56 protein-coding genes and 1 pseudogene (2 of these 57 running past the window's edge) are annotated in these 55,665 nt (G+C 71.3%); 31 read left to right on the top strand and 26 right to left on the bottom strand.

Translation table 11 applies throughout. The features are described from left to right. From AC07DO_RS17625 to AC07DO_RS17635, 3 genes are all read right to left on the bottom strand, one after another. Positions 1 to 181: the 5' end (the start) of a DUF4232 domain-containing protein gene (locus tag AC07DO_RS17625; protein ID WP_479060545.1), read on the bottom strand. 347 nt of this gene lie to the left of the window's left edge; the window shows 181 of its 528 coding nt (coding positions 1–181); the start codon lies at positions 179 to 181; the stop codon falls past the left edge of the window. A gap of 232 nt (positions 182 to 413) precedes the next feature. Further along, entirely contained in the window at positions 414 to 986 is a 573-nt protein-coding gene (locus AC07DO_RS17630; RefSeq protein ID WP_479060547.1) for a helix-turn-helix domain-containing protein, read from the bottom strand. 142 nt (positions 987 to 1,128) lie between these two features. Then, positions 1,129 to 1,824, bottom strand: a complete 696-nt coding sequence (locus AC07DO_RS17635) for a DNA-binding response regulator (protein ID WP_479060548.1) — start codon at positions 1,822 to 1,824, stop codon at positions 1,129 to 1,131. 69 nt (positions 1,825 to 1,893) lie between these two features. Between AC07DO_RS17635 and AC07DO_RS17640 the strand changes: the two genes are divergently transcribed. Continuing rightward, positions 1,894 to 2,853: an aldo/keto reductase gene (locus AC07DO_RS17640; protein ID WP_479060550.1), complete on the top strand. Its 960-nt coding sequence runs from the start codon at positions 1,894 to 1,896 to the stop codon at positions 2,851 to 2,853. Here the strand turns inward: AC07DO_RS17640 and AC07DO_RS17645 are convergent. The 10 genes from AC07DO_RS17645 to AC07DO_RS17690 all read right to left on the bottom strand — a co-directional run bounded on the left by AC07DO_RS17645 (position 2,816) and on the right by AC07DO_RS17690 (position 12,088). After that, positions 2,816 to 3,640, bottom strand: coding sequence for an endonuclease I family protein (locus AC07DO_RS17645; RefSeq protein WP_479060552.1), 825 nt, complete (start codon positions 3,638 to 3,640; stop codon positions 2,816 to 2,818). The genes AC07DO_RS17640 and AC07DO_RS17645 overlap by 38 nt on opposite strands. Before the next feature lie 205 nt (positions 3,641 to 3,845). Continuing rightward, entirely contained in the window at positions 3,846 to 4,268 is a 423-nt protein-coding gene (locus AC07DO_RS17650; protein WP_150186950.1) for an acyl-CoA thioesterase, read from the bottom strand. 104 nt (positions 4,269 to 4,372) lie between these two features. Beyond that, on the bottom strand, positions 4,373 to 5,014 hold the full coding sequence (locus AC07DO_RS17655; protein WP_479060553.1) for a hypothetical protein: 642 nt from the start codon (positions 5,012 to 5,014) through the stop codon (positions 4,373 to 4,375). 98 nt (positions 5,015 to 5,112) lie between these two features. Next, positions 5,113 to 6,000 (bottom strand): TIGR03619 family F420-dependent LLM class oxidoreductase, encoded by an 888-nt coding sequence (locus tag AC07DO_RS17660; RefSeq protein ID WP_479060555.1) that lies wholly within the window; start codon positions 5,998 to 6,000, stop codon positions 5,113 to 5,115. A gap of 42 nt (positions 6,001 to 6,042) precedes the next feature. Beyond that, positions 6,043 to 6,648, bottom strand: coding sequence for a histidine phosphatase family protein (locus tag AC07DO_RS17665; protein ID WP_479060556.1), 606 nt, complete (start codon positions 6,646 to 6,648; stop codon positions 6,043 to 6,045). A 136-nt stretch (positions 6,649 to 6,784) separates the two neighbouring features. Beyond that, a complete protein-coding gene (locus AC07DO_RS17670) occupies positions 6,785 to 7,567 on the bottom strand; it encodes a hypothetical protein (protein ID WP_479060557.1) in 783 nt (260 codons plus the stop codon). After that, positions 7,567 to 8,871 carry a VWA domain-containing protein gene (locus tag AC07DO_RS17675; protein ID WP_479060559.1) on the bottom strand — a complete coding sequence of 435 codons (1,305 nt, stop codon included), beginning with the start codon at positions 8,869 to 8,871 and terminating at the stop codon, positions 7,567 to 7,569. The genes AC07DO_RS17670 and AC07DO_RS17675 overlap by 1 nt, the downstream gene beginning before the upstream one ends. Positions 8,872 to 8,976: 105 nt before the next feature. Further along, complete coding sequence (locus tag AC07DO_RS17680) at positions 8,977 to 10,203, bottom strand: FAD-dependent monooxygenase (protein WP_479060738.1); 1,227 nt, start codon at positions 10,201 to 10,203, stop codon at positions 8,977 to 8,979. Between the two features lie 35 nt (positions 10,204 to 10,238). Further along, positions 10,239 to 10,844: a cysteine peptidase family C39 domain-containing protein gene (locus AC07DO_RS17685; RefSeq protein WP_479060560.1), complete on the bottom strand. Its 606-nt coding sequence runs from the start codon at positions 10,842 to 10,844 to the stop codon at positions 10,239 to 10,241. Between the two features lie 32 nt (positions 10,845 to 10,876). Beyond that, positions 10,877 to 12,088: a pyridoxal phosphate-dependent aminotransferase gene (locus tag AC07DO_RS17690; protein ID WP_479060562.1), complete on the bottom strand. Its 1,212-nt coding sequence runs from the start codon at positions 12,086 to 12,088 to the stop codon at positions 10,877 to 10,879. A 94-nt stretch (positions 12,089 to 12,182) separates the two neighbouring features. On the opposite strand from AC07DO_RS17690, the gene AC07DO_RS17695 reads away from it, so the two are divergent. The 6 genes from AC07DO_RS17695 (at position 12,183) to AC07DO_RS17720 (ending at position 17,111) form a co-directional block, all read left to right on the top strand. Further along, on the top strand, positions 12,183 to 12,848 hold the full coding sequence (locus AC07DO_RS17695) for a winged helix-turn-helix transcriptional regulator (protein ID WP_479060564.1): 666 nt from the start codon (positions 12,183 to 12,185) through the stop codon (positions 12,846 to 12,848). Between the two features lie 77 nt (positions 12,849 to 12,925). Continuing rightward, positions 12,926 to 13,528 carry a TetR/AcrR family transcriptional regulator gene (locus tag AC07DO_RS17700; protein ID WP_479060739.1) on the top strand — a complete coding sequence of 201 codons (603 nt, stop codon included), beginning with the start codon at positions 12,926 to 12,928 and terminating at the stop codon, positions 13,526 to 13,528. Then, positions 13,525 to 14,355 (top strand): alpha/beta fold hydrolase, encoded by an 831-nt coding sequence (locus AC07DO_RS17705; protein WP_479060565.1) that lies wholly within the window; start codon positions 13,525 to 13,527, stop codon positions 14,353 to 14,355. Before AC07DO_RS17700 ends, AC07DO_RS17705 begins: the two co-directional genes overlap by 4 nt. Before the next feature lie 129 nt (positions 14,356 to 14,484). After that, complete coding sequence (locus tag AC07DO_RS17710) at positions 14,485 to 14,754, top strand: DUF1905 domain-containing protein (protein ID WP_479060566.1); 270 nt, start codon at positions 14,485 to 14,487, stop codon at positions 14,752 to 14,754. Positions 14,755 to 14,889: 135 nt separating this feature from the next. Beyond that, on the top strand, positions 14,890 to 16,149 hold the full coding sequence (locus AC07DO_RS17715) for a serine hydrolase domain-containing protein (RefSeq protein WP_479060567.1): 1,260 nt from the start codon (positions 14,890 to 14,892) through the stop codon (positions 16,147 to 16,149). A 56-nt stretch (positions 16,150 to 16,205) separates the two neighbouring features. Further along, positions 16,206 to 17,111, top strand: coding sequence for a HipA family kinase (locus tag AC07DO_RS17720; RefSeq protein ID WP_479060569.1), 906 nt, complete (start codon positions 16,206 to 16,208; stop codon positions 17,109 to 17,111). A 28-nt stretch (positions 17,112 to 17,139) separates the two neighbouring features. Here AC07DO_RS17720 and AC07DO_RS17725 read toward each other — a convergent pair whose 3' ends face one another. The 6 genes and pseudogenes from AC07DO_RS17725 to AC07DO_RS17750 form a co-directional block, all read right to left on the bottom strand. Further along, positions 17,140 to 17,781: a fasciclin domain-containing protein gene (locus AC07DO_RS17725; RefSeq protein ID WP_479060571.1), complete on the bottom strand. Its 642-nt coding sequence runs from the start codon at positions 17,779 to 17,781 to the stop codon at positions 17,140 to 17,142. Positions 17,782 to 17,835: 54 nt separating this feature from the next. Next, positions 17,836 to 19,431: a sulfite oxidase gene (locus AC07DO_RS17730; protein WP_479060572.1), complete on the bottom strand. Its 1,596-nt coding sequence runs from the start codon at positions 19,429 to 19,431 to the stop codon at positions 17,836 to 17,838. 84 nt (positions 19,432 to 19,515) lie between these two features. Further along, on the bottom strand, positions 19,516 to 20,301 hold the full coding sequence (locus AC07DO_RS17735) for an anti-sigma factor (protein WP_479060574.1): 786 nt from the start codon (positions 20,299 to 20,301) through the stop codon (positions 19,516 to 19,518). Continuing rightward, positions 20,298 to 20,882 carry a sigma-70 family RNA polymerase sigma factor gene (locus AC07DO_RS17740; RefSeq protein WP_479060575.1) on the bottom strand — a complete coding sequence of 195 codons (585 nt, stop codon included), beginning with the start codon at positions 20,880 to 20,882 and terminating at the stop codon, positions 20,298 to 20,300. Before AC07DO_RS17740 ends, AC07DO_RS17735 begins: the two co-directional genes overlap by 4 nt. Before the next feature lie 166 nt (positions 20,883 to 21,048). After that, positions 21,049 to 22,668 (bottom strand): malate synthase A, encoded by a 1,620-nt coding sequence (gene aceB, locus AC07DO_RS17745; RefSeq protein WP_479060577.1) that lies wholly within the window; start codon positions 22,666 to 22,668, stop codon positions 21,049 to 21,051. Between the two features lie 337 nt (positions 22,669 to 23,005). Continuing rightward, positions 23,006 to 23,608: pseudogene (locus AC07DO_RS17750) on the bottom strand (nucleotidyltransferase family protein); the annotation flags it as partial. A gap of 222 nt (positions 23,609 to 23,830) precedes the next feature. On the opposite strand from AC07DO_RS17750, the gene AC07DO_RS17755 reads away from it, so the two are divergent. Further along, positions 23,831 to 24,118: a DUF5955 family protein gene (locus AC07DO_RS17755; protein WP_479060579.1), complete on the top strand. Its 288-nt coding sequence runs from the start codon at positions 23,831 to 23,833 to the stop codon at positions 24,116 to 24,118. 106 nt (positions 24,119 to 24,224) lie between these two features. On the opposite strand, the gene yczR is transcribed toward AC07DO_RS17755, so the two are convergent. After that, positions 24,225 to 25,697: a MocR-like transcription factor YczR gene (yczR, locus tag AC07DO_RS17760; RefSeq protein ID WP_479060581.1), complete on the bottom strand. Its 1,473-nt coding sequence runs from the start codon at positions 25,695 to 25,697 to the stop codon at positions 24,225 to 24,227. A gap of 101 nt (positions 25,698 to 25,798) precedes the next feature. Between yczR and AC07DO_RS17765 the strand changes: the two genes are divergently transcribed. After that, positions 25,799 to 26,299 (top strand): universal stress protein, encoded by a 501-nt coding sequence (locus AC07DO_RS17765; protein ID WP_479060583.1) that lies wholly within the window; start codon positions 25,799 to 25,801, stop codon positions 26,297 to 26,299. Positions 26,300 to 26,793: 494 nt separating this feature from the next. Here the strand turns inward: AC07DO_RS17765 and AC07DO_RS17770 are convergent, their stop codons facing one another. Next, positions 26,794 to 27,609 (bottom strand): IclR family transcriptional regulator, encoded by an 816-nt coding sequence (locus AC07DO_RS17770; protein ID WP_479060584.1) that lies wholly within the window; start codon positions 27,607 to 27,609, stop codon positions 26,794 to 26,796. Between the two features lie 356 nt (positions 27,610 to 27,965). Here AC07DO_RS17770 and allB point away from each other — a divergent pair, with 356 nt between their 5' ends. Further along, positions 27,966 to 29,354 carry an allantoinase AllB gene (gene allB, locus AC07DO_RS17775; protein WP_479060586.1) on the top strand — a complete coding sequence of 463 codons (1,389 nt, stop codon included), beginning with the start codon at positions 27,966 to 27,968 and terminating at the stop codon, positions 29,352 to 29,354. Positions 29,355 to 29,357: 3 nt separating this feature from the next. Beyond that, on the top strand, positions 29,358 to 30,488 hold the full coding sequence (gene alc, locus AC07DO_RS17780) for an allantoicase (protein WP_479060588.1): 1,131 nt from the start codon (positions 29,358 to 29,360) through the stop codon (positions 30,486 to 30,488). A gap of 77 nt (positions 30,489 to 30,565) precedes the next feature. Here alc and AC07DO_RS17785 read toward each other — a convergent pair whose 3' ends face one another. Next, entirely contained in the window at positions 30,566 to 31,306 is a 741-nt protein-coding gene (locus AC07DO_RS17785) for an SDR family oxidoreductase (RefSeq protein ID WP_479060589.1), read from the bottom strand. A 201-nt stretch (positions 31,307 to 31,507) separates the two neighbouring features. Between AC07DO_RS17785 and AC07DO_RS17790 the strand changes: the two genes are divergently transcribed. Then, positions 31,508 to 31,918 (top strand): ribonuclease, encoded by a 411-nt coding sequence (locus AC07DO_RS17790; RefSeq protein ID WP_479060590.1) that lies wholly within the window; start codon positions 31,508 to 31,510, stop codon positions 31,916 to 31,918. A 23-nt stretch (positions 31,919 to 31,941) separates the two neighbouring features. On the opposite strand, the gene AC07DO_RS17795 is transcribed toward AC07DO_RS17790, so the two are convergent. Then, a complete protein-coding gene (locus AC07DO_RS17795; protein WP_479060592.1) occupies positions 31,942 to 32,148 on the bottom strand; it encodes a hypothetical protein in 207 nt (68 codons plus the stop codon). A gap of 158 nt (positions 32,149 to 32,306) precedes the next feature. Here AC07DO_RS17795 and AC07DO_RS17800 point away from each other — a divergent pair, with 158 nt between their 5' ends. The 4 genes from AC07DO_RS17800 to AC07DO_RS17815 all read left to right on the top strand — a co-directional run bounded on the left by AC07DO_RS17800 (position 32,307) and on the right by AC07DO_RS17815 (position 36,168). Continuing rightward, positions 32,307 to 33,716, top strand: coding sequence for a sensor histidine kinase (locus tag AC07DO_RS17800; protein WP_479060594.1), 1,410 nt, complete (start codon positions 32,307 to 32,309; stop codon positions 33,714 to 33,716). Further along, positions 33,713 to 34,384 carry a response regulator transcription factor gene (locus AC07DO_RS17805; RefSeq protein ID WP_479060597.1) on the top strand — a complete coding sequence of 224 codons (672 nt, stop codon included), beginning with the start codon at positions 33,713 to 33,715 and terminating at the stop codon, positions 34,382 to 34,384. The genes AC07DO_RS17800 and AC07DO_RS17805 overlap by 4 nt, the downstream gene beginning before the upstream one ends. A gap of 125 nt (positions 34,385 to 34,509) precedes the next feature. Continuing rightward, positions 34,510 to 35,715 carry a cytochrome P450 family protein gene (locus AC07DO_RS17810; protein WP_479060740.1) on the top strand — a complete coding sequence of 402 codons (1,206 nt, stop codon included), beginning with the start codon at positions 34,510 to 34,512 and terminating at the stop codon, positions 35,713 to 35,715. A 9-nt stretch (positions 35,716 to 35,724) separates the two neighbouring features. Continuing rightward, the gene (locus AC07DO_RS17815) at positions 35,725 to 36,168 is read left to right on the top strand and encodes a PaaI family thioesterase (RefSeq protein WP_479060599.1); all 444 of its coding nucleotides are present in this window, start codon (positions 35,725 to 35,727) and stop codon (positions 36,166 to 36,168) included. A 4-nt stretch (positions 36,169 to 36,172) separates the two neighbouring features. On the opposite strand, the gene AC07DO_RS17820 is transcribed toward AC07DO_RS17815, so the two are convergent. Then, on the bottom strand, positions 36,173 to 37,189 hold the full coding sequence (locus AC07DO_RS17820; RefSeq protein WP_479060601.1) for a Gfo/Idh/MocA family protein: 1,017 nt from the start codon (positions 37,187 to 37,189) through the stop codon (positions 36,173 to 36,175). A 206-nt stretch (positions 37,190 to 37,395) separates the two neighbouring features. On the opposite strand from AC07DO_RS17820, the gene AC07DO_RS17825 reads away from it, so the two are divergent. From AC07DO_RS17825 to AC07DO_RS17865, 9 genes are all read left to right on the top strand, one after another. Then, the gene (locus AC07DO_RS17825) at positions 37,396 to 38,196 is read left to right on the top strand and encodes an SAM-dependent methyltransferase (protein WP_479060602.1); all 801 of its coding nucleotides are present in this window, start codon (positions 37,396 to 37,398) and stop codon (positions 38,194 to 38,196) included. 182 nt (positions 38,197 to 38,378) lie between these two features. Continuing rightward, a complete protein-coding gene (locus AC07DO_RS17830) occupies positions 38,379 to 39,116 on the top strand; it encodes a GntR family transcriptional regulator (protein WP_479060741.1) in 738 nt (245 codons plus the stop codon). 146 nt (positions 39,117 to 39,262) lie between these two features. After that, positions 39,263 to 40,273 carry a sugar ABC transporter substrate-binding protein gene (locus tag AC07DO_RS17835; RefSeq protein ID WP_479060743.1) on the top strand — a complete coding sequence of 337 codons (1,011 nt, stop codon included), beginning with the start codon at positions 39,263 to 39,265 and terminating at the stop codon, positions 40,271 to 40,273. Positions 40,274 to 40,388: 115 nt separating this feature from the next. Continuing rightward, positions 40,389 to 41,408, top strand: a complete 1,020-nt coding sequence (locus tag AC07DO_RS17840; RefSeq protein WP_399539846.1) for a sugar ABC transporter substrate-binding protein — start codon at positions 40,389 to 40,391, stop codon at positions 41,406 to 41,408. Then, entirely contained in the window at positions 41,405 to 42,460 is a 1,056-nt protein-coding gene (locus tag AC07DO_RS17845) for an ABC transporter permease (protein WP_479060604.1), read from the top strand. The genes AC07DO_RS17840 and AC07DO_RS17845 overlap by 4 nt, the downstream gene beginning before the upstream one ends. An 8-nt stretch (positions 42,461 to 42,468) precedes the next feature. Continuing rightward, entirely contained in the window at positions 42,469 to 43,290 is an 822-nt protein-coding gene (locus AC07DO_RS17850) for an ATP-binding cassette domain-containing protein (protein WP_479060606.1), read from the top strand. A 217-nt stretch (positions 43,291 to 43,507) separates the two neighbouring features. After that, complete coding sequence (locus AC07DO_RS17855) at positions 43,508 to 44,665, top strand: ROK family glucokinase (protein ID WP_150173868.1); 1,158 nt, start codon at positions 43,508 to 43,510, stop codon at positions 44,663 to 44,665. Then, on the top strand, positions 44,666 to 45,277 hold the full coding sequence (locus AC07DO_RS17860; protein WP_479060607.1) for a sugar kinase: 612 nt from the start codon (positions 44,666 to 44,668) through the stop codon (positions 45,275 to 45,277). A gap of 89 nt (positions 45,278 to 45,366) precedes the next feature. Beyond that, positions 45,367 to 46,638 (top strand): sulfite oxidase, encoded by a 1,272-nt coding sequence (locus AC07DO_RS17865; protein ID WP_479060609.1) that lies wholly within the window; start codon positions 45,367 to 45,369, stop codon positions 46,636 to 46,638. Positions 46,639 to 46,664: 26 nt separating this feature from the next. Here the strand turns inward: AC07DO_RS17865 and AC07DO_RS17870 are convergent, their stop codons facing one another. Continuing rightward, the gene (locus AC07DO_RS17870) at positions 46,665 to 47,588 is read right to left on the bottom strand and encodes an ornithine cyclodeaminase family protein (RefSeq protein WP_479060611.1); all 924 of its coding nucleotides are present in this window, start codon (positions 47,586 to 47,588) and stop codon (positions 46,665 to 46,667) included. 105 nt (positions 47,589 to 47,693) lie between these two features. On the opposite strand from AC07DO_RS17870, the gene AC07DO_RS17875 reads away from it, so the two are divergent. Both AC07DO_RS17875 and AC07DO_RS17880 read left to right on the top strand, forming a co-directional pair. After that, positions 47,694 to 48,944, top strand: coding sequence for an arginine deiminase (locus AC07DO_RS17875; protein WP_479060744.1), 1,251 nt, complete (start codon positions 47,694 to 47,696; stop codon positions 48,942 to 48,944). A 127-nt stretch (positions 48,945 to 49,071) separates the two neighbouring features. Beyond that, positions 49,072 to 50,484 (top strand): non-reducing end alpha-L-arabinofuranosidase family hydrolase, encoded by a 1,413-nt coding sequence (locus AC07DO_RS17880; protein ID WP_479060612.1) that lies wholly within the window; start codon positions 49,072 to 49,074, stop codon positions 50,482 to 50,484. Positions 50,485 to 50,539: 55 nt separating this feature from the next. Here AC07DO_RS17880 and AC07DO_RS17885 read toward each other — a convergent pair whose 3' ends face one another. Continuing rightward, a complete protein-coding gene (locus tag AC07DO_RS17885) occupies positions 50,540 to 51,571 on the bottom strand; it encodes a LacI family DNA-binding transcriptional regulator (protein ID WP_479060614.1) in 1,032 nt (343 codons plus the stop codon). A gap of 140 nt (positions 51,572 to 51,711) precedes the next feature. Between AC07DO_RS17885 and AC07DO_RS17890 the strand changes: the two genes are divergently transcribed. The 4 genes from AC07DO_RS17890 to AC07DO_RS17905 form a co-directional block, all read left to right on the top strand. Then, positions 51,712 to 53,016 (top strand): ABC transporter substrate-binding protein, encoded by a 1,305-nt coding sequence (locus tag AC07DO_RS17890; RefSeq protein WP_479060616.1) that lies wholly within the window; start codon positions 51,712 to 51,714, stop codon positions 53,014 to 53,016. 65 nt (positions 53,017 to 53,081) lie between these two features. Further along, complete coding sequence (locus tag AC07DO_RS17895) at positions 53,082 to 53,984, top strand: carbohydrate ABC transporter permease (RefSeq protein ID WP_479060746.1); 903 nt, start codon at positions 53,082 to 53,084, stop codon at positions 53,982 to 53,984. Then, entirely contained in the window at positions 53,981 to 54,802 is an 822-nt protein-coding gene (locus AC07DO_RS17900) for a carbohydrate ABC transporter permease (RefSeq protein WP_479060618.1), read from the top strand. The genes AC07DO_RS17895 and AC07DO_RS17900 overlap by 4 nt, the downstream gene beginning before the upstream one ends. Beyond that, positions 54,799 to 55,665, top strand: the 5' portion of a protein-coding gene (locus AC07DO_RS17905) for a beta-xylosidase/alpha-l-arabinosidase (RefSeq protein WP_479060620.1). 1,611 nt of this gene lie beyond the right edge of the window; only the first 867 of its 2,478 coding nucleotides appear in the window; it begins with the start codon at positions 54,799 to 54,801; its stop codon lies off the right edge, out of view. The genes AC07DO_RS17900 and AC07DO_RS17905 overlap by 4 nt, the downstream gene beginning before the upstream one ends.

A 55,665-nucleotide genomic window follows, 5' to 3' on the forward strand; every position in this document is an offset into this window, starting at 1 on the left:
CGGCCTGCGTCTTCTCGGTGACCTTGAAGGTCAGGTCGCTGGTTCCGCAGACCTGCTCGACGGGCGCCTTGGACTGGCCGCCGACGGCGAGGGCGGTGCCGGCGGCGGTGGTGGCGAGGGCCGCGGCGGCCACGGCGGTCAGGACCAGACGGGTGGAACGGGCGGCGAGACGCGAACGCATCGGTAACTCCATGGGTGCGGTGTGTGGTGGCGAGCGAGTGGTGGCTCGTGAGTGGTTCGTCCGGCGAGCCGCTCGGACGATCCACAGCCTGGGCCGTGATCCGTCCCGGCCGCCAGCGACCACCGCCGATACGGGACGCCGGAACGCTGAAACACCGCCTGAACAGGGAAAACACCGGCACCCTGGAATGAGAGGCTGGGACGCCTCCGACGTCTCACACGTCCGCGACGTCTCACACGTCCGCGACGTGCACGCGCTCGCCCTGCTGCCCGTAGAGGGCGATCGTCTCCGCCGGCATGTCGTCCCGCGCGTTGCCGATCCAGTGCGGGGTCGCCGTGTCGAACTCCGCCGCCTCACCCGCCGTCAGTTCCGTCCGGGTGTCGGTCAGGACGAGTTGGACCGTCCCGTGGAGTACGTAGAACCACTCCCTGCCGGGGTGCACGTGGAAGCGCGGCGGCGGGAGCTGCGACGTCGGCGGGTAGATCACCTTGTACGCGCGCATGCCGCCCGTCTTCACGCCGAGCGGCACGAACGTCAGACCGTCCTTGCGGAAGGGGCGCAGGTGGACCCGCGGGTCGCCGGTGACCGGCGCGGCGACGAGTTCGTCGAGCGGCACGGCGTACGCGCGGGCGAGCGGAAGGAGCTGTTCCAGGGTGGGGCGGATGTGTCCGCGTTCGAGCCGGGAGATGGTGCTCGGTGTGAGGCCCGTGCGCTCCGCGAGCGTGGCGAGGGTGAGGCCGAGGGCCTTGCGGAAGCCCCGCAGCCGCGGTCCGACGTTCTCCAGCACCGCCTGGTCTTCGGTCACCGGCCGACGCCTCCCTCCGGGGTCATGTGGTGTTCGCAAGCCTGCAAAGACCCGTGCGGTTCCGCAAGACCCGCCCCCGGACGTCGCTCCACGACCCTCCGGTCGAGGTCCCGAAGTCCGGACCGACACCGGCCCCGTCAGGTCACGGTGCTCCGCTCCCCTCCACGCCGAAATCCAACTCCCGGGCCCGCAGCCCCGCCTGGAAACGGGACGTCGCGCCGAGCGCCGTCATCAGCTCGGCCACGCGCCTGCGGTACGTACGCAGCGACATACCCAGCTCGCGCGCCGTCACCTCGTCGGTGTGCCCGGCGCTCAACGCCCGAAGGATCCGGCGCGCCTCCTCGCTCGGCGCGGGCGGCCGCGTCCGGCGGAACTCGTCGAGGTCGACGGCCGTCTCCCACGCCGCGTGCACCAGCGCCCTGACGCCCTCGACCGCGACCGGCGTCCGGATCACCGTGAACGTACGCACCCCCTGAACCGGCGCCCCGGCCAGGATCGCCACGCGCCGGTCGATGACGATCGCCTCGTGGGCGAGCGGCGCCGCGGAGATCCGCACCTGCGCCCCGGAGTCGGCGATCCGGACGAGCCGCGCCTCCGACCCGGCGTCGGCCAGCGCGCGCGGCGTGTACAGCTTGCGCATCGACAGGCCGCCCGGAACGAGCGGCGGGCGCCGGCCCCCGGCGAACGCGGCGTTCACGCCGGGCGAGAAGGTCACGAGGTCCGCCGCCGCGCACAGGAACTCCTCGCGGGCCCCGGTGATGAGCTCCCCGGCCCGTCGCACCAGTTCCCGCTCGCCCCGCAGCGACACGATCTGATCGGTGTTCGATGTGCTCGGCATGGTGGCGACAGTCTGGCAGCAAGTGGCCACGCGATCGCGCGCACCGGACGTACATCGCAGGATCTGCCCATGGCAACCACGGAGAACACCAGGTCAGCCCCCGGCGCGGCGAGCAGGGCGACGGCCGCCGCGGCCGGCTCCCACCTCCTCGGCGGCGACCGCCCCGTGCACCGCATGGGTTTCGGCGCCATGCGTCTGCCCGCCGGCGGCTGGGACGGTCCCGCGCACGACCCCGACCGCGGCATCGCCGTGCTGCGCCGCGCCGTCGAGCTCGGCGTGAACCACATCGACACGGCCGCCTTCTACTTCTACGAGGGCATCGCGGCCAACGACCTCATCCGCAAGGCCCTCCATCCGTACCCCGACGACCTGGTCATCGCCACCAAGGTCGGCCCGGGTCGCCTCCCGGACGGCAGCTGGACGGACCCGGCCGACCCGGCGGAGCTGCGCGCGGCCGTCCACCGGAACCTGCGCGAGCTGGGCCGGGACCACCTCGACCTCGTCCACCTCCGCTTCCTGCGGACCGACGGGCCCGGCGGGGACCGGTTCGCCACGCTGGCGGACCTGCGCGACGAAGGCCTCATCCGCCACCTCGGCGTCAGCAACGCGACGCCCGGACAGTTCGCGGAGGCGCAGGACATCGCGCCCGTCGCAGCCGTCCAGAACAGGTACAGCCCGCTGACGCGCGACCACGCGGAACTGGTCGACCTGTGTGCCGCGCGGAACATCGCGTACGTCCCGTACTTCCCCTTCGGCGGCGCCGGAGCACCCGACCTCACGGCGCTCCGACGCGTGGCCGACCGGCACGGCGCCACCCCCGCCCAGGTCACCCTGGCCTGGCTGCTCGCCGTCTCCCCGTCGATGCTCGCGATCCCCGGCACGTCATCCCCGGACCACCTGGAGGAGAACGTGGCGGCGGCCGCGCTCCGGCTCGACGCCGAAGACCTCGCGGAATTGAACGCGCTCGGCGACGGGTCCCGTCAGGGGGAGGTCACCAGACCTCTTCCACCCACTCGGGGTGGTCGATGAACGGGTTCCTGTTGTGCTGGAACTTGTCGAAGATGACCTGGTTGCGGTTCTTCTCGAACGTGTCCGGCGGGTCGGCGTCGCTCCACTTCTTCAGGACGGAGAGGCGGCCGATGGCGGGGGCGCTGCCGTTGTCCACCTTGTCGTTGGGCTCCAGGTCGGGGAAGCCGTTCTCGCCGTCGTAGCGGACCGCCATGTACAGGATCATGCGGGCCACATCGCCCTTGACGGCGTCGCGGGGCTCGAAGGAGTCGCCGTCGGTGAGGCTGCCGGGGGCTCCCTCGACCGCGCTGCCGCCGTTGTCGAAGTCCTTGTTGCCACGGATGCTGTTGACCGTGACGTCCTCGGGGCGCAGATGGTGGACGTCGGTGCCGGGGCCCGTCGCCGTGCCGAAGTCGCCGTGGGACTTCGCCCAGACGTGCTCGCGGTTCCAGTCGCCCTGGTCGCCGCCGCTGCTGCTCTTGCTCCGCGAGGTGCCGGAGTACAGCAGGATCACGTTCGAGCTGTTGGCCGGGTCCTCGTCCGTTGTCTTGAGGGCGTCCCAGACCTGGTCGTACGAGAGCTTGGTCTGCTCGCTGATGATCGTGTGCAGCGCGGACCTCAGCTCGGGTCCTGTCTTGCCGAGCGCGTCCTTGTAGTACGTGTCGTCGTAGGCGCCGACGGCCGTGGGGGCCGGGGCGGGTGTGGGGGAGGGGGTGGCCGTGGCGGTGGCCGGCACGGTGATACCGGCGAGTACCGCGGCCGCGGTCAGGGCCAGGGGTTTCCAGCGGCGTACGCGCGGGACGGGCATGTGGGGGTGTGTCCTTTCCCGGTGGCCTCGCGCGCCGCGCGCCCGTACCGACGAGCATGCGGTCTACGCGAGTTGACTGATCAACCATCGGGAGAGTGGCACGGATGTGCGTACGACTGTGTGAACGTATCGCAGTGGTTGGGTGATGATGTCATGTACACGGGGCTGAGTGGGCGGGGGCTCTCCTCGGTGACAACTCCCGCCGCTACAGCCCCATCACCGTCGCGTCCGTCGCCAGAGCCCTGAAGTATTCGCGCGGATCCGCCACGAGCCGCCGCTCCTTGAGGTCGAGCAGCCCCCCGACGGAGGAGATCGTCGCGGCGACCGTGCCGTCCGCCTTCGTGATCGTCTGCTCGACGCCGAACGTCTTGCGCTCGCCCCACACGAACGCGCAGCTCACCGACGTCTCGTCACCCGCGAGGAGTTCGCTCCGGTAGCGGACCGTGGTCTCCAGGACCACCGGGCCGACGCCCTTGTCCAGGAGGTCGGTCTGCGCGATGCCGGCCGCGCGCAGCAGCGACCACCGGGCGTGCTCGGCGTACTGGAGGTACACGGCCTGATTCAGGTGGCCCTGGGTGTCCGTCTCGTATCCACGGACGGCGACACTCACGGAGTAGGGCTCTGTCACGGTGTTCCCTTCGCTGGACCGGTCGGTCTTCATCGGGTGGTGCTCGATGCGTTCAACTCGGTTGGTACGTAAGGCATTCCGATGGCAACACGTGCCCCCGGCGTTCACACCCGCCGCGGCGACGCCAGCACATAGCGCCCGCCCCCGCGCGGTTCCGCGTGTTCACCCGCCTGCCAGCCGGCCCTTTCCAGGGCGGCCGCACACGCCCGTATGCCCTCCGGTGTCGGCTCCCGCACGGCGACGGCCTCCGGCTGCGGGGTGGGCGAGACCCGGTAACCCGGCCGGTCGGGGCCCGCGGGTTGGCGCCCCGCGGCCTCCAGGGCGAGGGCCGCCGCCTGCACCAAGTGCGTGCGCTCCCAGGCGCAGGGGCGCTCCGTCGCGCCGTCGGTGTTCGTCATGCGGCGCAGTTCGACCAGGCCCTCCCAGGCGCTGCGGACCTCACGCGCGCGGGCGGGGCCCTCGGAGCCGGACCGCTCCGTCTCCGTGCCGGTGCGCGCGGCGAAGACACCGGAGGGTGCGGGCGCCGGGGGTGGTGGTTCCGGGAAGGGCGACGCCGGGGCGGCGCCCTCGTCCCGTATCCGATGGCCCGCCGGTGTCAGGAAACACGCGTGCGGGGGCCGGGGGTGGCGGAAGGCGAGGCGCGCCCGCACCAGGGCCGTCAGCTGGGCCTCGCTGCCGGAGAGGCGGCCCGTCCCCGGCTCCGCGGCCTCGATGATCCGTCGCTGAGCCGCTGTCGGAGGCTTCATCGCGCGCACCCCTTCCCCGGGCCGGTTCCGTCGACCGGTCAGGTCAACTGCTACCGATGGTGCCCTGAGCCACTGACATCAGGAGCTCGCCACCGGCATCAGGAGCTCGCCACCGACATCAAGAGTTCGAGGACCCGGCGGTCCTCGTCGGCGTCCGCCCGCTCCCCGGGGCCGCCCGGGTACGTGTCCAGGAGGACGTCCGTCGCACCGAGACCGGCCAGCGTCTCGAGGTCACCGCGGATCTGGTCGACGCTGCCGTGGCCCAGCGGACGCTCCGGAGTGTCCTGCCGCTCGCCGATGAGGATCTGGAGGCGCGGCGCCAGGTCAGGCGCGGGACGGCCCGCGGCCTCGGCCTCCGCTGCGATACGGGGGAGCGCCTCGTCCAGCAGGGCCCGGCTCGGCATGAACGGATGCCAGCCCTCGCCGAGGCGGGCCGCGCGGCGCTGCGCGGCGGGGGAGTTGCCGCCGACCCAGACCGGCAGCGGGCTGCTCGCGGGGGCCGGTGCGGTACGGACTCCGTCGTACGAGACGTACGTGCCGTGGAAGGACGCCGGGTCCTCGCGCCACGCGGCGCGGATCGCCGTCAGGTACTCGTCGGTGATCGCGCCGCGCTCGCGGAAGGGGACGCCGAGCACCTCGTACTCGGCGGCCGACCAGCCCACCCCGGCGCCCAGGATGAACCCCGCGTCGTTCAGCTGATCGATGTTGGCGGCCATGCGGGCCGTCTGCAGCGGGTGCCGGTACGGGACGACGGTGATCGTCGTCCCGAGCCGCAGCCCCGGCACCCGGCCCGCGAGGTACGCGGCGAGCACGAACTGGTCGTAGAACGGCGCCGGATAGACCTCGTGGACGTCGGGCGTCACCGCTATGTGATCGGAGATCATCGCGAACTCGAACCCGAGATCGCGGGCGTCGGTCGCCTGCCGGAGCAGGGAGTCGGGGGTCGTGCCGGAGCCGAAGTTGAGGAGGTTAACGCCGTATCGCATGACCGCAGTCTTGATGATCATCGCTGCGCGTGTCGAATGACGTCACTTCACCAGTTGCGGGCGCAGGTTCCAGCTCGCCACCACGTGCCGCCGGTGCTCCGTGCTCAGCCGGCTCACCGTGCCGGTGGCGAGCAGGAACATCGAGCCGCCCGACGCGGGCAGGCCGAGCCGGCGGGCGGCCAGGACGCGCAGGAAGTGGCTGTGGGCGAAGAGGACGACGCTGCCCTCGTTGTCGGCGAGCGCCGCGTCCACCTTCGCCAGCATGCGGTCGGCGCGCTCGCCCACCTGCTCCGGGCTCTCCCCGGGATGCTCGGGCGGGCCGAGCGCGACCCCGTCCGTGAACAGGTACCAGTCCGGCCGGGTGCGGTGGATCTCGACGGTCGTGACGCCCTCGTACGCGCCGTACTCCCACTCGCTCAGATCCGGGTCCACGCGCGCGTCCCCGAACCCGGCGAGCTCGGCGGTCTCCCGCGCGCGCTGGCGCGGGCTGCAGAAGGCCGCCCCGATCCGGAACCTGCCGATGAGCGGGGCCAGCGAGCGGGCCTGCTCCCTGCCGTTGTCGGTGAGGGGGATGTCCGTCCAGCTGGTGTGCTGCCCCGACAGGGACCACTCCGTCTCGCCGTGCCGGACGAGGAGCAGATCACCCATGATCGCGCCGTTCCTGTTCTCCCGGTGGTGGCGGGCCGTCCGGCACCGCCACCACCGAGCCTGCCACGCCTCCCGGGGCCCGCGCCCGGCGGGACCCGGCAAGCGGGGCGTCACCCCCGGGTGCTACCCCCTCGCGTTACATACCCTGCGGTACGCGCGCGGGCCGCCCCGACCCGCGCGTCAGCGCGTAGCCGCCGACGCCCGCGAGCGCCGCGAGGACACCGCCAGCCGCCGTCCAGAGCCAGCGCGAGGACCACCAGCCGCCCGCCCAGCCGTCCTCCGGCTCGACCGCGGCGACCTGCTGCTTGTCCGAGCCCGCGCCCGGCACCAGCGGCTCCGCGAGCGACCCGTCGACGGCCTGCGCGCCGCCCGCGTCGGTCGCGGTGACCTTCGCCTCGGCCCGCACCGGCAGCCCCAGGTCGTCCGCCTTGAGGTCGGTGACCGTGAGCCGCAGGTAGTACGTGCCGGGCAGCGGGTCGTTCGCCCACTGCTCCGACCAGGCCCTGACGGTCCGCAGCGAGCAGGACAGCGACACCGACGCGGCGTCCTGCGCGGCCGTCTTCGTGGGCGTGCCGAGCCGGCAGGCCTGACGGCGCCGCAGCCCGTCGTACACGTCGACCCGCCAGGTGGACGCGGCGTGCCGGGCCGCCGCGTCGGGCAGCTTCACCGTCGCGTGCACGGTGGCGCGCTGCCCGGCGTCCACGGGGAACGCCCAGTACAGGTAGTCACCCGTGGACGCCTCCGCCGTCGCCTCCTGGTCGATGCGGAGCGCGGTGGCGGTACGGAAGGACGTGCCCGCCTCCGTCACCTTCTCGGAGGCGTCGTCGTCGGCGGCGGCCGAACCGGCCGCCCCGGTCAGCGCCAGCAGGGCGGCGCCGGTCGTCACGGCGAAGCGCCGCAGCACACGTGTCGTACGCATCAGTTGGTCCTCCAGACCGCGAAGCGCCAGCGCGAGAGCCAGCCCCAGAGCAGACCGGCGAGGAAGCCGACCAGGACGAGCACGCCGAGCAGCCACCAGCCGTGGCCGAGCCCGAAGAAGGCGACGTCCGACGCGTCGTCGCCGGAGTCCACGAGGTCCACGGCCAGCTCGACGGGGAGGCCGGGAGACGTCTTCACGGCAGCGGGAGCGGAGAACGAGTTGCTGACGCGCAGACAGACGGTCTCGCTCGCCCCGTACTTGGCGTCCTCGTCGTCATCGTCCGCCTCGGGCCGCGGATACCGCAGACCCGTCGAGATCACGTCGGTGCGTCCGTCGCCGGACTCCTGGCCGCGCACGATCTCACGGCCGCCCGGCGTCTCGGCGCGCAGCAGCACGCCGTAGTCCTTGTTGACGGCCCGGTCCGCGGCGACGCTCACGGAGGCGCGCAGCTCCTTGCCCGCGGGGACGTCCACGCGGTACCAGCGGTGCTCGCCGAACTTCTCGCGGTCGGTGTAGAGGCCGGACTTCAGCTCGGGCGCTTCGGCGCACTGCGCGGCACCCTTCGCCTCCACGGGGGTGACGACCGGGTCGGCCGCGCGGTCAACCAACTGCTTGACGCGGCCCGCCAGCTCATCGGTGTGCCGGACCGACGTGTACGTGCCACCGGTGGCTTCCGCGATGCAGCTCAGCTGGTCACGGGTCTTGGCGTCGGGGACGAGGCCGAGCGTGTCGATGGTGAGGTGGATGCCCTTGGCGGAGATGTCGCGGGCGACCACGCACGGGTCGAGCGGCTGGCAGGTGTCCTCGCCGTCGGAGATCAGCACGATGCGGCGGCTGCGCTCGGCGTCGTCGTCCTTCGTCAGGTCGTCGGCGGCCTTGAGGAGCGTCGGGCCGATCGGGGTCCAGCCGGTCGGCGCGAGCGTCGCCACGGCGGTCTTCGCGTCGGTGCGGCCCGCCTTGTCGAGCTGCTCCACGGGGTAGAGCAGCTCGGTGTCCTTGCAGCCCGTCCTGCGGTCGTCGCCGCGGTAGTTGGCGCCCAGGGTGCGGATGCCGAGCGCGACCTCGTCCGGGGTCGCGTCGAGGACCTCGTTGAAGGCCTGCTTCGCGGCGGCCATGCGGGACTTGCCGTCGATGTCGCGGGCGCGCATGGAGCCGCTGACGTCGAGGACGAGCTCGACCTTGGGGTTGGGCCGTGCCGGTTCGTCGTCGTCATCGGCGGCGGCGGGACCTGCCGTGACGAGCCCGGCGGTCAGGGCGGCGAGCAGGGCGATGGCCCAGGCCGCCGGCCGTTGTCTTGTGATCATCGCCGGATAATATTGATCAAGGGTGTGCATCCCCAAAACGGCGTCAGAACGGTACGTGGAGCGACCGTCTGACCACGCATGACGTGCCGAGCACCTGGCACCGCATCAGCGCTTGAGCACGCGCCCCCCGAAGGCCCCCGACCCGTCGGCCCGCCTCCACCACGTCTCCATCGCGGCCTGGTCCATCGCCCGCCAGTCCGGCGTCGCCTGGACGAGCGCCCCGCCGAGCCGCCGTCCCAGGTCCACCATCGCGCGCCCGGAGACCGTGCGGTCGGTGTCGTACGTGTCCAGGGCGTCGTCCCAGGTGTCCGCCGTGGCGAGGGCGGACTCCAGGACCGTGGCGTCCTGCAGCGCCTTGACCGCGCCCGCGCCCGTGTGCGGCCGGGCCACCGCCGCCGCGTCGCCGACGAGCAGGACGCGGTCCGCCGTGCAGCGCGGCGCCGTGAAGTCGTACATGGGCTGGAGGAAGAGCTCGTCGGGCGCCGTCTCGCGCAGCAGTGCGCCCCAGTAGGGCGGCAGGAGCTCGTCGGCCACGAAGCCGAGGTGGGCGGTGAGCGCGTCGGTGAGGCCGCCGGGCGGCAGGCTCGTGGGGCCGGTGAGCCGCAGGTCGAGGCCGAGCCCGAGGTCGAGGTCCGGCGGCGGCGCGGTGTACAGGACCCAGTTGACCCGGTGGCCGCCCGCGCCGTCGGGGATGCGGTAGATGATCACGTGCCCGCCCGGGAAGACGGCGTACACGCAGTCGTCCTCGGCCCACAGCTCCGGATCGGCGAGCCGGGCCTCGGGGAAGGCGCCGCGCCAGGCGAGATAGCCCGCGTAGGCGGGGCGTACGTCCGCGAAGCGGGCGGCGCGGACGGCGGAGCGGTAGCCGTCGGCGCCGATCACGAGGTCGTGACGGGTGCTGTCCGTGTCCGTGGTCACCTCGACGCCGTCGGGCCCGGGACGCAGGTGCCGCACCGGGGACCCGGCACGGAAGTCCACGTCCCCCGGAACGCGGCCGCGCAGCTCCCGCCACAGAGGGCCCCAGTTGTACGTACGGAAGGGGAACGGCATCACGGCGATCTCCCGGCCCACCGGGGTGCCGGACGCGTCGTCCCGCACGTACCAGCGCCGCCGCACGAGCTGCACCCACGGCATGCCCGCGTCGAGGTATCCGGCCGACTCCAGCTCGGCGTAGCGCGAGTCGTGCACCGCGAGCCCCACGCCGCGGTCCGCGAGGTCCCCGGCGGCCCGTTCGTACACGGTGATCTCGTCCGCGCCGCCGCGGTGCGCGGCCAGGGCCGCGGCGCATCCGGCGATGCTGCCGCCCACGACGGCGACCTTGCCTCCACGCATCATGGCGCCATCCTGGCAGCCGCGGTGACCACCTGTCAGCGCAGTGACACCCCGCGCCCGGCGAAGAACGGCTCGAACGCGTCGGCGGTGAGCGCCGCCGTGCGGGTCGCCGCGTCGATGCCGGACGGATTGTGGAAGTGCAGGCGGCCGTCGGCCGTGCGCCCGGTGAGCAGGACCAGGTGGCCGCCCCTGCCCGGCGACGGGAGGTGCGGGCGGCGGATCTCGAAGTGCACCGAGGCGACGACCTGCCGTCCCTCGTCGAGGAGGGGGCCGATCTCGGCGACGGAGAGGTGCCGGTGGACTTCGGCGTCGACGCCGAACGCGTCGCGCGCGTACTCGGCGAACGGGGCGTAGACCATGCCCTTGATGACCCCGTCCACCTCGGTGTACGCGCCGTACTTGAGCGCGCCGTCCCGCAGTTCGAACAGGGGCGGCGCGGACGGACCGAGCGCCATCCGGAAGCACGTCAGGCCGCACAGGTGCCCGCACCAGCGCGCGTAGTCGTCGAGGGTGGCGGCGCCCGAGGTGCGCCAGGCCGGGTCGGCGGCGCGGTCGAAGCCCTCGTACACGATGGGCGCGACGAGGTCGGGCGAGGCGAACTGCGTGAGGACGGGTCGTCCGCAGTCGGTGCAGGGCGGCACGGTGCTCCCGGAGGTCGGCGCCGTGGCCGGCGTCACTGGCGGTAGCCGCTCAGGAAGCGGCCGATGCGGCTGATCGCCGCGTCCAGGTCGTCAGCGTACGGAAGCGTGAGGATGCGGAAGTGGTCGGGGCGGGCCCAGTTGAAGCCCGTGCCCTGGACGACCTGGATCTTCTCCTGGAGGAGGAGGTCGAGCACGAACTTCTCGTCGTCGTGGATCGGGTGGACCTTCGGGTCCAGGCGCGGGAACGCGTACAGGGCGCCCTTCGGCTTCACGCACGAGACACCGGGGATCTCGTTCAGCTTCTCCCAGGCCCTGTCGCGCTGCTCGTGCAGCCGACCGCCGGGCGCGGTGAGTTCACGGATGGACTGACGGCCGCCGAGCGCCGCTTGAATGGCGTACTGCGCGGGGGCGTTCGGGCACAGCCGCATGGAGGCGAGCATCGTCAGCCCCTCCAGGTAGCTCTTGGCGTGCTGCCGCGGCCCGGTGACGACCATCCACCCGGACCGGAAACCGGCCACCCGGTAGGTCTTCGAAAGACCGCAGAAGGTGAGGACGACGAGGTCGGGGGCGAGGGCGGCGACGCTGTGGTGCACGGCGTCGTCGTACAGGATCTGGTCGTAGATCTCGTCGGCGAAGACCATCAGGCCGTGCCGGCGGGCCAGGTCGAGGATGCCCTCCAGGATCTCCTTCGGATAGACCGCGCCCGTGGGGTTGTTGGGGTTGATGATCACGACGGCCTTGGTGCGGTCGGTGATCTTCGAGGCCATGTCGTCGAGGTCGGGGTACCAGTCGGCGGACTCATCGCACACGTAGTGGACGGCCTTGCCTCCGGAGAGGGTCGTCACGGCGGTCCACAGGGGGAAGTCGGGGGCCGGGACGAGGACTTCGTCGCCGTCCTCCAAGAGGGCCTGCACCGCCATCGTGACCAGCTCGGACACGCCGTTGCCGAGGAAAACGTCGTCCACGGAGACGTCGTCCAGGCCGAGCGCCTGGTAGCGCTGGGCGACCGCGCGGCGGGCGGAGAGGACACCGCGCGAGTCCGTGTAGCCGTGCGCCTGGGGGAGCATCCGGATCATGTCCTGGACGATCTCCTCGGGCGCCTCGAAGCCGAAGAGCGCGGGGTTGCCAGTGTTGAGGCGCAGGACGCTGTGGCCCGCCTCCTCCAGCGCGTTGGCGTGCTCGATGACGGGGCCCCGGATCTCGTAACAGACCTCGCTGAGCTTGCTCGACTGCCGGAACTCCATGCGCTGCGCCTCCCGCGACGTGTGCCACTCGGTGTTGCTTGGTTTTACCAAGTCCGCGCTTGGAAAGTCCAACAACTTGCATAGACTATGCCGCATGCCACCTCAGCCGCCGCGACCGAACGCCACCGCCCGGCCCCGCCGGAGCTACGACCAGTACTGCGCCGCGGCCCGGGGCCTCGACGCCGTGGGCGACCGCTGGACCCTGCTGATCGTCCGGGAACTGCTCGCGGGCCCGCGCCGCTACACCGACCTGCACGCCGACCTGCCCGGCGTCAGCACGGACGTCCTGGCGTCGCGCCTGAAGGACATGGAGCAGCACGGCCTGAGCACCCGCCGCAAGCTGCCCCCGCCCGCGGCGGCGTACGTCTACGAACTGACCGACCGGGGCCGCGCGTTGCTGCCGGTCCTCCAGGCCCTCGCCGCCTGGGGTGCCCCCGCTCTGGCGGAGCGCGGGCCCACGGACGCGGTCCGGGCGCACTGGTTCGCACTGCCGCTGCTGGGGTCCCTGGCGGCGCTGGACGCCGAAGGGGTGCTGGAGGTGCGGCTCGACGAGGGCGTGTTCCACGTGCGGACGGGCGGGGGCGTCGAGGGGTACGGCGAGGGGGAGGCTCCGGGTGAGCCCGACGCCCGTGTCGACCTGGACGCCGCTACGTGCGCCGCCGTCGTCCGGGGTGAACTCACCCTCGGCGAAGGCGTGCGGACCGGGCGGATCGGGCTGACGGGTGACGGCGCCCTGGCGAAGGCACTGCGCGAAACCTGACCGCGAGGATATTCGGTCACGTTCCTAGGGCTCTTAGGTTTAACCTAAGGGCCCTAGGAATGGCTGGAGGGGTGTCCATGGCGCGGGCCGGACTGACGGCGGAGCGGGTGACGATCGCCGGCGCGGAGCTGGCGGACGAGGTCGGACTCGACCGGCTGACCATGTCTCAGGTGGCGCGGCGGCTGGGCGTGAAGGACGCGAGTCTCTACGCGCACGTCCGCGGCCTCGACGATCTGCGGGGGCGCATCGCGCTGCTCGCGGCGGACGAGAAGACGATCCGCATCGCGGAGGCGACGGCGGGACGGGCGGGCAAGGACGCGCTGGTCGCGTTCGCGGACGCCTGGCGCGACTACGCCCGTCTGCACCCCGGCCGCTACACGGCCACGCAGACCCCGATCGACATCGACCCCGCGTCGGCCGCGGACGCGCCGGGTCCGCGGCGCGCGGTCGAGCTGACGTACGGCATGCTGCGCGCCTACGGCCTGGCCGAACCGGACCTGACCGACGCGGTCCGCCTGCTGCGCAGCACCTTTCACGGGTTCGTCGCGCTGGAGGCGGCGGGCGGATTCGCACACGAGCGCCCCGCCCAGGACTCGTGGAAGCGCGCACTCGACGCCCTGCACACCCTCCTTGAGCACTGGCCCTCGTCCGAGAGCGAAACCGGAGAAGAGAAGGCATGACCGAGCCGACCGTCGGAACCCTGCGCGTGAACGGCGCGACCCTGCACTACGAAGTGCGCGGCCAAGGCCCGCTCCTGCTCCTGATCCCGGGAGGGACGGGCGGCGCGGCCTCCCTCGCCACGGTGGCGGCCGACCTGGCCGACGCCTCCACGGTGGTGACGTACGACCCACGGGGGATGGGCGGGAGCAGGCTGGACGACCCGGAGGCGGAACAGAGCGTGGAGGAGCACGCCGAGGACGCGGCCCGGCTGCTCGACCTGCTCTCGCCCGACGCGCCCGCCCGGGTGTTCGGCTCAAGTTCGGGAGCGATCACCGCTCTGCACCTGCTCCTCGCCCACCCGGAACGCGTGCGACGCGTCGTCGTGCACGAACCGCCGGTGGTGGAAGTCCTCCCGGACGCCGCCGCGCACCGCGCGCTGCTCGCGCGGGTCCGCGAAACGCTCCGCGACCAAGGGCTGATGCCGGCGATGGCCGTGTTCGCCGCGGGCATGCGCAAGGAGGGCGACACCGCCGAGCCCCCGGCGGAACTCCCGCCGCAGGCGGCGGCACGGGCCGAGCGGACCATGGGCGACCTGCCGTACTTCGTCGGACGCATCGTGCCGGGCTTCATGTCGTACGCGCCCGACGTCGCCCGGCTCGACGCCCTGGCGGACCGGCTCGTGCTCGCCTGCGGTCAGGACTCGCGCGGCGAGCTCCCCTACCGCCCGGCCGCCTTCCTCGCCGAACGTCTCGGTACGGAACTCCAGCACTTCCCCGGCGGCCACATCGGCCTGACCACCCACCCGGCCGAGTTCGGCGAACGCCTGCGGAAGGCATTGCACGCCTAGGACCCGCGGCTCAACGCCTCCGGCCACCACGCCGCCCGGCCGGAGCGGTTACTTTCCGCACTCGCCGCGGTCCTACTTCCGTCGAGACCTCATCGACAGGGGTCACCTCATGGACAGGCGGTATCAGTGATGGACAAGCAGTTCACCGCGACCCTGCGGAAGAGTCCGGCCGTCGGAGGCTGGACGTACGTCGTGTGGCCCGAGTCGGCCGAGTTCTTCGGCACCCGAGGCCTGGTGAAGGTCCGGGGCACGATCGACGGTCATCCGTTCCGGAGCTCGTTCATGGCCCTGGGAGACGGTACGCACAAACTGCCGGTGAAGGCGGAGGTGCGCAGGGCCATCGGCAAGGAGGAGGGAGACACGGTGACCGTCCACTTGGAGGAGCGGCTGAACGCCTGACGCCCCCGTGGCACCGGTGTATCGCGGGCGTATCGGAAAACGCATACGTCCCCGCAACGGCCGCGCGCCTTGAGTGGAGCCACGGACCGCCGCGTACCGACGGACGGTCGGTCCGTCGATCAGGAGGGGCGTGGCATGGGCTCGGATCCCGTACGGGGCGTGGGGCGGCGGCGGTTGCTCGGATGGGGTGGCCTCGCGGCCGCGGGCGCGGCAACCGGGGGCGCGCAGATGGTGGGCGCCCGCGCGGCGCACGCCGGTCCGGCGCCGGCCGATCGCCGCGCGGTCCCACCGGACACACGACCGGGCGGCGCCTACGACCGTTACGTGGCGAAGCTGGCCGCCGAGGACAAGTTCTCCGGCGTCGTACTGCTGTCGCACCGGGGCCGGACGGTGCTGTCCCGCAGCTACGGCATGGCGGACAAGGAGAAGAGGATCCGCAACCACGAGGGCGTCGCGTTCAACCTGTCGTCGGCGGGCAAGCCGTTCGGCGCCGTGGCCGTTCTGCAGCTGGCGCAGCGGGGCGAGCTGCGACTCTCGGACACGGTGGGAACCCATCTGTCGGGCTTCGCCGAGGAGATCGCCGACAAGGTGACCATCCACCACCTGCTCTCCGGCACGTCCGGGCTCAACACCCCGGAGGAGGACTCGCAACGCGTCTTCGGGAGCCGGGAGGAGGTGCACGAGTTCTACGAGGGGTGGGCCCGGCAGACGAAACCGGTGGGCCCGCCCGGCACGCCCACCGACCACGCCGGTGCCGAGGTCGCCATCCCTGCGCTGATCGTGGAGGCGGTGACCGGCATGACGTACTGGGACTACGTGGAGGAGCACGTCTTCAAGCGGTGCGGCATGACCGGCACCGCGTTCTACACCAGACCGCAGTGGCTCACCGACCCGCACATCGCGCACTCGTACATGCGCCAGGCCGACGGCAGCCGGGTGGACGCCGTCCGCAACCTGGACAAGGGCAGCCCAGACCCGCTCCAGCTGGGCAAGAACCCGGCCCGCGGCTACATCGACTTCCCCGGGGACGGCGGCTTCGCCACCGCACCCGACCTGGTCCGTTTCGCCCACGCGCTGGGCGACGGCACGGTACTGGACCGGCCCTACGCAGAACTCCTCACCGCTCCGAAGATCCCCCTGGCGCCGCGAGGGGGAGGCCTGAGGGGCGGCCGCTCCACCCCCGCCGACGCGGCGTTCGCGACGTACATGATGCCGGTGAGCCTGATCGACGGGCAGTGGCTGAACGGCCGCGCGGGCGTCAACCCCGGCAGCGTCGCCAGCTGGAACATCTATCAGGGCAGCGGGTGGGTCGGCGTCGTCCTCGGCAATCAGGACGACGTCCCGTTCCAGGAGATCATCGAGCAGGAGATGCGGGCCGTCCTCGGCACCACCTGAGCGTGCCCGCGAAAACCTGATCGTGCCCGCACCGACCCCGGCATACAGTGGCCGGTGTGCTGCGTGATGTGACTGCTGTTCGATATGTGAACCCGCTGCGGACCGGCGGGTCCGTGCCCGGTGTCGTCGAGGCCGACGACCTCGGGACGTACGTCGTCAAGTTCACCGGATCCGCCCAGGGCCGCAAGGCGCTCGTCGCCGAGATCATCGTCGGCGAGCTCGCGCGCCGCCTCGGCCTGCGCTTTCCCGAACTCGTCCTGGTCCACTTCGACCCGGCGGTCGGCGCTGACGAACCGCACCAGGAGGTCCAGGACCTGCTGCACGCCAGCGCGGGCCTCAACCTCGGCATGGATCTGCTGCCGGGCGCCGCGGACTTCACCCCGGAGGCGATCGACGTCGATCCGCTGGAGGCCGGCAAGGTCGTCTGGCTCGACGCCCTCACCGCGAACGTCGACCGCACGGTGCACAGTTCGAACCTGATGATCTGGCCCACGTTCGGTGTGCACGAGCCGAAGCTGTGGCTCATCGACCACGGTGCCGCGCTCGTCTTCCACCACCGCTGGGGTGCCTCCGCCCCCGACAAGGAGTACGACTTCCGGCACCACGCCCTCGGGGCGTACGGCCCGGACATGGCGGCCGCCGACGCCGAACTGGCGCCCCTCGTCACCGAGGACGTCCTCCGCGAGATCGTCGCCCTCGTCCCCGACGCGTGGCTCGCCGACGAGCCGGGATTCGACTCGCCGGACGCGGTGCGCGAGGCGTACGTGGGCCATCTCCTGGCCCGCGCCCGCGCCTCGGCGGCCTGGCTGCCCACGTGCTTCCCCTCCCGTGACGAACTGGCCGCCGCCGACGCACGGCGCGCCGCCGCCACCGAGAAGGGCCGGCCCGCCTGGCTGAAGCGCGTCCCCGATCTGCATGGGAAACCCGCGGCCCAGCAGGACTGGTCGACCCACCTCGGCTGACGGCGGCTGCGACAGCGGTCGGCCGATGTCAGCTCTTCGGCATCAGGACCGTGTCGATGATGTGCACGTTGGCGTTGGCCGTCTCGACGTTGCCGCAGACGACGTTCGCCGAGTCGTTCACCTTGTACGACTCTCCCGAACCGGACGTCGTGAGCTTCGACTTCTCCAGCGTGTCGTAGGAGCCGCTCTTCAGGTCCTCGGGCGCGAGCCGCTGACCCACCACGTGGTACGTCAGGATCTTGGTGAGCCGGTCCTTGTCGGCCAGGACCTTGTCCAGGCCGGCCTTGGGGATCTTCGCGAAGGCGTCGTTCGTCGGGGCGAAGACGGTGATGTCCTCGGCGTTGTTCAACGTGTCGACCAGGCCGGCCTTCTTGACCGCGGTCACCAGCGTGGACAGGGCGGGGTTGTTCGACGCGGCCGTGGCCACGGGCTCCTCCGCCATACCGGCGAAGCTGCCCTTGCCGTCCTCGGGCACGGACGAACAGGCGGGCCCGAACGGCTCCGTCATGCTGCCCATCGTCTCGGACGGCTCGGCGGCCGCGCTCTTGGACGGGCCGTCGGCGGTGTCGTCCTTGCTGTCGTCGGAGCAGGCCGTGAGGGCGAGGGGGAGGATCGCGGCCGAGGCGAAGGCGACGGCGGCGCGGCGGACGCGGGGGGCTGTGGTGTTCATGGCTTCTCCCGAAAGGCGAGTGGGCGTGCGTGGAGCGTGCGGGGGTGTTCCGGGTCAGGTGACGGTGACCACCACCAAATGCCGGCCGCTCGCCCCGTCGGGGCTCGTGCGGGTCCGTTTCGCCGTCTGGACGGCGCCCGTACGGTCGGTCGCCCGCACCGTGAGGGTGTGACCGCCCGGAGCGGCCTTCCAGGGGAAGGACCACTGGCGCCAGGTGTCGCGCGTGTCCTCGGCGGCCAGGTCGGCGATCTGCCAGGGGCCGTCGTCGACGCGCACCTCGACCTTGTCGATGCCGCGGTGCTGCGCCCACGCCACCCCGGCGACCATCACCGTGCCCGCCTCCGGCCTGGCGAACGGCTTGGGAGTGTCGATGCGGGACTGGGTCTTGACCGGGGCCTCGGCGGCCCAGTCGCGCCGTACCCAGTAGGGGTCGTACGCGTCGAACGTCGTCAGCTCGATGTCCTCGACCCACTTGCAGGCGGAGACGTATCCGTACAGTCCGGGCACCACCATGCGGACGGGAAACCCGTGCGCGAACGGCAGCGGTTCGCCGTTCATGCCGAGCGCGAGCAGCGCGTCGCGGCCGTCCATCACGTCGTCCACGGGCGTGCCGATGGTCATGCCGTCCACGGACCGCGCGACCAGCTGGTCCGCGGGGCCGCCCCGGGCCGGGGGCACGACCCCGCACTCGGCGAGCACGTCCGCAAGCCGTACGCCGATCCAGCGGGCATTGCCCACGTAAAGGCCGCCGACCTCGTTGGACACGCACGTCAACGTGATGTCCCGCTCGACCAGTTCACGCCGCAGCAGGTCCTGGAAGGACAGGTTCGTCTCACGCGTCACGCCCTTGCCGTGGATCCGCAGCCGCCAGGCGTCGGCGTCCACCTTGGGCACGATCAGTGCGGTGTCCACCCGGTAGAAGTCCTCGGCGGGCGTGAGGAAGGGGCTGATGCCCGGCACGCGCAGCCGCGCACCCCTGGGGACGGCGGAGGCGGGCGAGGAGGGGGCGGGCAGCACGATGCCTTCGCGGGATGCGATGGCGTCCTTGCCGCGCGAGGCGTTGAACGACCTGCCGAGTGCGCCGACGCCCGCCGACGCCGCGGCGGCCGCGGTCGCGGCGATCAGGAACCCGCGCCGGTCCCACCCGGCGCCGCCCGTATCCCCTGCGTCCCCTTCGGAGTCGGGGGTGAGACGGCCCGCGAGCCCGTACAGCAGCGCCGCACCGGCCACGGCACCCACCAGGGAGGGGAGCGCGTCCACGGAGCCGGACGAATCCGGCCGGGAGACGGCGGCCAGGGCACCGACCACCCCGAAGAGCAGCACACCCGCGGCGCCGAGCCGGCGGTGGCGCAGGGCGAGGAGCCCCAGCGCGATCGCCAGGAGCGCGAGCACCGTGACGATGCCGGACTGCAGGACGAGTTTGTCGTCGGTGCCGAACTCCCGGATCGCCCAGTCCTTGACGGACGCGGGGGTACGGTCGATGGCCGCGCCGCCGACCGCCACGACCGGCCCGGCCTCGGGGCGCACGGCGGAGGACAGCAGCTCGGCCGTGGCGAGGGCGGCGAACCCGGCCAGCACCCCGCTCAGAGCACCGCCCGCGGCACGCCCCAGGTCGATGTGCGGTTTCCGGCGGTTCCGTTCTGTCGTCACATGAGGTATCCGAGGCCGACGGCCGCGCGGATTGGTGGATCCCCCGTCCGTCGCGAAAGACACTGAAAGGTCGGACGGGAAAGGTCAGACAGGCAGCTCCATCAACGCCACGGGAGACGAGGTCGGCGCGTCCGAACCGCCCGCCGGTTCCACCGTGATGCCCATGCCGGTCGCCTTGCCGATCCCGCCCCGCATGAGGACCGTCGCCGCGGACCGGTCGGGGTCCATGAGGCCGGCCGAGCGCATGGATCCGCCGTCGTCGAACCAGAGTTGGTAGACCTTGCCCTTGGGGGGCCGTGCCATGCCGTCGGCGACGAACACGGCCTTGTCGAGGCTCTTGGACACGACGACCGTGCCCCGGGCCCCGTCCGCGAGCCCGCCCGTACGGGTCCTGGCGTCCGGGGCGGCGAGCACGGCGGCGAGTTCCCGCGACTGTTCCCGGGTCTGCTCCTGAGCCTGCCGGACCCGGTCGTGCGCGTCCTCCGCGCGCTGGTGCTGCCAGACCGCGGTGCCGCCGAGGCCGACGACTGCGGCGAGACAGGCCGCGAGGGCCCACCGGTAGGCCCGGTGTGTCCGGCCCGGTGCGGGCCCAGGGAAGGTCTCCGCGTCGTCCGGACCGCCGGGCGGGACGTCCGGGACGTCCTGCCGGACGGTGCCGATGCGCCGGAGCACCTCGTCCTTCAAGGCGGGCGGGGGCGCGACGGCGGAGGCGAGGGCCAGGCGTGCGACGGTCGCGGTCAGCTCCCGTACCTCCTGGTCGCAGGACGGACAGAGCGCGAGGTGCTCCTCGAACTGCGCGCGCTCGGCGTCGTCCAGGGCGTCGGCGGCGTAGGCACCGGTCAGGGTGTGCAGGTCGGCCGCGCTGTTCACGCGCTCACCCCCAGGCAGTCGCGCAGTCGGATGAGTCCGTCGCGCAGGCGGGTCTTGACGGTGCCCAAGGGGAGGGCGAGAAGCTCGGCGACCTGGCGGTAGGTCAGGCCGCGGTAGTAGGCGAGGGTCACGGACTGGCGCTGGACCTCGGTGAGGGCGCGCAGACACCGGCGTACCTGTTCGCGCTCCAGATGCGCCTCGACCTCCTCGCTGACCTCGTCGAACGCGGGGGTGCGGGCGAGCTGCGCGGCCTTGCGGTCACGGGCCGCGGCCGCCTCCACGGAGCGGACCCGGTCCACGGCACGCCGGTGCGCGAGCGTGAGCACCCAGGTCATCGCGGTACCGCGGTCGGCCCGGTACCGGGGCGCGGTGCGCCACACCTCGACCAGGACGTCCTGGGTGACCTCCTCGGACTGGGCGTGGTCGCGCAGCACTCCGCGCACGACCCCGAGAACGGGGCCCGCCACGGCGTCGTAGACACCGGTGAACGCCTGCTGATCACCGCGGGCGACCCGGGCGAGCAACTCTTGCAGATCGGGCCCGGGCGCCGACCGTGACCCGATGCGGACGACTTCATTCACGCGCAGACCCTCCAGGGCGCAGACCGACGTACACCTCTGATACGTAGCGGACGGGGTCCCGGATTGGTCGCGGTGCCACCCGAAATGGCCGAAGTGCCACGCACGTCGCCCCCGGCGCTGTGCGGTGCCGGGGGCGATGCGTGGAGTACTTCTGGCGTGCGAGGTGTCAGCGCAGCTGCTCGTACGCGGGAAGGGTGAGGAAGTCCGCGTAGTCCGCGTCCAGGGAGACCTGGAGGAGGAGGTCGTGGGCCTGCTGCCACTTGCCGGACGTGAACGCCTCCTCGCCGATCTCCTCGCGGATCGCGGCGAGTTCCTCGGCGGCGACCTTGCGGGCCAGGTCGGCCGTGGCCGTCTCGCCCGTCTCGAAGACGACGCCCGCGTTGATCCACTGCCAGATCTGCGAGCGTGAGATCTCCGCCGTGGCCGCGTCCTCCATGAGGTTGAAGATGGCGACGGCGCCGAGGCCCCGCAGCCACGCCTCGATGTAGCGGATGCCGACCTGGACGGCGTTGACCAGGCCGTCGTAGGTGGGCTTCGCGTCGAGGGAGTCGATGGCGATCAGGTCGCCGGGCGCGACGGAGACGTCCTCGCGCAGGCGGTCCTTCTGGTTGGGCTTGTCGCCGAGGACCGCGTCGAAGGACTTCATGGCGATCGGGACCAGGTCCGGGTGGGCCACCCACGAGCCGTCGAAGCCGTCGCCGGCCTCGCGGTCCTTGTCGTTCGCGACCTTCTCGAACGCGACCTTGTTGACCTCCGCGTCCTTGCGGGACGGGATGAACGCGGCCATGCCGCCGATCGCGTGCGCGCCGCGCTTGTGGCAGGTGCGGACGAGGAGTTCGGTGTACGCCCGCATGAACGGGGCGGTCATCGTCACCAGGTTGCGGTCCGGCAGGACGAACTTCGAGCCGCCGTCACGGAAGTTCTTGACGATGGAGAAGAGGTAGTCCCAGCGTCCCGCGTTCAGGCCGGACGCGTGGTCGCGGAGCTCGTAGAGGATCTCCTCCATCTGGTACGCGGCCGTGATCGTCTCGATGAGGACCGTGGCGCGGACGGTGCCCTGCGGGATGCCGACGTAGTCCTGCGCGAAGACGAAGATGTCGTTCCAGAGGCGCGCCTCCAGGTACGACTCCGTCTTCGGGAGGTAGAAGTACGGGCCCTTGCCGAGCTCGATGAGGCGCTTGGCGTTGTGGAAGAAGTACAGGCCGAAGTCGACGAGCGCGCCGGGGACGGCCTTGCCCTCGACCTGGAGGTGGCGCTCGTCCAGGTGCCAGCCGCGCGGACGCATGACGACCGTCGCGAGCTCGTCGGCACCCTTCAGGGCGTACGACTTGCCGCTGCGCTCGTCCGTGAAGTCGATGCGGCGCTCGTAGGCGTCGGTCAGGTTGAGCTGGCCGAGGACGACGTTCTCCCAGGTGGGAGCGGAGGCGTCCTCGAAGTCGGCGAGCCAGACCTTCGCGCCCGAGTTGAGGGCGTTGATGGTCATCTTGCGGTCGGTCGGGCCCGTGATCTCCACGCGGCGGTCGTTCAGCGCGGCCGGGGCCGGCGCGACCTTCCAGGAGTCGTCCTGGCGGACCGCGGCGGTCTCCGGGAGGAAGTCCAGGGTGGAGGTGCGGGCGATCTCTGCACGGCGCTCGGCACGCCGGGCGAGGAGCTCGTCACGCCGGGGCGTGAACATCCGGTGCAGCTCGGCCACAAAGGCGAGGGCCGCGTCGGTGAGCACCTCTTCCTGCCGGGGCAGGGGCTCTGCGTCGACGATGGCCAGCGGCGACGGCGCTAGTGCGGACATGTCCTGTCACTTCCTTCAGAGAGCTGCACGGACGGTGCCGGGCGAGCCGCCGGGCAGACGCGGTGGCACTGGGTGCCACAGGAGCCGAGGTACGGCTTCGGGGCCCCGTCCGAGGTAACGGGCCTTCTGGTCAGTGGATACTAGTTTCCTCATAGTGGAAGTTCAATGGTTTGTTGATGTCGAGATTCTTCTCGTCGACAGAACGTGTCGCTGAGTGCCATGCCGGTCACTCCACGTGCGCCGGGCCTCCCGCGGTCCCGGAGGCCGGGGTTCCGGAGGCGGGAGTTCCAGAGGTCGGGGTTCCGGTGCCGGACGGCAGGACGCCCGGGTCCGGCGCCAGGCGGTGCAGATCCTCCGCCGTGTCGATGTCGTACGCCTGTGCCACATCCCCACACTCCACGAGCGTGATCTCGCCCCTGTGCTCCCGCAAGTAATCGCGTGCCCCCCGATCGCCGACCGCACTCGCCCTGATCCCCGCCCAGTGGCCGCTCCCGAACAGGACCGGATGGCCCCGCACCCCGTCGTACGAGGCCGCCGCCAACGTCGTCGGTGAGCGGTACGCGGCACGGACCCGCGCCGTCGCCGCCACGCCGATCCCCGGCTGGTCCACCAGCGAGACCAGCGCGGCGGACGCACCCGTGCCCGCGAGCGAGGCGAGACCGGCGCGCAGCGACGACCCCATGCCCTCCTCCCACTCCGGGTTGTCGACCAGTACGCAGCCGGGGAGCGAGGCCCGCGCGCGTACGGCGTCGGCGGACGCGCCGAGGACCACGTGCACCCGCGCGCAGCCCGCCTCGCGCAGCACCCGTACGGCGTGCTCCACGAGTGGCCTGCCCCCGTGCTCGAGCAGCGCCTTCGGCCGCCCGCCGAGACGCCGTCCGCCCCCCGCGGCGAGCAGTAGCCCGACGACCTCGCCCGCCCCGTCAACCTGCGTCTTCATCGGTTCCGTCGTCATGACTCCTGGATACACGAGATGTCCGCGCCACCCGCCTCCGGAGGCGTACGTCAAAGTGGCGCACCCCGTCCCGGGAACGGTTTACTGACCCGCGGTCCCCTGGTGCCCGACCAGTAACCGGGGAGCCGAGGAACGGCACGAGAACAGCCGCACGACGGTGTGCGCGGGGGAGCTGTGTTGCGGAGCGTGGAACAGAGGCAAGGGCACGTGACAGGGAGCGACGAAGACCCGCGGGTGGCGGAGTTGCGCGCCGCCGTGGCCCGGCTGCGCCGTGAGCTCGCCGCGCACCCGGCCGAGTTCACCGACCGAGGCATCGCCGAGGACGAACTGGCCGCGCTGGCGGAGATGGCGTACGGCGGTGCCCCCGAGATCCCCAGGATGCGCAGGTCCCTCCTGCTCGTGGCCGGCGCGATCGGCTCGGTCAGCGCGCTGGCGGCGGGCCTGGCGGCGGTGCGGGTGGCCGTGGAGATATTCGGGGAACCGGGCGGGCGGTAGGGCTGGGGAATCGGTTCTGCGGCCGCCTGGTGCGACCTCGCGACGGAGTGGCACGGTGGCGGACGCCGCGACCCCGACCCCGATCCCGACCCGGCCCCCGTCGGGGTCAGGCCACCCAGTGCCTGCGGCCGACGTCGTCACCCGTCGTGGGGCCCAGGTCGCCCGACAGGGCGGTCGCCAGTCGGCGTACGGCGTGCTCCGAGAGGTCCGCGGCCAGCGTGTACGGGATGCGGAGCCGGTGCTCGTGCGTCCCCGGATCCGCGCCGAACCGTGAGCCGCCCTCGATCCGTACGCCCTGCGCGAGCACCGCGCGGGCCAGCGAGGACGCGATCGGGCGGCCCAGGTCCACCCAGAGCGAGAGCCCGCCCTGCGGCGTCCGCCAGCGCCACTCCGGCACGTGACGGGCCAGCGACGCCGCGAGCGCGTCCCGCTGGGCCCGCAGCCGCGGCAGCCGCTCGCTCAGGACGCCGTCCATGCCGCGCAGCAGATGCAGCGCCACGAGCTGTTCGATGACGGGTGTCGACATGTCGCTCGGTACCCGCTTCGTCGCCAGCTCGGTGATCAGCCGGGATCCGGCCCGCACCCACCCGATCCGCAGCCCGCCCCAGTGGGTCTTGCTCAACGACCCGACGGTGACGACCTGTTCGCCCGCACCGTGCGGCGCCAGCGAGGCGAAGGGGGCGGGCGGCGGCACGTCCAGCGCGATGTCGGCGATGGTCTCGTCGATCAGCAGCCAGGTGCCGGTGGCGCGGGCGGTCTCCAGGATGCGTACGCGCTGCTCACGCGGCATCAGGGCGCCCGTCGGGTTCTGGAAGTCCGGCACGAGGTAGGCGAGTCGGGGTGCCGCCTGCCGCAGTGACGACTCGACGAGGCCGGCGTCCCACCCGTCCTCCGTGACGGGGACGGGGACGGCGCGCAGGCCCGCGCCGCGGATCGCGTCCAGGGCGTTCGGGTACGAGGGGTTCTCGACGAGGACGCGGTCGCCCGGGCGGCACAGCAGGGCGAGGGTCAGGGACAGCGCGTGCTGGGCGCCGGTGGTGATGAGGATCTGGTCGGGGAGGGTGGGCAGGCCGCGCCGTGTGAAGCGCTCGGCGACGGCGGCCCTCAACTCCGGTATGCCGTACGGGTGGTAGCCCGGGGTCGGCGCGTGCTCGGCCAGCATCGTGCCCGCGGCGGCGAGGGCGGCGCCGAGCTCGGCCTCCGGGGCGCCCGGCGCGGCGACGGCCAGGTCCAGGACGCCGTCGCCCGCGGGGAAGGCGGCGACGCTGGACGGCCGCTGTCCCTGCGGCAGCTCGGTCCAGGTGCCGGCGCCGCGCCGGCTCATGGCGTATCCGCCCTCGCGCAGCACGTCGTACGCCGCCGTGACCGTGGCCCGGCTGATCGCCAGCGCCGAGGCCAGCTCGCGTTCGGCGGGGAGCCGGGTGTGCAGGGGGATGCGACCGTCGAGGAGCAGCGTGCACACGCCACTCGCCAGCGCGCGGTAGCCGGGGCGTTCGCCGACGCTGCCCGTCAGCAGCTTGGCCAGCTGACGGCTGCCGAGCCTTCTGTCCACGGTGTGGACCACGCGGGTGTCTGCCATGCCAACTCCTGCCGATTGGCCCTGCTGTCCAGGCCAATCAGCGTACAGACTGCGGATCAGAGCACTTCGGTCGGCGTTTGGCCTGGGGAAGGAGCATGACGATGTCAGGGCGGGAAGCGGTGGTGGTCGGGGTCAGCGGTTCGCTCGCGAGCCTCGCGGCGCTGCGGGCGGGGGCGGAGCAGGCGCGGCGCGGAGGTCGCCTCCTGGTCGCCGTCCTGGCCTGGGAGCCGCCCGAGGGCGAGGGGCTCTACCTGCGCCACCCCGACCCGGCGTGGGCGCGCCACTGGCACGCGGAGGCGCGGGCCCGCCTGGACCGCGCCTTCGACGAGGTCTTCGGCGGGCCGCCGCCGGGCGTCGCCTCCGAGCGCCGCGTGATCCGGGGCCGCGCGGGGCGAGTTCTCTGCGACCTGGCAACGCACCCCGACGCCCTCCTGGTCATCGGCGCCCACCCCCACCGACACCACATCCCCCGAACCCACCGCTACATCCACACGCACGCCACGTGCGCGGTCCTCACGGCCCCGGCACCCCCACCCCCAAAGGGCATGCGCCGCACGCTACGAAGAATGACGACAGCGGACTTCGCCCTGGCCAACCAGTAACCCACCCTCCCCGGGGCACCAGCGAGACGCACGCCCCGGCGGTTCCCTGCCCGGCGCAAGACGACGCGATGACCCCCGCCGCACGGGCGGTCACCTACGCACGCGCCCACCACACGGCGGAGTTTGCCCGGCAGGATTGCGACCCCGGTGGGGCGATTGCCCCACCGGCAGGTCTGCGCTGCGTCGGCATCCCGCCTCCGGGACGAGTGCCCACCCCCGCCGAAGCCACCGACCTCAGAGCGGATGCGGCTACCCGACGGGGGGCGGCCAGGTTGCGGTGCAGGGAGGCCTGCCATCGGGCGGGGTTTCTAGGGTGAGGCCGGAGTGCCGGGCTGCCGGGGGACTGCGGCGAGGCAGGGCTCCTGCGGCAAGGCCGCGGTGCCGAGACGTCCCCGCCCGGCGGAGCCCCTACGGCATGGCTGTGGTGCCGGGGGTCGGGTGGGTGGGTGGGAAGAGATCCGGCGCGAAGCGGCGGGGCAGGGAACGGGCGGGGCTCAGGAGCCAGGCCCCGCCGAAGCCAGCGCCGCGGAGAGCTCCACCGCCACCTGCTGCAGCACCGGCACGATCTTGTCCGTGGCCGCCTCCGTCACCCGGCCCGCCGGGCCGGAGATGGAGATCGCCGCGGCCGTGGGGGAGTCGGGCACCGGCACGGCCAGACACCGGACGCCGATCTCCTGCTCGTTGTCGTCCACCGCGTACCCCGTGCGGCGCACGTCGTCGAGCGCGGCGAGGAACCCCTCGGGCGTGGTGATCGTCTTCTCCGTCGCGGCCGGCATCCCCGTGCGGGCGAGCAGCGCCCGTACCTCGTCCGGCGACGCGTGCGCGAGCAGCGCCTTGCCGACACCCGTGGAGTGCGGCAGCACTCGCCGACCGACCTCGGTGAACATCCGCATGGAGTGCTTGGACGGCACCTGCGCGACGTACACGATCTCGTCGCCGTCGAGGAGCGCCATGTTCGCCGTCTCGCCGGTCTCCTCGACGAGCCGGGCGAGATACGGCCGCGCCCACGTGCCGAGCAGCCGGGACGCGGATTCGCCGAGGCGGATCAGCCGCGGGCCGAGCGAATAGCGGCGGTTGGCCTGCTGACGCACGTACCCGCAGGCGACCAGCGTGCGCATGAGGCGGTGGATCGTGGGCAGTGGAAGGCCGCTGCTGGCGGAGAGCTCGCTGAGACCGACCTCGCCCCCCGCGTCCGCCATCCGCTCGAGCAGATCGAAGGCGCGCTCGAGGGACTGGACACCACCGCTCGCGGCAGGGGTCTTGGAGGCGGCGATTTCAGCAGGGGCGTCGCTGGCGCTTGACGTCGGCACGGCGCGTTCCTTTCGGTGCTGGCGGGCAAGGAAGCAGCCTACCGGTCGGTTCTTCGCGAGGGCTGTCGCTCGGCATGCCGTCGTCGCCGGTCAGGGGGCCTTTGTCCGTGTCTTCGCGGGGTTGTCCCGCGAACCCTCGCGGCCCTCGTTGTGCGTAGCTACGTTCTGTTCAGCGGAATTCTAATTCCACGTTGTGGAAACGTCCAGTCCGACGCGGGCCGCGCAGGTCGTGGGCAAGCACACCCTTGACGTCGCGAGAGCAAGCGTGAAAACTCCTTCAACAGAACGTTGAATTCCGTTAAGCGGAAGCAAAAGGTCTGTGTAGCGGAACAGAAGAAAGCAGAAAGGGGACGCGGGTGTCCGAAAAGGACGTGCACGTGGAGGTGGCGGTCGGCGCGGATGCGGCGGGCGCGAACGTGGAACTGGTGCTCCGCTCGACCCGCGTCATCACCCCGCAGGGCGCCCGGGCCGCCTCGGTCGCCGTGTCCGGCGGAAAGATCGTGGCCGTCGACGCGTACGACGCCGAAGTGCCGGACGGGGCCCGCCTGGAGGACCTCGGCGACGACACCCTGCTCCCCGGCCTCGTCGACACCCACGTCCACGTGAACGACCCGGGCCGCACGGAGTGGGAGGGCTTCTGGACCGCCACCCGCGCCGCGGCCGCGGGCGGCATCACCACCCTCGTCGACATGCCCCTCAACTCCCTGCCGCCGACGACGACCGTGGACAACCTGCGCACCAAGCAGGACGTCGCCCGCACCAAGGCGCACATCGACGTCGGCTTCTGGGGCGGCGCCCTGCCCGACAACGTCCAGGACCTCAAGCCGCTGCACGACGCCGGTGTCTACGGCTTCAAGTGCTTCCTCTCGCCCTCGGGCGTCGACGAGTTCCCCGAGCTGAACCAGGACCAGCTCACCGCCTCCATGGCCGAGATCGCCGGGTTCGGCGGACTCCTGATCGTGCACGCGGAGGACCCGCACGAGCTGGACGCCGCCCCGCACAAGAGCGGCCCCAAGTACGCGGACTACCTCCAGACCCGGCCCCGCATCTCCGAGGACACCGCGATCGAGGGGCTCATCGCCGTCGCCAAGCGACTCGGCGCCCGCGTGCACGTCCTGCACCTGTCCTCCTCCGACGCGCTGCCGCTCATCGCCGCCGCCAAGCGCGAGGGCGTCGAGCTGACCGTCGAGACCTGCCCGCACTACCTCACCCTGACCGCCGAGGAAGTCCCCGACGGCGCCAGCGAGTTCAAGTGCTGCCCGCCCATCCGCGAGGCCGGCAACCAGGACCTGCTGTGGGAGGCGCTCGCGGACGGCACCATCGACTGCGTCGTCACGGACCACTCACCCTCCACCGCAGACCTCAAGACCGATGACTTCGCGACCGCGTGGGGCGGCATCTCCGGGCTCCAGCTGAGTTTGCCCGCCGTCTGGACCGAGGCCAGGAAGCGCGGTCACTCCCTCGAGGACGTGGTGCGCTGGATGTCCACGCGCACCGCACAGCTGGTCGGACTCGACCAGAAGGGCGCCATCGAGGCCGGCCGCGACGCCGACTTCGCGGTCCTCGCGCCCGACGAGACCTTCACCGTGGACCCCGCGGAGCTGCAGCACCGGAACCGAGTCACGGCGTACGCGGGCAAGACCCTCAGCGGCGTAGTGAAGTCCACCTGGCTGCGCGGCGAACGCATCCTGCACGGCGGCGAGTTCAGCGAACCCGCAGGCCGTCTTCTGGAAAGGAACAACTGAAACGTGACGGCGCAGCACATATCCCCCGTGGCCACCTTCACCGGCGACGCGAGCCCCTACGGAGGCGGCGAGCCCTACGCCGACTACCGCACGGCCGACTTCCCCTTCACCCAGTACGCCAACCTCGCCGACCGGCAGCTCGGCGCCGGTGTGATCGCCGCCAACGACGAGTTCTTCGCGATGCGCGAGAACCTGCTGCTCGCGCACCCGGCCGTGTTCGACCCCGAGCACTTCGGCCACAAGGGCAAGGTCATGGACGGCTGGGAGACCCGCCGCAGGCGCGGTGTCTCGGGCGAGCACCCGTGGCCCACCGAAGACGACCACGACTGGGCGCTCGTCCGGCTCGGCGCGCCCGGCATCGTGCGCGGCATCGTCATCGACACCGCCCACTTCCGCGGCAACTACCCGCAGGCCGTCTCCGTGGAGGGCACCAGCGTCGACGGTTCGCCGACGCCCGAGGAGCTCTGCGCCGACGACGTGAAGTGGACGACCCTCGTCCCGCGCACGCCCGTCGGCGGCCACGCCGCCAACGGCTTCGCCGTCGACATCGAGCAGCGCTTCACGCACCTGCGCGTCAACCAGCACCCGGACGGCGGCATCGCCCGTCTGCGCGTGTACGGCGAGGTCGTCGCCGACCCCAAGTGGCTGGCCGCGCTCGGCACATTCGATGTCGTCGCCCTGGAGAACGGCGGCCAGGTCGAGGACGCGTCCGATCGCTTCTACTCCCCGGCCACCAACACCATCCAGCCGGGCCGCTCCCGCAAGATGGACGACGGCTGGGAGACCCGCCGCCGCCGCGACACCGGCAACGACTGGATCCGCTACCAGCTCGTCCAGCAGTCCGAGATCCGCGTGGTCGAGATCGACACCGCCTACCTCAAGGGCAACTCGGCCGGCTGGGCAGCCCTTTCGGTACGCGACGGCGCGTCGGGCGAGTGGGCCGAGGCGCTGCCCCGCACCCGCCTGCAGCCCGACACCAACCACCGCTTCGTCCTGGATGCACCGGTCGTCGGCACGCACGTCCGCATCGACATCTTCCCGGACGGCGGCATCTCCCGTCTGCGCCTGTTCGGTTCGCTGACCGAGGACGGCGCGGCCAAGCTGGCGGCCCGCCACCAGGAGCTGGGCGGCTGATCCGCCCCCGCTGAACGTGGGGCGCGCCGGGTGGACAGCCCCGGCGCGCCCCGCACCCACGCCCGGACACCGGCTCGTCAGGCCGCGTGACCGCCGTCCACCGACAACTCGGTGCCGGTGACGTACGCCGCGTCGTCCCCGGCGAGATAGCCGACCAGGGACGCCACCTCGTCGGCGGAGCCGAAACGGCCGAGGGCGGTCATGGCGCTTTGCCCCTCGGCGAAGGGGCCGCCCGCCGGGTTCATGTCGGTGTCGATCGGACCCGGCTGGACCAGGTTCGCCGTGATCCCGCGCCCGCCCAACTCCCGGGCCAGCGCCTTGTTGAGGCCGATCAGCGCGGCCTTGCTGGTCGCGTACAGCGTGCCGCCGGGGCCCGGGACGCGCTGCGCCATGCAACTGCCGATGGTGATGATCCGCCCGCCGTCGCGGAGCCGGGCGGCCGCCGCCTGCGAGGCCAGGAAGACACCTCGTACGTTCACGGCCATGACCCGGTCGATGTCGGCGAGCGTCAGATCACCGATGGGGCCGAGGACACCGATCCCCGCGTTGTTCACCAGGATGTCCAGGCCGACCAGGTCGTCGGCGGCGCGGTCGACCGCACCTGCCGCGTCCCCGGCGTCCGCCGCGTCCGCCCGGACGGCGAAGCCGCGCTGCCCCATGGCCCGGATCTTCATGACCACCTCGTCGGCGGCCGCCTCGTTGTGCACGTAGGTGAGGGCCACGTCCGCGCCCTCCTGGGCGAGCCGCAGCGCGATCGCCGCGCCCATGCCGCGGCTGCCGCCGGTGACCAGGGCCGTTTTGCCGGTAAGAGTAGACATGTCGGAGCCTTCCGTCTGAATCGCCGTCTTCGAGCGCTTGCGGGTCAAGTGCTTGCGGGTTCAATGAAATGCGTTCCGGCGGGCTTCGGCTGGCGGCAATCGGACACGGAGCTTTCGGATCGGCGCCGATGGGTTAACTCCCGGAAAATTCCCCTGACTTGTCGTTGACACGACAACCTCTACGCGCGTCACACTGGACCCATGCGAATCCCCCCACGAATCGTCAGCGTCACTGCCCTGGCCGCCGCCCTGCTCGTCGGCGGCCCCGTCGCGGCGAGCGCGGCTCCGGCGGCCCCGGCCCCTTCCGTCTCGCACTCCATCACCGCCGTCGGTGACATCTGCTACTCCGCGCTGCCCTCCCAGGCACACGACACCCTCGACCTGATCGAGGCGGGCGGCCCCTACCCGTATCCGCAGGACGGCACCGTCTTCCAGAACCGCGAGGGTGAGCTTCCGCGGCAGAGCTCCGGCTACTACCACGAGTACACGGTCGTCACGCCGGGCTCCGACGACCGCGGCGCCCGCCGCATCGTCACCGGCGAGAAGAACCAGGAGGACTACTACACGTCCGACCACTACGCGTCGTTCGACCTGGTCGACCGCGGCTGCTGAGGCGGAAGTCCGCGGAGCTGCTCTCAGTCGTCCCCGAGGCTCCGCAGTGCGGCGAACAGGGCGCAGGCCAGCACGATCAGCGTCACGCCCGCGTACGTCTCGTAACCGTCGAGGAAGCCGAAGCGCTGGATCAGGCCCCAGCCGCGCAGCTCGCCGGTGAAGCTGTGGACCAGGCCGACCGCGCCCTGCAAGAACAGGGCGACACCGAGAAACTCCAGTAGCTGCTTCATACAGAGATCCTCGTCCCGCACCTTCCCGGCGGACATCCGCCGCGGGGCGAGGATCTTCCCTTCGAGCGGGTCCGAAAGTCGCGGACCTGCGCGACTTTGGTAGACGATCACGCGTGAGGACCGTGCACGGCCGCCCGCGGTGCGTAGATTTATCGACCATGAGCGGCACTGATCCCGAGCGGTCCCCCGAGCGCGAGCGGACACCCGAGCACGGGCGTTCCCATGAGAGGCATCGATCGGCCGGGTGCGAGCGGGCATCCGGACCGGGCGCCGAGCCGGGCGCCGGGGCAGGCATCGGGCCGGGCCCCGGGGCGGAGCCCCTGCCCAGCCGCCTGCCCAACCACCTGCCCGGCCCCCTGGCCAGGAGACCCTGGACCCTGCCCTCCGCCATCGCCCGGGAATTCGACCCGAGCCGTGCCGGACGCAAGTCGCGGCGCACCGTCCGCGACTGGATCGCCGACTTCGCGTGCTTCTTCGCCGCCGTCGTCATCGGGATGCTCGGCGCCGACGCGGTCACCGACAACCCGCACATCTCCCCGGGCCACGCGGAGTTCGACCAGGTGCTCGGCGCCGTCGCCTGCGCCGCGGTCTGGCTGCGCAGACGGTGGCCCGTCGGTCTCGCCCTCGCGATGGTGCCGGTCTCGGTGGCCTCCGACACGGCGGGCGGCGCCGCGGCGGTCGCCCTCTTCACCCTCGCCGTGCACCGGCCGTTCCGGTACGTCGCCTGGATCGGCGGCGCCTCGGTCGCCGTGGTCCCCCTCGCCTACCGGCTGCGCCCGGACTCCACCATGTCGTACGGCATCACCATTGCCTTCGCCGTGCTGCTGACCATCTCGGTCATCGGCTGGGGCATGTTCGTACGCTCCCGCCGCGAGCTCCTGCTCAGCCTGCGCGACCGCGCCGTCCGCGCCGAGAACGAGGCCGCGCTCCGCGCCGAACAGGCCCAGCGGCTCGCCCGCGAGGACATCGCGCGCGAGATGCACGACGTCCTCGCCCACCGGCTCACCCTGCTCAGCGTTCACGCCGGCGCCCTGGAGTTCCGCCCGGACGCGCCCCGCGAGGAGATCGCCAGGGCGGCGGGTGTCATCCGGGAGAGCTCCCACGAGGCGCTTCAGGACCTGCGCCAGGTGATCGGCGTCCTGCGCGGCGGCGAGACGGACGCCTCCGGCCGCCCGCAGCCCACCCTCGCCGCCCTCGACACCCTGATCGCCGAGTCCCGCGACGCGGACATGAAGGTCGTCCTCCACAACCGCGTCGCCGACCCCGACTCCGTGCCCACGGCCCTCGGCCGCACCGCCTACCGCATCGCCCAGGAAGGCCTGACCAACGCCCGCAAACACGCCCCCGGCGCCGAAGTGACCGTCACCGTCACGGGCGCGCCCGGCGAGGGCCTGACCCTGTCCGTCCGCAACCCTGCGCCTCCCGGCCCCGTGCCCGCGGTGCCCGGCTCGGGCCAGGGCCTGATCGGGCTCGCCGAGCGGGCCTCGCTCGCGGGCGGCAGGCTCGGTCACGAGGCCGGGACCGACGGCGGATTCCACCTGGAGGCCTGGCTACCGTGGGCGTCATGAAACCGATCAAGCTGCTCATCGTCGACGACGATCCGCTCGTGCGGGCCGGGCTCTCCTTCATGCTCGGCGGCGCGGACGACATCCAGATCGTCGGTGAGGCGGGCGACGGTACCGAGGTCGCGCCGCTGGTCGGCGAACTCCGGCCCGACGTCGTCCTGATGGACATCCGCATGCCCACGATGGACGGCCTCGCGGCCACCGAGGCGCTGCGCAGACGTCCCGGCGCCCCCGAGGTCATCGTCCTCACCACGTTCCACGCCGACGAACAGGTGCTGCGCGCCCTGCGCGCGGGCGCGGCCGGGTTCGTCCTCAAGGACACGGCGCCGGCCGAGATCGTCGCGGCGGTACGCGCGGTGGCCGCCGGCGAGCCCGTGCTCTCGCCGGCGGTGACCCAGCAACTGATCACGCAGGTCACCGGCGTCGACCCCCAGCTCGACCGCAGACGCCGGGCGTTGGACCGGCTCGCGGCGCTGGGGGAGCGGGAGCGCGCGGTGGCCGTCGCGGTCGGCCGCGGCGGGTCGAACGCGGACATCGCGGCCCAGCTCTTCCTGAGCGTCGCCACGGTCAAGGCCCACGTGTCGCGGATCCTGACGAAGCTGGACCTCAACAACCGTGTGCAGATCGCGCTGTTGGCGCACGACGCGGGACTGCTGGACGAGGACGGCTGAGCGGGGCGACCGGACGGGACGGCTGAACGGCACGGCTGACCGCGGACGGATGAACGGGGCGCGGGGCGGGAACAGGGCGCCGCGTTCGGCACGTTGGCCACATGAGCACCTGGGAGGGGACCCACATGGCGGAGAGCATCGACCTGGACAGGTACGGCACGCGGTTCAGAGAAGACCCGCACTCCGTTTACGCGGAACTCCGCGCCCTGGGCCCCGTCCACCGCGTCCGCCTGCCACCTCCCGAGGACATGGACGACACGTACCTGGTGGTGGGGTACGAGGAGTGCAGGACCGCCCTCCGCGACCCGCGCTTCGCCAAGTCCGCCGCGGCCGCGGGTTTCGCCTTCCACGAGGAGGAGCTGATCGGCACCCACCTGCTGATAGCCGACCCGCCCCAGCACACCCGTCTGCGTGCCCTTATCACCCGTGAGTTCACCGCACGCCGCGTCGAAGGCATGCGGCCCCGGATCCAGAGCATCACCGACGACCTCCTCGACGAGATGCTCGTGCACGGCGAGTCGGCCGCGACCCGGCGTGCCGACCTGTTCGACGCGCTCGCCTTCCACCTGCCGATCACCGTGATCTGCGAGCTGCTCGGCGTCCCCGACATCGACCGTGCGGCGTTCCGCCGCATGTCGAACGGCGTTGTGGCGTCGCCGGACCAGGAGGCGGAGCGCGCCGCCTTCGAGGAACTCGCCGCGTTCCTCGCCGAACTGGTCGAGGACAAACGGCGTTCGGGGCAGGGCGAAGACCTGCTGAGCGCGCTGATCCGCACCACGGACGACGCGGGCGGTGACCGCCTCTCCACCTCCGAGCTGCGCGGCATGGCCTTCCTGCTGCTGATAGCCGGACACGAGACGACGGTCAACCTGATCGGCAACGCCGTGCACGCCCTGTTCACCCACCCCGAACAACTGGCCGCGCTGCGCGCCGACATGTCCCTCCTCGACGGCGCGATCGAGGAGGCCCTGCGCTACGAGGGCCCGCTGGAGAGTGCGACGTACCGCTTCGCGACCGAGCCCACCGAGCTCGGCGGCGTGGTGATACCGACGGGCGCGATCGTCCGGATCGGCCTCGCCGCGGCCAACCGGGACTCCGCCCGCTTCCCCGAGCCCGACGACTTCGACATACGCCGCGCCCCGCAGGGCCACATGGCCTTCGGGCACGGTCTCCACCACTGCCTGGGTGCCCCGCTCGCCCGGGTCGAGGCGAAGATCGCGCTCGGCTCGCTCCTGGAGCGCTGCCCCGGACTCGCGCCGGACGGCCCGCCGGGTGAGTGGCTGCCCGGGACTCTGATCAGGGGGATGCGGCGGCTTCCCGTCCGGTGGTAGTAGTCGGTCATGACCGAGCCCTCGACCGCGCAGCCGGTACCCGATCCCCTCGATCTCGCCATGGCCCAGAAGGTCCTGGAGGCCCAGCCGTTCAGCCGTCTCGTGCGGGCACGCATCACGCGGTTCGGTGAGGGCGCGGCCACGCTGGAGATCGGAATCCGCGACGAGCTCCGGCAGCAGAACGGCTTCCTGCACGGCGGCGTCCTGGCGTACGCGGCGGACAACAGCATCACGTTCGCCGCGGGCACGACGCTCGGCCCGGCCGTTCTGACATCCGGGTTCTCGATCCAGTACGTACGTCCGGCGACCGGCGCGCTCCTCGTCGCGCACGCCGTCGTGGTGCACTCGGGCCGACGTCAGGCGACGGTGCGCTGCGAGCTGGTCGCGGTGGGCGAGGAGGGCACGGAGACGCTGTGCGCGATCGCGCAGGGCACGGTGCTCTCCACGGCCTGAGGTCTCAGTCGGCGGAGGTCTCCACGGGGATCTCCGCCATCCGCACCGGCCGCCGCTCCCGCCGCGAGAGCTCGCACGCCTCCGCGATCCGCAGCGCGTGCAGCGCCTCGCGGCCGTCGCAGGGGTTCGCCCGTGCGCCGCGGACCACCTCGACGAAGGCGGCGAGCTCCGCCTCGTAGGCGGGGGCGAAGCGCTCCAGGAAGCCGGGCCAGGGCTTGACCGGAGCGGGCGGGCCCGTCGGTTCCGCGGAGGTGAGCGGTGTGCGCTCGTCCATGCCGACCGCCAACTGGTCGCGCTCACCGGCCAGTTCCATGCGGACGTCGTACCCCGCGCCGTTGCAGCGCGTCGCGGTGGCCGTGGCGAGCGTGCCGTCGTCGAGGGTGAGCACCGCGGCCGCCGTGTCGACGTCGCCCGCGTCGCGGAACATCGCGGGTCCCGCGTCGGACCCCGTGGCGTACACCACCGTGACCTCGCGCCCCGTCACCCACCGCAGGATGTCGAAGTCGTGGACGAGGCAGTCGCGGTACAGCCCACCGGAGAGCGGCAGGTACGCGGCCGGGGGCGGCGCCGGGTCCGAGGTGATCGCCCGCACGGTGTGCAGCCGCCCGAGCCGGCCCGCGCGCACCGCCTCGCGTGCCGCCGTGTACCCCGCGTCGAAGCGCCGCTGGAAGCCGAGCTGCAGCACCGTCCCCGCGGCCTCGACCTCGGCGAGGGCGGCGAGCGTGCCCGGCAGGTCGAGGGCGATGGGCTTCTCGCAGAACACGGGGAGGCCCGCGCGCGCGGCTCTGCCGATGAGCTCCGCGTGGGCGGAGGTCGCCGCCGTGATCACCACGGCGTCCACCCCCGCGGCGAAGACGTCGTCCGCCGACGACACCGCCGTCGCCCCGGTCCGCGCCGCGAGGGCGGTGGCCCGCGCGGTGTCGGCGTCGGCGATCACCAGGGACGTCACGTCGGGGTGCTGGCTGAGGGCGGCCGCGTGGAAGGAGCCGATGCGGCCCGTTCCGATCAGTCCGATGCGCATGCACCCACCCTCGCGACGCCGAACGGTCCTGTCAATCCTTTGTCCTGACAACAGAACTTAAGAGAGGGCGCTGCTCCGTGAGAGGGCGCTGGCCCTTGCCGGGGTGATGTCCCGTACCGGGGTGATGGCGTGACACCATCGCGTGGTGGCGCGGGTTCGGCGCGGCCACCGAAGTCCGGTGAGCACACAGAGAATTGGAGCGGCCCATGCACGGCGCGGGCGATCGGATCGACACGTCGACGGCGCATTCGGCGCGGGTGTACGACTACATCCTGGGCGGCAAGGACCACTACCCCGTGGATGCCGCGGCGGGCGACACGATGTGCGAGCACTGGCCCGCGCTGCCCGTGCACATGCTGGAGAACCGCCGGTTCATGCACCGCGCTGGGCGCTACCTGGCCGAGGAGCAGGGCATCCGTCAATTCCTCGACATAGGCACCGGGTTGCCCACCGCGCCCAACCTCCACGAGGTGGCGCAGGAGGTGGCGCCGGAGTCGCACGTGGTCTACGTCGACAACGACCCCATCGTCCTGGCCCACGCCCGCGCCCTCCTCCAGAGCGCTCCCGAGGGCGCGACGGCCTACATCGACGCGGACATGCACGACCCGGACGCCATCCTGGGCAGCGCGGAGTTCCGCGAGCTGATCGACCTGAAGGAGCCGGTCGGCCTGATGGTCATCGGCATCCTGCACTTCATCCTGCCCCCGGACGACCGCCGCCTGGTCCAGCGCCTCCTGGAACCGCTGCCATCGGGCAGCTTCCTCGCCATGACCATCGGTACCGCGGACTTCGCCCCCGCCGAGGTGGGCCGGGTGGCCGAGGAGTACGCCTCGCAGGGCATGCCGATGGCGCTGCGCGACCTGTCGACGACCTCGTCCTTCTTCGACGGCATGGAGCTGGTGGACCCGGGCGTCACCCAGGTCCACAAGTGGCGGCCGGGTCCCGAGCAGAGCGGCATCGACGACAGCGCGATCGCGATGTACGGGGCGGTGGCCCGCAAGGCCTGACCGGGCCCCGCACGCGAGCCGACGGGCGAGTCGAAGGGGTGAGTCGAGGGGTGAGTCGAGGGGCGGTTTGTCCGGACAACAGAACTTCAGAACTTCCCGTCATCATCTCCTGGGACTACGCTCGCCACGTGTCCAAACCAGTCGCCAAAGCAGCTCAGGACAAGCCGGTCCAGGACCCCACCGTGGACCTCCGGCTCGGCGTCGACCGCAGCAGTCCCGTCCCGCTCTACTTCCAGCTGGCCCAGCAGCTGGAAGCGGCGATCGAGCGCGGCGCCCTGACGCCGGGCAGCCTCCTCGGCAACGAGATCGAGCTCGCCGGCCGGCTCGGGCTCTCGCGGCCCACGGTCCGGCAGGCCATCCAGTCACTCGTCGACAAGGGACTGCTCGTGCGGCGGCGGGGCGTCGGCACCCAGGTCGTGCACAGCCAGGTCAAACGGCCCCTGGAGCTCAGCAGTCTCTACGACGACCTGGAGGCCGCGGGGCAGCGCCCCGAGACCCGTGTCCTGCGCACCGCCCTGGAGCCCGCCACGGCCGAGGTCGCGGCGGCGCTCGGGGTCGCCGAGGGAGACGAGGTGCACCTCGTCGAGCGGCTCCGCCTCGCGCACGGCGAGCCCATGGCCCACCTGCGCAACCACCTGCCCACCGGCCTCCTCGACCTCGACCCGGCGCGCCTGGAGGCCACCGGGCTGTACCGGCTGATGCGCGCGGCGGGCCTCACCCTGCACAGCGCCCGCCAGTCCGTCGGCGCCCGCGCCGCCACCGCCGAGGAGGCGGAGCTGCTCGCCGAGCCGGCGGGCGCCCCGCTGCTCACCATGCGGCGCACCACCTTCGACGACACGGGACGCGCCGTCGAGTTCGGGTCGCACGTCTATCGCGCCTCGCGGTACTCCTTCGAGTTCCAGCTCCTCGTACGGCCGTAAGCGACCCTCGTACGCACGCGCCTGGCGTCAGAATGTTCTGACAAACTTATTGACGGTGCGGCGCGCCCCCCGCTAGAACTCCCCCAGCCGCACCGAGGCGGCCGCGAGACGAGGGGTGGTCCAGCATGCGTACATCCCGCACAGCCATGCGTACGTCCCGCACGGCGAACGGCGTTGTCGCCTGTCTGGCGGTGATCGCGCTCGCCGCCGGATGCAGCGGCTCCGGCGGCAAGGACGACGAGGACAAGTCCGGGGACGGCGGGAGTGGGGGCAGGGGCGGTACGGGCGTGAACACGCCCCGGCTCAAGATCGCGATGGTCACGCACTCGGGCGAGGGCGACACCTTCTGGGACATCGTCCGCAGCGGTGCCAAGCAGGCCGCCCGCAAGGACAACGTCCAGTTCCTCTACGCCAACGACAAAGAGGCCAAGGGTCAGGCCGAGCTCGTCCAGTCCTTCGTCGACAAGAAGGTCGACGGGATCGTCGTGACCCTGGCCAAGCCCGAGGCGATGCGGTCCGTGCTCGGCAAGGCGAAGGCCGCCGGGATCCCGGTCGTCACGATCAACTCCGGCGGCGAGTTCTCCGAGAAGTTCGGCGCGCTCAGCCACATCGGGCAGGACGAGTCCGTGGCCGGCGAGGCCGTCGGCGACGAGCTCGACAAGCGCGGCAAGAAGAAGGCGCTCTGCGTCATCCACGAACAGGGCAACGTCTCGCTCGAACAGCGCTGCGCAGGGGTGAAGAAAAGCTTCGGCGGCTCCGTCGAGAACCTGAACGTCGAGGGGACCAACGCGCCCGCCTCCCAGTCCTCCATCAGCGCGAAGCTCCAGGCGACCAAGGACATCGACGCGGTCGTCACCCTCGGCGCGCCCATCGCCGCGTACTCGGTGAAGGCCAAGGAGGATACGGGCAGCAAGGCCGAGATCGACACGTTCGACCTGAACGCCGAGGTCGTGAAGAGGCTCAAGGCCAAGGAGGTCGGATTCGCCGTTGACCAGCAGCCCTACCTCCAGGGCTACCTCTCCGTGGACGAGCTGTGGCTCTACAAGACCAACGCCAACGTCCTGGGAGGCGGCAAGCCCGTCCTCACCGGACCCGCCGTCGTCACCGGGAAGGACGTGCCGAAGCTGGAGAAGTACACCGCACGCGGTACGCGATGAACACTCGCGGCACCCGATGGACACACACGTGATCCGCGTGGTCGATACTTGGGCGGCTGGGGCCGGGGATCCGGACCGGCCGCACAGAGCAGCAGAGCAAGAAGGGCACGGCGTCGTGGCAAGGGTGAAGACAGGGGTACGTACGGTGGGCGCCGTGCTGGTGGCGGTGCTCGGGGTCACCGCGGGACTCACCGGATGCAGCAGCACCGGTGGCAAACGCGCGGAGGACGCCCGCAAGGCGGCGACCGCCCAGGGGAAGGCGGCGGTGAACACGCCGCGCTGGACCTTCGGCATGGTGACCCACTCGGGCGACGGCGACACCTTCTGGGACATCGTCCAGAGCGGTGCCAAGCAGGCCGCCCGCAAGGACAACATCAATTTCCTCTACGCCCATGACGACGAGGCCCAGCAGCAGGCCCAGCTCGTGGACTCCTACATCGACAAGAAGGTCGACGGGATCATCGTCACGCTGGCCAAGCCGGACGCGATGAAGGGCGCCCTGGCCCGCGCCAAGAAGGCCGGCATCCCGGTGATCACCGTGAACTCCGGCTCGGCCGAGTCCAAGGACTTCGGCGCGCTCACCCACATCGGGCAGGACGAGACGATCGCGGGCGAGGCCGTCGGCGAGGAGCTCAACAAGCGCGGCAAGAAGAAGGCGCTCTGCATCCTGCACGAGCAGGGGAACGTCGGCCACGAGCAGCGCTGCGACGGAGCCAAGAAGACCTTCGACGGCAAGATCCAGAACCTGTACGTGACCGGCACCAACATGCCCGACGTGCAGTCCTCCATCGAGGCCCGGCTCCAGACCGACAAGTCCATCGACGCCGTCGTCACGCTCGGCGCGCCCTTCGCGGACACCGCGGTGAAGGCCGCGGACAGCGCGGGCAGCAAGGCCGAGGTCGACACGTTCGACCTGAACGAGAAGGTCGCGGCAGGCCTGAAGTCCGGCGACCTCGGCTTCGCCGTCGACCAGCAGCCCTACCTCCAGGGCTACCAGGCCGTCGACCTGCTGTGGCTGTACAAGTACAACGCCGACGTCCTCGGCGGCGGCAGGCCCGTCCTCACAGGACCGCAGATCATCACCAAGGACCAGGCCGCCGAGCTGGAGGAATACGCGAAGCGAGGGACCCGATGACCGCGACAGCACCGGCACCCGCCCCGGGCGACAAGACCGACGAGCGCCTGGTCAAGACCTCGCCGCTGAAGAAACTGATGGGCCGCCCCGAGCTCGGCTCGGTCGTCGGTGCCATCGCCGTCTTCATCTTCTTCTCGTTCGTCGCGGACAGCTTCCTCCAGGCCTCCAGCCTCGCGACGGTCCTCTACGCCGCCTCGACCCTCGGCATCATGGCGGTGCCGGTGGCGCTGCTGATGATCGGCGGCGAGTTCGACCTGTCGGCGGGCGTCCTCGTGACGACCTCCGCCCTGGTCTCGTCGATGTTCAGCTACCAGATGACGGCGAACGTCTGGGTCGGCGTCGGCGTCTCGCTGCTCGTCACCCTCGCCATCGGCGTCTTCAACGGCGTCATGCTGACCCGCACGGACCCGCCGAGCTTCATCATCACGCTCGGCACGTTCCTGATGCTGACCGGCATGAACCTCGGCTTCACCAAGATGATCAGCGGCACGGTCTCCACCAAGTCGATCTCCGACATGGAGGGCTTCACCTCCGCCAAGAAGATCTTCGCCGAGACGATCACGATCGGCGGCGTCGGCTTCAAGGTCACGATCCTCTGGTGGCTCGCGCTGATCGTGGTCGCCACGTGGATCCTGCTGCGTACCCGCGTCGGCAACTGGATCTTCGCGGTGGGCGGCGGCGAGGACGCGGCCCGCGCGGTCGGCGTCCCGGTCGCCAAGACGAAGATCGGCCTCTACATGGGCGTCGCGTTCGGCGCCTGGATCTCCGGCCAGCACCTGCTGTTCTCGTACGACACCGTGCAGTCCGGCGAGGGCGTCGGCAACGAACTGATCTACATCGTCGCGGCCGTCATCGGCGGCTGCCTCATCACCGGTGGCTACGGCTCCGCGGTCGGTGCGGCCGTCGGTGCGCTGATCTTCGGCATGGTCAGCAAGGGCATCGTGTACGCCGAGTGGAACTCGGACTGGTTCAAGTTCTTCCTCGGTGTGATGCTGCTCCTCGCCACCCTGCTCAACCACTGGGTCCGCAAGCGCGCGGAGGCGACGAAGTGACCACGGACATGACGAAGACCGACGCGGTCCCCGAGGACGGGGGCGGGCGCACGCCGCTCGTCGAGCTCGACGAGGTCAGCAAGTACTACGGCAACATCCGCGCGCTCGAAGGCGTCTCCCTCGAAGTGCACGCGGGGGAGATCTCGTGCGTGCTCGGCGACAACGGCGCGGGCAAGTCGACCCTCATCAAGATCATCGCCGGGTTGCACAGGAACGACTCCGGCTCCTTCACGATCGAGGGCGAGGAGGCGCGGTTCGCCACGCCGCGCGAGGCGCTGGACCGGGGCATCGCCACGGTCTACCAGGACCTCGCCGTGGTCCCCCTCATGCCGGTCTGGCGGAACTTCTTCCTCGGCTCCGAGCCGACGAAGGGCGTCGGTCCCTTCCGCCGTATGGACGTCGACTTCATGCGGGCGACGACCCACGCGGAGCTGCTCCGCATGGGCATCGACCTGCGCGACGTGGACCAGCCCATCGGTACGCTCTCGGGCGGCGAGCGGCAGTGCGTGGCCATCGCCCGCGCCGTCTACTTCGGCGCGAAGGTCCTCGTCCTGGACGAGCCGACCGCGGCGCTCGGCGTGAAGCAGTCCGGGGTCGTCCTGAAGTACGTGGCCGCGGCGCGGGACGCGGGCCTCGGCGTGGTCCTCATCACGCACAATCCCCACCACGCGTACCTGGTCGGCGACCGCTTCGTCCTCCTCAAGCGGGGTGCGATGTCCGGCAGCTACACCCGCGACGAGATCACCCTCGACGAACTGACCCGCCAGATGGCGGGCGGCTCGGAACTGGACGACCTCCGTCACGAACTGGAGGGCCGGGGCCCAGCCTGACGGCTGGGGCCCGCTTTTAGGGGCACGGGGAACTGCGCGACCACCACGTCCATGCCGCAGACGCGTCTGCTCGGCACCCAGCAGACGCGTCTGCGGCTTTTCGTGGGCTGAGCGCGCAGTTCCCCGCGCCCCTGGGGAGGCCGATCCCCGTACCCCGTCACGCGCCCCGCGAGATCCCGTGTGCGCGCCCCCGCGAGCGTGAGGCAGAATCGCCGCAATGAGCACCTACCGCGACCTAGCGCACCGCGGCTCCGCACGAGCCACCGTCCTGCGGACCGTGGGCACCCGCGAACGCCGATCGCATCTGACGGCGCCCCGCGTCAACACCGTCGGCATCGACATCGGCGGCACCAAGGTGATGGCGGGCGTCGTCGACCCGGACGGCAACATCCTGGAGACCCTCCGCACGGAGACCCCGGACAAGTCCAAGAGTCCGAAGGTCGTCGAGGACACCATCGTCGAGCTGGTCCTCGACCTGTCCGACCGCCACGACGTGCACGCCGTCGGCATCGGCGCGGCGGGCTGGGTCGACGCGGACCGCAACCGCGTGCTCTTCGCCCCGCACCTGTCCTGGCGCAACGAACCCCTGCGGGACCGCATCTCGGGCCGCCTCGCGGTGCCCGTCATGGTCGACAACGACGCGAACACCGCCGCCTGGGCGGAGTGGCGCTTCGGCGCGGGCCGCGGCGAGGACCACCTCGTCATGATCACCCTCGGCACCGGCATCGGCGGCGCGATCCTGGAGGACGGCGCCGTCAAGCGCGGCAAGTTCGGCGTGGCCGGCGAGTTCGGCCATATGCAGGTCGTCCCCGGCGGCCACCGCTGCCCGTGCGGCAACCGTGGCTGCTGGGAGCAGTACAGCTCGGGGAACGCCCTGGTCAGGGAGGCCCGCGAGCTCGCCGCCGCCGACTCCCCGGTCGCGTACGGCATCATCGAGCGCGTGAAGGGCAACGTCCCCGACATCACGGGCCCCCTCATCACCGAGCTGGCCCGCGAGGGCGACGCCATGTGCGTCGAGCTCCTCCAGGACATCGGTCAGTGGCTCGGCGTCGGCATCGCCAACCTCGCCGCCGCCCTCGACCCCTCCTGCTTCGTGATCGGCGGCGGCGTCAGCGCCGCCGACGACCTCCTGATCGGCCCGGCCCGCGACGCCTTCCGCCGTCACCTGACCGGCCGCGGCTACCGCCCGGAGGCCCGCATCGCCCGCGCCCAGCTCGGCCCCGAGGCCGGCATGGTGGGCGCCGCCGACCTGGCCAGGCTCGTCGCCCGCCGCTTCCGCCGCGCCAACCGGCGCCGCGTGGAACGCTACGAACGCTATGAGCGCTACGCCGAGGCGCGCCGCACCGACGACCGCACATCCCAGGGAACCCAGTAGATGACCGTGCCACGCCAGCCCTCGTCCCCGGACCACCCCGGCGCTCCCGAGCCGCCGGACGGGGAGGGGGGCCCGGCCCGCAAGACCGAGGGCCGCAGTCACATGATCCGCCGCCGCTGGCTGACGGCGATCATCATCGTGCTGCTCATCGGCGTGCCCGCCGGCTACTTGGTGATCTCCGCGAACCAGAGCCGCAACAGCGGCCGCGACAAGGAGGACAAGTACTCCGCGACGGGCCTCACCGCGGGCTGGCCGTCCCGGGTGCAGCGGCGCCTTTACGACGTACCGGTCCAGCCGTACTCGGAAGAGGTCGCCTACTACGAGACGAACAACTGGCGCACCAGCCGTCTCTACGTCCAGTTCCTCACCAGCAACGCGGGCCTGACGCGGTTCCTCAAGCAGATCGGCGCCTCCGAGAGCGCCTTCAAGGCCGACGACATCACCATCAGCAAGCGCGACCAGAACGTCGTCGGCTGGGAGTTCACGGGCCCCGGCCCCTGGTACGGCCTCACCCACACGCAGAAGGACCCGGCGCCCACCCTGGACGTCGTCGTGGACCGCTCGAACGCGCGGCACCCTATGGTGTACGTGGTCTCGACGACGACGCCCTGATCAGGACACCGCCCCGGAAACACACTGCGTCTTTGTGAAGATCAAGGCGATCCCCGGTGGGCCGCCGCCGTGGTTCCTACCGTGAGGTCATGAGCAGACACACGGAGTCAACGGAGTCAGAGGCGACGTACGACCGACGAAGACTGCACCAGTGGCTGGCGGGACAGGCCCGCGCGGGAGGGGTGGCGCGCCGCGACATGCTGCGGCTCGTCGCTGCCGCGGGCCTGGCCTCGACGGTGCCGGTGGCCCTTTCCGCGCCCCGGGCCGCGGCGGCGGGACCGGGCATCGTCAAGCCCCTGCCGCCGGAGTGGTTCATCGTCCACGGCACGAACGCGGAGGCCCGCTTCGAGTCGTTCGCCGACACCGGCTACACCACCCCGGCCGCCCGCTTCTTCGTCCGCAACCACACGACGACCCCGCGCCTCGACGCGGCGTCCTGGAAGCTGAACGTCTGGGGCGACGGTCTTACGGGCCGCGCGCGGGAGTTCACCCTCGCGGACCTCAGGCGCTTCAAGCCGGTGACCCGCACGGCGTTCGTCGAGTGCGCGGGCAACGCCAGGAGTTTCTTCGCGACGCAGCAGGGCCGGGCGGGCTCGGGCACCCCCTGGACGACGGGCGCGATCGGCGTGGCCCACTGGCGCGGCGTACGTCTCTCCGACGTCCTGCAGAAGTCCGGGCTCTCCCGCCGCGCGGTGGACATCATGCCGCGGGGGCTCGACGACGAGTACGTCACGTCGAACGGCACGAGCTACGGCCGGGTGCGCCGCCCCATGCCGATCTCGAAGGCGCTGGACGACGTCATCCTCGCGTATGAGATGAACGGCGCCCCTCTGCCGCCCGACCACGGGTACCCGGTGCGTCTCCTCGCCCCGTCCTGGGTGGGCATCTCCTCGATCAAGTGGCTGGGCGACATCGAGGTCTCCACCCAGCCCCTCTACTCGCCGTGGAACACGGACTTCTACCGCCTGTTCGGCGACGCCTACCCGCCCGAGGGCAGCGCCCCGCTCACCCGCCAGACCATCAAGTCGGCCTTCGAGCTCCCCTGGAACGCGGACCTGCCCGCGCACACCCGGCACCGCCTCACGGGCCGCGCCTGGTCGGCCGGCGGCGCGATCACCCGGGTCGAGGTGAGCACGGACGGCGGCGCGTCCTGGCGGGCGGCACGGCTGCACGACCGTGGGCAGGAGGGTTCCTGGACCCGCTGGTCGTTCCCGTGGAAGCCCGACACGACCGGCCCGGCCGAACTCCTCTCCCGCGCCACGGACTCCGCGGGCCGCACCCAGCCGGAGACGACGGTGCACAACACCCAGGGGTACCTGTTCGACGCGGTGCTGCGGCACGCGGTGACGGTCAGCGGCTGAGGGCCCAGGCCCTGCCCCTCACCCGCTCACCGGGCGGCTGCCCACCGTTTGTACGCGGCGGCCGCCACGGCCAGGTCCTCCCAGGCCATCCCCGCCGACTTGAACAGCCGCGGCCGCCCCTCCTCGGCCTTCACCTCGCCCCGGACCAGGGCGTCCAGCGTGTGCAGCCGCGCCAGGTCGAAGGCGCCGTCGGCGGCCGCGAGGACCAGATCGCCGCACTCCCGGGCCGCCACCGCCCGGGACTCCGCCACCACCGTGGCGCGGCCCACGAGACGGGCGTCGACCTCGCGGGCGTCCGGCTCGTGGGAGCCGACGGCGGCGACCGTGGCGTGGTCGGGCAGCAGGGTGCTGTCGAAGAGGGGCTCGCGTGCCGTGGTGCAGCAGCAGACCACGTCGGCGTGGGCCACGGCGTCCGCCGTCGCCGCGGACGCCGAGAGGCCGACGGCGCGGCAGCGCGCGACGAAGTCCGCCACACGGCCCGCGTTCCGCGCGACCACGTCGACGTGGCGCAGCCCCGGACGCACCGCCCGCACCGCCTCCACGTGGCCCCACGCCTGCGGTCCGGTCCCGAAGACGACGAGCCGCCCGGCGTCCGGCACCGCCAGCTTTCCGACGGCCACCCCGGACACGGCGGGGGTGCGCAGCGACGTCAGCGCGATGCCGTCCAGGAGGGCCAGCGGCGCGTGGGTCTCGCCGTGCAGGAGGACGTAGAGGCCCTGGACGCGGGGGAGACCGCGGTCCGCGTTGCCCGGCGTGACCGTGGCGACCTTCACGCCCGCGTACGACGCCGTGGCCGACGGCATCATGAGCAGCTGACCACCGGGCACGTCCACGACCCCGCGGTCGGGCTCCGCCTCCGGGTCGAGACCGGCGGCGAGGACGGCCTCCAGCGCGTCGATCGCGGCGGACATGGGGACGAGGCGTTCAATGGCTCCGGCATCGATGTGCATATCAGGACAACCTTCCATACAAGCGTTAAATTGCACTGGCAGTGGCCGTAGTGCGTCCTGGCCTCTCTGCCCAGGACAACTCCGGAAAGGCACTCCGTGACAAGCATCAGCACCACCGGTCCGGGATTCGGCGTCCATTCCGAGGTCGGCAGGCTCCGCAAGGTCCTGGTCTGCGCGCCCGCACTCGCGCACCGCCGCCTGACCCCGACCAACTCCGCCGACCTGCTCTTCGACGACGTGATGTGGGTGGAGAACGCCCAGCGCGACCACGCCGACTTCGTCGCCGAGCTCCGGCGGCGCGGGGTCGAGGTCGTCGAGCTGCACGACCTGCTCGCGGAGACCCTGGGCGTCCCCGGCGCCAGGGACTGGCTCCTGGAGCGGAAGATCACCGCGAACCAGGTCGGGATCGGCCTGATGGACGACACCCGCGCCTACCTGGAGACACTGGAGCCGCGACGGCTCGCCGAGTACCTGATCGGCGGCCTCGCCACCACGGACCTGCCGGACGAGTACCGCTCCGACTACGTCGCGCTCGTCCGCGAGTCCACTGGCGTGGGCGAATACCTGATGCCGCCGCTGCCGAACACCCTCTACACCCGTGACACCACCTGCTGGCTGTACGGCGGCGTCACCCTGAACCCGCTCTACTGGTCCGCCCGGCACGACGAGACGCTGCTGATGAAGGCGGTCTACCGGTTCCACCCCGACTTCACGGGCGCCACCGTCTGGTGGGGCGACCCCGAACTCGACTGGGGCCAGGCGACGTTCGAGGGCGGCGACATCATGCCCGTCGGCAACGGCGTCGTCCTCATGGGCATGAGCGAGCGCACCTCCCGCCAGGCCATCACGCAGGTCGCCGCCGCCCTGTTCGCCAACGGCGCGGCCGAACGGGTCGTCGTCGCCGGCCTGCCAAAACTGCGCTCCGCGATGCACCTCGACACCGTCTTCACCTTCGCCGACCGCGACATCGTCACCCTCTACCCGAAGATCATGGACGACGTCCACGCGTTCACGCTCCGTCCCGGCGAAGGCCCCGCCGGCGTCTCGATCACCGACGAGGGGTCCCGCACGTTCGTCGACGTGGTCACCAAGGCGCTGGGGCTGTCCTCGATGCGGGTGATCGAGACCGGCGGAGACGCCTACGCGTCGGAGCGCCAGCAGTGGGACAGCGGCAACAACGCCGTCGCCCTGGAGCCGGGCGTGGTCTTCACGTACGACCGCAACACCCAGACCAACGCCCTGCTGCGCCGGGCCGGCGTCGAGGTCATCACGATCGTCGGCGCCGAACTGGGCCGGGGCCGCGGCGGCGGCCACTGCATGACGTGCCCGCTGATCCGCGACGCGGTCGGTTTCTGAGCACCGAATGTTTCGGCGTTCTTTGCGAATCAAGTGAGAAGCATTGACGCCGCTTGCCCACTGCCCTTCAATCTGCTCGAAGCTTCGAACTCCGTTCGATATCACGAACAAGGTGAGGGAAGTCTCCATGCGCAGTGGGAAGTCAGGACGCAGACCTCTGTCCGGGGCGTTCACCGCCGCCGTCACCACCCTGATCGCGTTGGCGGCGATGCTCGTCGCCCTCCCGGCCCAGGCGGCCACGAGTGGCACCTTGCGCGGTGTCGGGTCGGGCCGGTGTCTCGATGTGCCCGGTGCCGCCCGGGCCGACGGCACATACCTGCAGATCCACGACTGCTGGACAGGGACCAACCAGCAGTGGACGTCCACGGACGACCATCAACTGACCGTGTACGGCAACAAGTGCCTGGATGTTCCGGGCCACGCCACCACATCCGGTACCCGGGTGCAGATCTGGTCCTGCTCGGGCGGTGCGAACCAGCAGTGGCGGGTGAACGCCGACGGCACGGTCATCGGTGTGGAATCCGGGCTGTGCCTGACCGTCACGGGCTCCGGTACGGCCAACGGCACGGCGGTGGAGATCCGGACGTGCGACGGCGGGAGCGGCCAGAAGTGGACCGGCCTCTCCCCGGGCGGCACGTGTGCTCTTCCGTCGACCTACCGGTGGACGTCGACGGGCCCGTTGGCGCAGCCCGCGAACGGGTGGGTCTCGCTGAAGGACTTCACCAGCGTGCTGCACAACGGCAAGCGCCTGGTCTACGCATCCAACTCGTCGGGATCCTCGTACGGTTCGATGATGTTCAGTCCCTTCACGAACTGGTCGGACATGGGGTCGGCCCGCCAGACCGGGATGAGTCAGGCCGCGGTGGCGCCCACGCTGTTCTACTTCGCCCCCAAGAACATCTGGGTGCTGGCGTACCAGTGGGGTGCGTCGGCCTTCGTCTACCGCACGTCGAGCGACCCGGCCGACCCCAACGGCTGGTCGTCGCCGCAGCCGCTGTTCACCGGCAGCATCTCCGGCTCCGGCACCGGCCCGATCGACCAGACCTTGATAGCCGACGGGCAGAACATGTACCTGTTCTTCGCCGGTGACAACGACAAGATCTACCGGGCGAGCATGCCGATCGGAAACTTCCCGGGCAACTTCGGCTCGTCGTACACGACGATCATGAGCGACTCGACGAACAACCTCTTCGAGGCGGTTCAGGTCTACAAGGTGCAGGGACAGAACCAGTACCTCATGATCGTCGAGGCGATGGGCGTCAATGGGCGCTACTTCCGCTCGTTCACGTCCTCCAGCCTGAGCGGTACGTGGACCCCGCAGGCGGGCAGTGAGAGCAACCCCTTCGCGGGCAAGGCCAACAGCGGCGCCACCTGGACCAATGACATCAGCCACGGTGACCTGGTCCGGAACAATCCCGACCAATCCATGACCATCGACCCCTGCAACCTCCAGTTCCTCTACCAGGGCAAGTCCCCGAACGCCGGCGGCCCCTACGACCAACTGCCCTACCGGCCGGGCGTCCTGACCCTGCGGCGCTGAACCGCGGGCGACCGTTCGGAGCACCGAAGCCACGAGCCGCGGCGGCGCACGGCGCTCAGTCCTCGGGCGGCGGCGCCGTGCTCTTGCGCACGACCAGGCTCGTGGCCAGCTCCAGGCGCGTGGACACCGGTTCCTCGGCCCGCAGCCGCATCAGCATCTGCGTGGCCTCCTCCGCCATCTGACGCAGCGGCTGGTGGACCGTGGTCAGGGCCGGGCTGGCCCAGCGGGCGATGGACACGTCGTCGTAACCGACCACCGAGAGGTCATGGGGGACGCGCAGGCCGTGCGCCCGGGCGGCCTCCAGTACGCCGAGTGCCTGGAGGTCGCTGCCCGCGAAGATCGCGGTGGGCCGCCGCGACCGGGACAGCATCTCGGCGGCGCGGTCGTACCCGCCCTCCACGTGGAAGTCGCCGAACACGACGAGTTCGGGGTCCGCCTCCAGGCCCGCCATGGCCATCGCCGACCGGTAGCCGTCGAGCCGGGCGCGGGAGCAGAGCATGTCCTCGGGTCCGGTGATGATGCCGATGCGCCGGTGCCCGCACTCGATGAGATGGCGGGTGGCGGCGAGGCCGCCGTTCCAGTTGGCCGAGCCGACCGAAGGCACGTCCGGGTCAGGGTCGCCGGCCGGGTCGATGATGACGAACGGGATGGAACGCGCCCTGAGCTGCTGTTTCACCTCGCCGGGCAGGGCGGAGAAGACCAGCACGACACCGAGCGGCCGACGCTGGAGCATCGCCTCCATCCAGTCGGGGCTGGGCGCGTGGCGGGTTCCGCTCTCGGTGAGGACGACGCCGGCGCCGTGAGCCTTCGCGACGTTCTGCACTCCCCGGATCAGCTCCATCGCCCAGATGCTCTCCAGCTCGTGGAACACGATCTCGATGAGCGGCGCCTCGCGGGCCGAGCGGGTGGTGCGCCGGTATGCGTGGGCCTCCAGCAGACGCTCCACCTTGACCCTCGTGGGGGCCGCCACGTCCTGCCGCCCGTTGAGGACCTTCGAAACTGTCGAAATGGAGACGCCGGCCCGCTGAGCCACCTGGGCCAGGGTGATGCGGCCCATTTCCTCGTCATCGCGCATGGCGAGGAGCATAGAACACGAGTCAACTGCCGCCGAGACATAACGCTTTGATAACGCGGCGACCGAGGGTTGACCCCCTCGAAGGGGGAGTCCTAGCGTCCCGCCTCAGGAAGTTTCGGTAATGCAACCGAAAAGTTTCGAGAGGCGAGTCGATGAAGCAACGCGCACGGTTCTCGCACACCGTTGTCGTCGGTGGTGCCGCGCTGGCACTGACGCTGTCCCTGTCCGGCTGCGGGGGAGACTCCGATGCGGCAGGCCGCGGCAACACCATCCACGTCCTGGTCTACGGGGACGACGCGAACAAGGTGGAGAAGGAACTCGTCGCCGCCTTCAACAAGACGTCGAAGGTGAAGGCCGTCCTCGACACGATCCCCGGCGCCGACTACCAGGCCAAGCTACAGACGATCATCAACAGCAAGCAGGCGCCGGACGTCTTCTTCAACTGGGGCGGCGGCAGCATCAAACCGTTCGTCGACGCCGGCCTGCTGCTCCCGCTGGACTCCTTCATCGCCAAGGATCCCGGCCTCAGGACGAAGTTCCTGCCGTCCGTGTTCAACAGCGCGGTGGTCGACGGCAAGCCCTACGGGATCCCCATGCGCGGTACGCAGCCCGTGCTGCTGTTCCACAACGGCAAGGTCCTCGAGAAGGCGGGGGTCGAACCCCCGAAGACCTGGGACGACCTGCTGGCGGCGGTCAAGGCGCTGAAGGCCGACGGCGTCACGCCGATCGCGCTGGGCGGCGGCGACCGGTGGCCGACGCTGATGTGGTTCGAGTACCTCTACGACCGCATCGCGGGACCGGAGCTGTTCCAGAAGGCCCTGAACGGCGACAAGGACGCCTGGGCGAGCCCGGACAGCCGCAAGGCCCTCGGCAGGATCAAGGAACTGGTGGACGCCGGGGCCTTCGGCACCAACTACGACTCGGTGAAGTTCACCGACAAGGGTTCCCCCACGCTCCTGGCGACCGGCAAGGCCGGCTTCGAGCTGATGGGTTCGTGGGAGTACTCGACGCAGCAGGACGCGCACCCGGAGTTCGCCAAGAGCGACCTCGGATACAGCGCCTTCCCCTCGGTCGAGGGAGGCAAGGGCGCCCGGGCGAACGTCGTCGGCAACACCAACAACTTCTACTCCGTGCTGAAGAGGACGAAGCCCCCACGGGCCGTCGCCGAGTTCCTGAAGCTCATGTACTCGGACCGCTTCGTCAAGGCGCAGCTCCGCATCGGCAACCTGCCGACCACGACGAACACCGAGGGCTTCCTGGACTCCGCCGCCGACCCGGAGTACGCCGAGTTCCAGTACGACCTGGTCAAGGACGCCCCGGCGTTCCAGCTCTCCTGGGACCAGGCGTACCCCCAGTCGGCGGCCACCACGATGTACCAGTCCCTCCAGCAGTTCTTCAACGGCTCGATGGACGAGGACGCCTTCATCAAGGCCATGCAGGCGCTGCCGACCTCGTGAGCACACTCAAATCCGGACCCGGAACACGTGACGTGACCCGAAGCGCCGCTCCTGCCGCGGACGGCGTGACGGTCCAGAAGGCCGGCGCGTCCGGCACCGGAGCGGGTCGGCCGGGATTCCTCTGGGCGGCTCCCGCCGCCGTCTTCTTCGGCCTCTTCGCCATCGTCCCGCTCCTCATGGTCGCCGTCCTCTCCTTCGCGAGCTGGGACGGCCTCAGCGACCCGCGATTCACCGGCCTCGACAACTGGAAGAAGCTCCTCGACGACTCCGTCATGATCGAGAGCCTCTGGCTGAGCGTCCTGCTCACCGTGCTCGGGGTCGTCGTCCAGACTCCGCTGAGCATTCTGCTCGGCGTCTGGGCGGCGGGACACCAGCGCAACCGGGCCGTCCTGTCCGCCATCTACTTCGTGCCGATGCTGCTGTCCATCACGGCCGTTTCCGTGCTGTGGCGCGCGGTCCTCGACCCCAACTTCGGCGTCCCCGCGCAGGCCACATGGCTGTTCGGCGACGGCAACCTGTTCGGGACGCAGTCCAGTGCTCTCGGCGTCCTGGTCTCCGTCAGCACCTGGCAGTTCACCCCCCTGCACACGCTGATCTACCAGGGCGCGGCGCGCGCTGTGCCGCCGGTCCTCTACCAGGCGGCGCAGATCGACGGCGCGGGCACGGTGCGGCAGTTCTTCCACATCACGCTGCCGCAACTGCGCAACTCGATCATCACCTCGATGATCCTGATGGTGGTCGGCGGACTCACCACCTTCGACACCGTGCTCATCCTGACCCAGGGCGGACCGGGCAGCGACACCACCATCAGCGCGTACTACATGTACCAGAAGGCGTTCAAGAGCTTCGACTACGGAGCGGCGTCCGCCATCGCCCTCCTCCTGGTCCTCGTCTCCACGGTCATCTCGCTGATCGTGGTGCGGCTCTCGGGCTACGACAAGATGCGCAGCACCATGGAGGGACTGTGAGGAAGAGCCGCCCCAACTACTTCGCCGGATTCGGCTCGCTGGTCTGGCTCCTCGTGGTGGGGCTGCCGCTGTACGTGATGCTCGTCGCCACGTTCCAGTCGCGCCCCGACTACGCGGCCAACGGCCCGCTGGCCTTCCCCGAGCACTTCACGCTCGACAACTACGTCGACGACGTCAACAGCGGCTTCGCGCAGTACTTCCTCAACACGGTCATCGTCACCGTGTGCGTGGTGGGCATCGTCGTGCTCCTCGTCCCGCCCCTGGCGTACACCATCGTCAGGAGCCGGGGCCGGGCCACCACCACGGTCTTCCGGCTGTTCCTCCTGGGCCTGGCGATCCCCTCGCAGGCGGTCGTCGTCCCGATGTTCTTCGTCATCAGCGAGGCCGGCCTCTACGACAACCTCATCGGCGTCATCCTGCCGACGGCGGCCTTCGCCATGCCGGTGTGCGCCCTGATCCTCACGGGAGTGATGCGTGACATCACCCCCGATCTGTACGAGGCGATGACGATGGACGGCGCCTCGTCCCGGCGGGTCTTCTTCCAGTTGGTGCTGCCGCTGTCCAAGAGCGGGATCTCGACGATCGTCGTCTTCTCCGCGCTCCAGGCGTGGAACGGCTTCCTCTTCCCCCTCGTCCTGACGCAGTCGGCGGAGACCAAGGTGATCACCATGGGGCTCTACGACTTCCAGACGGAACACGGAGTCGACACCCCCGGCCTGCTCGCCGCCGTCGTCCTGTCCATGCTCCCCATCCTGATCGTCTACCTGTTCGCCCGTCGTGCCCTCGTACAGGGGCTGATGGGGGTCGGAGGAAAGTGACCACCAACATCGACAACGCCGGAGCGCAGCCGCCCGCCGAGGCCGCCGACCCCCGGGTGACGGAATCCGGCGCCATGGACCACCGCACCGCGCCCTGGCGCGATCCCGCTCTCGCTCCCGAGGCCAGGGCCGACGCCCTGATCGCCGCCATGACCCTCCAGGAGAAGATCTCCCAGCTGTTCGGCGTCTGGGTGGGCGCCTCCGACGAGGGGGCCGAAGTCGCGCCGTTCCAGCACGACATGGAGGAGGCCGTCGCCCTCGACGACCTGCTTCCGCACGGCCTCGGCCAGTTGACCCGCCCGTTCGGTACGGCTCCGGTCGACCCGGCCGTGGGCGCCCTCTCGCTGGCGCGCACCCAGGAGCGGATCGCCGGGGCGAACCGCTTCGGCATACCGGCGCTCGCCCACGAGGAATGCCTCGCGGGCTTCGCCACCTGGGGCGCGACCGCCTATCCGGTGCCGCTGTCCTGGGGCGCCACCTTCCATCCGGAACTGGTCCGTGAGATGGCCGCCGCGATCGGCCGCGACATGCGTTCCGTCGGCGTGCACCAGGGACTCGCCCCTGTCCTCGACGTCGTACGCGACGCACGCTGGGGCCGCGTCGAGGAGACCATCGGCGAGGACCCCTATCTGGTGGGAACGGTCGCCACCGCCTATGTACGGGGACTGGAGTCGGCCGGGATCGTCGCCACGCTCAAGCACTTCGCCGGATACTCCGCCTCACGGGCCGGCCGCAACCTCGCCCCGGTCGGCATGGGAGCCCGGGAGCGGGCCGACACCATCCTCACCCCGTTCGAGATGGCCGTACGCGAAAGCGGCGTACGGTCGGTCATGCACGCCTACACCGACACCGACGGCATCCCC

This window comes from Streptomyces sp. NPDC045678, from assembly GCF_056432085.1.

What these genes read in the sequence shown, in the direction of transcription:
- AC07DO_RS17640 (WP_479060550.1), top strand. Translation starts at nt 1,894, where the DNA reads ATGGCAACCACGGAGAACACCAGGTCAGCCCCCGGCGCGGCGAGCAGG.
- AC07DO_RS17705 (WP_479060565.1), top strand. Translation starts at nt 13,525, where the DNA reads ATGACCGAGCCGACCGTCGGAACCCTGCGCGTGAACGGCGCGACCCTG.
- yczR (WP_479060581.1), bottom strand. Translation starts at nt 25,697, where the DNA reads ATGGCAGACACCCGCGTGGTCCACACCGTGGACAGAAGGCTCGGCAGC.
- AC07DO_RS17855 (WP_150173868.1), top strand. Translation starts at nt 43,508, where the DNA reads ATGAGCACCTACCGCGACCTAGCGCACCGCGGCTCCGCACGAGCCACC.
- AC07DO_RS17765 (WP_479060583.1), top strand. Translation starts at nt 25,799, where the DNA reads ATGTCAGGGCGGGAAGCGGTGGTGGTCGGGGTCAGCGGTTCGCTCGCG.
- AC07DO_RS17845 (WP_479060604.1), top strand. Translation starts at nt 41,405, where the DNA reads ATGACCGCGACAGCACCGGCACCCGCCCCGGGCGACAAGACCGACGAG.
- AC07DO_RS17710 (WP_479060566.1), top strand. Translation starts at nt 14,485, where the DNA reads ATGGACAAGCAGTTCACCGCGACCCTGCGGAAGAGTCCGGCCGTCGGA.
- AC07DO_RS17790 (WP_479060590.1), top strand. Translation starts at nt 31,508, where the DNA reads ATGCGAATCCCCCCACGAATCGTCAGCGTCACTGCCCTGGCCGCCGCC.
- AC07DO_RS17820 (WP_479060601.1), bottom strand. Translation starts at nt 37,189, where the DNA reads ATGCGCATCGGACTGATCGGAACGGGCCGCATCGGCTCCTTCCACGCG.
- AC07DO_RS17810 (WP_479060740.1), top strand. Translation starts at nt 34,510, where the DNA reads ATGGCGGAGAGCATCGACCTGGACAGGTACGGCACGCGGTTCAGAGAA.
- AC07DO_RS17805 (WP_479060597.1), top strand. Translation starts at nt 33,713, where the DNA reads ATGAAACCGATCAAGCTGCTCATCGTCGACGACGATCCGCTCGTGCGG.
- AC07DO_RS17635 (WP_479060548.1), bottom strand. Translation starts at nt 1,824, where the DNA reads ATGCCGAGCACATCGAACACCGATCAGATCGTGTCGCTGCGGGGCGAG.
- AC07DO_RS17680 (WP_479060738.1), bottom strand. Translation starts at nt 10,203, where the DNA reads ATGCGTGGAGGCAAGGTCGCCGTCGTGGGCGGCAGCATCGCCGGATGC.
- AC07DO_RS17690 (WP_479060562.1), bottom strand. Translation starts at nt 12,088, where the DNA reads ATGGAGTTCCGGCAGTCGAGCAAGCTCAGCGAGGTCTGTTACGAGATC.
- AC07DO_RS17815 (WP_479060599.1), top strand. Translation starts at nt 35,725, where the DNA reads ATGACCGAGCCCTCGACCGCGCAGCCGGTACCCGATCCCCTCGATCTC.
- AC07DO_RS17870 (WP_479060611.1), bottom strand. Translation starts at nt 47,588, where the DNA reads ATGCACATCGATGCCGGAGCCATTGAACGCCTCGTCCCCATGTCCGCC.
- AC07DO_RS17825 (WP_479060602.1), top strand. Translation starts at nt 37,396, where the DNA reads ATGCACGGCGCGGGCGATCGGATCGACACGTCGACGGCGCATTCGGCG.
- AC07DO_RS17675 (WP_479060559.1), bottom strand. Translation starts at nt 8,871, where the DNA reads ATGATCACAAGACAACGGCCGGCGGCCTGGGCCATCGCCCTGCTCGCC.
- aceB (WP_479060577.1), bottom strand. Translation starts at nt 22,668, where the DNA reads ATGTCCGCACTAGCGCCGTCGCCGCTGGCCATCGTCGACGCAGAGCCC.
- AC07DO_RS17835 (WP_479060743.1), top strand. Translation starts at nt 39,263, where the DNA reads ATGCGTACGTCCCGCACGGCGAACGGCGTTGTCGCCTGTCTGGCGGTG.
- AC07DO_RS17695 (WP_479060564.1), top strand. Translation starts at nt 12,183, where the DNA reads ATGCCACCTCAGCCGCCGCGACCGAACGCCACCGCCCGGCCCCGCCGG.
- AC07DO_RS17725 (WP_479060571.1), bottom strand. Translation starts at nt 17,781, where the DNA reads ATGAACACCACAGCCCCCCGCGTCCGCCGCGCCGCCGTCGCCTTCGCC.
- AC07DO_RS17885 (WP_479060614.1), bottom strand. Translation starts at nt 51,571, where the DNA reads ATGCTCCTCGCCATGCGCGATGACGAGGAAATGGGCCGCATCACCCTG.
- AC07DO_RS17700 (WP_479060739.1), top strand. Translation starts at nt 12,926, where the DNA reads ATGGCGCGGGCCGGACTGACGGCGGAGCGGGTGACGATCGCCGGCGCG.
- AC07DO_RS17880 (WP_479060612.1), top strand. Translation starts at nt 49,072, where the DNA reads ATGCGCAGTGGGAAGTCAGGACGCAGACCTCTGTCCGGGGCGTTCACC.
- AC07DO_RS17660 (WP_479060555.1), bottom strand. Translation starts at nt 6,000, where the DNA reads ATGCGATACGGCGTTAACCTCCTCAACTTCGGCTCCGGCACGACCCCC.
- AC07DO_RS17655 (WP_479060553.1), bottom strand. Translation starts at nt 5,014, where the DNA reads ATGAAGCCTCCGACAGCGGCTCAGCGACGGATCATCGAGGCCGCGGAG.
- AC07DO_RS17715 (WP_479060567.1), top strand. Translation starts at nt 14,890, where the DNA reads ATGGGCTCGGATCCCGTACGGGGCGTGGGGCGGCGGCGGTTGCTCGGA.
- AC07DO_RS17890 (WP_479060616.1), top strand. Translation starts at nt 51,712, where the DNA reads ATGAAGCAACGCGCACGGTTCTCGCACACCGTTGTCGTCGGTGGTGCC.
- AC07DO_RS17850 (WP_479060606.1), top strand. Translation starts at nt 42,469, where the DNA reads ATGACGAAGACCGACGCGGTCCCCGAGGACGGGGGCGGGCGCACGCCG.
- AC07DO_RS17860 (WP_479060607.1), top strand. Translation starts at nt 44,666, where the DNA reads ATGACCGTGCCACGCCAGCCCTCGTCCCCGGACCACCCCGGCGCTCCC.
- AC07DO_RS17670 (WP_479060557.1), bottom strand. Translation starts at nt 7,567, where the DNA reads ATGCGTACGACACGTGTGCTGCGGCGCTTCGCCGTGACGACCGGCGCC.
- AC07DO_RS17795 (WP_479060592.1), bottom strand. Translation starts at nt 32,148, where the DNA reads ATGAAGCAGCTACTGGAGTTTCTCGGTGTCGCCCTGTTCTTGCAGGGC.
- AC07DO_RS17785 (WP_479060589.1), bottom strand. Translation starts at nt 31,306, where the DNA reads ATGTCTACTCTTACCGGCAAAACGGCCCTGGTCACCGGCGGCAGCCGC.
- AC07DO_RS17865 (WP_479060609.1), top strand. Translation starts at nt 45,367, where the DNA reads ATGAGCAGACACACGGAGTCAACGGAGTCAGAGGCGACGTACGACCGA.
- AC07DO_RS17645 (WP_479060552.1), bottom strand. Translation starts at nt 3,640, where the DNA reads ATGCCCGTCCCGCGCGTACGCCGCTGGAAACCCCTGGCCCTGACCGCG.
- AC07DO_RS17665 (WP_479060556.1), bottom strand. Translation starts at nt 6,648, where the DNA reads ATGGGTGATCTGCTCCTCGTCCGGCACGGCGAGACGGAGTGGTCCCTG.
- AC07DO_RS17800 (WP_479060594.1), top strand. Translation starts at nt 32,307, where the DNA reads ATGAGCGGCACTGATCCCGAGCGGTCCCCCGAGCGCGAGCGGACACCC.